Consider the following 54,956-nt stretch of genomic DNA (forward strand, 5'->3'; position numbering starts at 1 on the left):
TGGTTCCACCGGCGCCGATTCCACCGGCCGCACTGGTTCCACTGGTTCCACGGGAACACCTCCTTGCCGTCTCGGCGGACCCCTGTGAGCCCACAGACCAACAGCAGACACGTGTAACCGTCCAGCGGGTATGGCTGAATCGCTGCGGATGACCAGCGCCGGGAGGTGGCCGTTGTGCTCACGCACAAGGGGGCTGTCCAGCGCGCCGCAGCGGTGGCATCCTCACCGGTCATGAGTGGCCGCAGAGCACGGACGGACAGCGAACGGTCGGTGCTGGAGAGCGCGTCGGAGGTTCTCATCGGACGGGTCGGACACCTCACGGACCTGCTCATCGGCGAACTCCGGGCGCACTCGCCGCAATACGACATCGCCGTACCGGCAGACGAACACTGGCAGCAGATCAACGAGGCGCTGCGGTACGGAATCGAGGTGATTCCAGCCCCCCGGTCGGCGCCCCGGCGCGACCTCGAGTTCGCCGAAAAGCTCGGCAGGCGGCGGGCGGAGCAGGGGCTCTCGCTGGACCTGCTGCTCCACGCGTACCGCAAGGCCGGCTATCTCGTCTGGGACGAGCTCCTCGACGCCGTCACGGCGCGGGACCCGGAGGCGCTGCCCGTTCTCGCGCGCACGGCGGCGCAGATGTGGGCGGCGGTGGACCGGCAGGCCGCCACGGTCGCCGAGGCGTACCGGAGCACGGAGGAGGACATGCAGCGGCGCACCGACGAACGCGTCCAGGCGCTGCTCGACGCCCTGCTGGAGGGCCAGACGTCGGCGGCCCTGGTCGCGGGCGCGGCCGCGGGGCTCGACCTCCCCGAACAGGGCCGGTACGCGGTGGTGGTGCTGCGGGCCGAGCGGCGGGAGGGCCGCGAACAGTTCCACCGGGTGACGGCGGCGGCCGGACTGCGCTTCTTCTGGCGGATGCGCACGGACTGCGAGGTGGCGGTGGTGGCGCTGGACCCCGGCACCGGGCTCTCGGAGCTGTCGGCGGAACTGGAGCGGCGGTGCGCGGGGCCCGGCGGGATGAGCCCGGTGGTGTCGGGCCTGGCCGAGCTGGGGCTCGCCCGGCGGCTGGCTGAAACGGCCCTGCGGACGTGCGCCGTGACGGACCCGGCGGGCGCGCCCCGGATCGTACGGCTGGACAAGCGGCTGCCGACGGCGCTGGTGGTCAGCCAGCCGGAGCTGGCGGCACGGCTGGTGGCGGAGGTCTTCGGCCCGCTGCTGGCCCTCGATCCGGGAGACCGGGCGGTGCTGCTGGAGACGCTGGACGCGTGGCTGGGGGCGCAGGGGTCGGCGGGGCGGGCGGCGACGCGGCTCTACTGCCACCGGAATACGGTGTTCAACCGGCTGCGCCGGCTGGAACAGCTGACGTCGCGGTCATTGTCGCGGCCGCGGGACTTGACGGAGATGACGTTGGCGTTGGATGCGTTTCGGTTGTCGGCGGCGTGAGGGGGGCGGGGGCAGTGGGGCGGGCGCGAGGGCGTGCGGTCGTGGGACGGCGTGCTCCGCGGGGGGCCGCCCCCTTGCCCACCCGTCCCGCCCCCGGGGGCGGCCCCGCTGCCCAAGAGGGCTAGCGGGGGTAAGGGGCAGGCTTTTAGGGGCGCGGGGAACTGCGCGACCAGCCACGACGCACCCGCACGAAGCACGCCGGCCCCACGACGTACCCGCACGATGTCCCCCGCCCCGCCCGAACCGCCCTCTACGTCAGGAAGTCATGGCCGATCTGCTCCGCCACCCGCTCCAGCAGCGGTCCCGCCTCCGCCATGCTCCGCTGCGGGTCCGGTTCCAGTGCGCTCAGCGCGTACGCCCTGCGGATGCCCGCCCTGCCCAGCGCCTCGGCGGGCAGTGCGAGCCGGCCGCACACCGCGACGACCTCCACCCCGCGCGCCCGTGCCGCCGCCGCGACACCCGCGGGGGCCTTGCCGTGCAGGGTCTGCTCGTCGAGGGAGCCCTCGCCCGTGATGACGAGCGTGGCCCGCTCCAGGGCCGGGGCGAAGCCCAGCACGTCGAGCATGACCTCGATGCCGGGCCGGAAGCGCGCGCCGAGCGCAGCCAGCGCCCCGTAGCCGATGCCGCCGGCGGCCCCCGCTCCCGGGGTGTCGGCCAGTCCGGTGCGGCCCGAAGCAGGGTCGAGGATCGACGCGTAGTGCGCCAGCGCCGCGTCCAGCGTCGCCACGTCCTCCTCGGAGGCCCCCTTCTGCGGCCCGTACACCGCCGGCGCCCCGACGGGTCCGGTCAGCGGGTTGTCGACGTCGCTGGCCAGGATCAGGTCGACGCCGCCTGTGCCTGGCGCCGCGAACCGCGTGTCAAGACCCGACAGGTCGGCCGTCGCGAGGTCGCGCAGGCCCCCGCCGCCCGGACCGACCGGCTTGCCGTCCGCGTCCAGGAAGCGCGCGCCGAGCGCGGCCAGCATCCCGGCCCCGCCGTCCGTCGTCGCACTGCCGCCGACGCCGAAGACGATCGTCCTGGCGCCCGCGTCGAGCGCCGCCCGCAGCAGCTCGCCCGAGCCGTACGTGGTCGAGCTGAGCGGCTCGAAGACGCCCGGCGGCAGGTGCTGGAGGCCGGAGGCCTCCGCCATCTCCACCACGGCCGTGCCGTCCGCCTCGCGGAAGGCGTACGCCGCGGTCAGTCCTTCGCCGCGCGGGCCCGTGACCCGTACCTCCCGGCGCTCGAAGCCCGCCGCGACCGCGGCCGCGACCGTGCCGTCGCCGCCATCGGCGACCGGCAGGGACTCGACCTGCACGCCCGGCACCGCCCTGCGCAGCCCGGCCGTCACCCGCTCGGCGACCTGTACCGCCGTGAGCGAGCCCTTGAACTTGTCGGCCGCGACGAGCACATGTGCCCCGCCGCTCGCCCCACTCTTTACTGCTCCGTCGGCCACCGTGCATCCCTTGCTTTCGTACCGGCAGTCGCGCCGCCCCGACCATAACCGCCACCCCCGCCCCGTGCCCATCGCCAATCTCGCCCGCCGGGCTCCAGTACGGCCGGACCGCCCCCTCCTGACGGCGCGCCAACCGCCAATATCACGACATTGAGCACCATAAGGTGTGCGGCATGAGTACGGAATCCCTTGATCCACCCCAGCCGGTCCCCGAGCCGGAATCCCCGGGCGCCCCGCTGCACGACGGCAGGCCCGACGTCACCGTCATCGGCATCGGCGTGCTCGCCGTGGCGGCCGTCGTCGCCTGGGCGTTTCTCGGCAAGAACTCGTTCGAGAGCGCGTCGTCCACGGCCCTCGCCTGGGTCCTCGACAACTTCGCCTGGCTCTTCGTGATCGCGGCCGACGTCTTCCTCCTCATGTGCCTGTGCATCGCGCTGAGCAGGTTCGGCCGGATCCGGCTGGGCAAGGACGGATCGGAGCCCGAGTTCACCAATCTGGCCTGGATCGCGATGATGTTCAGCGCGGGCATGGGCATCGGCCTGATGTTCTACGGGGTCGGCGAACCGCTCCAGCACTACGTCACCCCGCCGCCCGGCTCCGGCGCCGCGGCCGGCACGGGAACCGCGGCCCGCGCCGCCCTGGAGTACTCCTTCTTCCACTGGACGCTCACCCCGTGGGCGATCTACGGCATCGCGGGGCTCGCCCTCGCGTACGCGACGTTCCGCAAGGGCCGTGGAAACAGGCTGAGTTCGGCCTTCGTACCACTGCTGGGCGAACGCCGCGCAGCGGGCTGGCAGGGCAAGCTGATCGACCTGCTGGCCGTCTTCGCGACCGTCTTCGGCACCGCGACCAGCCTGGGCCTGGGCGCCCTCCAGGTCGCCAAGGGCCTCAACATCGTGGCCGGCGTGGAGGACACCAAGGGCGTCGAGCTGATCATCATCGGCTCGCTCTCGGCGGCGTTCGTACTGTCCGCGTTCTCCGGCCTGCACAAGGGCGTGAAGTGGCTGAGCACGGTGAACCTCGTGCTGGCCGCCCTGCTGATGCTGTTCGTGTTCGTCCTCGGCCCGACGGTCTACATCCTGGACGCGATCCCGGCGTCCGTCGGCGGCTACCTCGACCAGCTGCTCCCGATGGCGACCCGTACGGGCGCGTTCGGCGACAGCGAGTGGCTGGGTGCGTGGACGATCTTCTACTGGGCGTGGTGGCTGTCCTGGGCGCCGTTCGTCGGTACGTTCATCGCCCGCATCTCCCGCGGCCGTACGATCCGCGAGTTCCTGATCGGTGTGCTGCTCGTGCCGAGCGGGGCGACGGTGGTGTGGTTCTGCGTGATGGGAGGATCCGCGATCCGCCTGGACCAGACGGGAGTCGCCGACCTCGCCGGGTCGGTGAAGGAAGGCGCGGAAGCATCCCTCTTCGCGATGCTGGACGCGCTGCCGATCGGCACGGTCACCTCCTGCATCGCCATGCTCCTCGTCATGACGTACTTCGTGACGAGCGCCGACTCGGCGTCCCTGGTGATGGGCTCGCTCACCGCCCGGGGTGCACTGCACCCGCCGACCTGGCTGGTGGTGCTGTGGGGCGTGCTGATGGCGGCGGTCGCGGCCGGTCTGCTGGTGGCGGGCGGCCTCAACTCCCTCCAGACCGCGACGATTCTCGTCGCGCTGCCCTTCGTCCTGGTCATGCTCGGGCTGTGCTGGGCGCTCATCAAGGAGCTGCGCGAGGACCCTGGCGCGGGCCCGGCCCGCCACCACGCACTGCACGGACTGCGGGACGCGGTACGGGCGATGGTCGGCGACGCGATCACCGAGCACGGCCCCGACCGACGGCACCCGAGGCTGCGGCGGGCGGCCAAGTCCCGTACGGACGAGTGAGGTTGGCTACGTAAATACCAGGGGCGCGGGGTCAACTACCGCGCCCCTTCCGCATGTTCAGTGCTCCAGCGGGCTGACCGACTGGTCACTCAGAAAGGTCGGCCAGTACCCCTCCTCACCCTCCACGGGAACGCACGCCCGGGGGTCGACCGAGGCGAGCGTGTCGAGGACGGTCGCACTCAGCATGGCGTACGAGCCACCGAGCCGTCGTTCCCGGGAGAGCCGCACCACCCGTTCCCGCATCCACACGGTGAAGTTGTACGCGGAGACGTCGACGTTCATCGCGGCCTCGACGCCGTCGGGCATGAACCGCTCGTACACCCGCCCCGTCGCCCCTTCGAGCAGCATCGCGCCGTCGTCGCCCAGCACCGCCAGCCGGATCAGGTGCTCCGCGCCGGGCGGGCGCGGGTAGTCGTCCCCGTCGGTGACGTAGCCGTAGTCGTGCGAGTAGGGCGCCACCGGGTCATCGACGGCGTTGTCGTACAGGTCGGCGACCGTTGGCAGCGGGCCGCCCTCCAGCTCGATGAACGCGCTGCCGCCGTTCGCCAGCCCGGTCTCCCGCAGATACCGCCGGGTGGCGGCGTGGGTGAGCGCGCCGGGCAGCTCCGTCTCGTCGAAGGGTTCGACGTACTGGTGCCGGCGGGTCAGCTCGGCCCTGATCACGTCGGCCCGCAGGTCGAGGGCGAGCCCGTCGGGCCCCGGGCCCGCAATCCAGGCGAGCGGCCTGATCAGCATCGCGTGCCGCCAGAACCCCGCGACGCCCTCGTCGAGTTGGAGCATCCGGGGATCGGTGTCCCGCACCACGTGCAGCATGGCCTCCTGGAGCCGCTCGACGGTCTGCGGCCCGCAGCCCACCCGGTCGCGGGCGTACGGTCCGGTGTCGGGCCGCAGCCGGGTCACCGCCTCCGTGAGGTGGGCGAGGCAGGACAGGTCGGAGGCGAGCAGTTCCCGGCCCCGGAACTCGGCGCGGCCCGTCCCCCGGTACTCGCCGATCCGGACGGCACCCGTCCAGCCGTCCAGTACGACAGGCAGGTCGCGCTGCCCGTGTCCGTACGTGAGGTGGCCGAGCCGGAACAGCCCGTCCGCGACCTCCTCAAGCCCCAGGTCGAACCGCAGCAGCGGCGCCCGGCGCGGCAGCCCGACGTCGGTGAGAAAGGCACGGCTCGCCTCGTGCCGGATCCCGGCCGGGACCGCACCGGCCCGGACCGTCCCCTCCCCTGTCGCCCTCTCGTCCATCGCCTCCTCGTGTGTCGTCCCCTCGGCTGTCGTCCCCTCGGCTGTCGTCCCCTCGCCCCCGAAGGCCGCCTCGGCACTCCGGCTGCCGTACTCGACGCGCATCGGCCGGTCGTCGGCGGTCGTCCACCCGCCGCGGATCGCCTCCATCAGTACGTCGTCGACGAACTGGGGCCAGACGTGCCGGCCGCTGTGCGGCTGTGCCCCCTCCCCGTCGGCAGGGCCCGGGACCGCGAACGGGTCGACGGAGGCGAGGAGTTGTTCGAAGGTGGCGGCGGCCGTCGGGTGGTCGTCGGTGAAGTGGTGCACCGCGTCGAGCGCACGGATCTGCGGGAGCGCCCAGAGGGTGAAGGCAAGGGCCGACACGTCGGTGTTGAGCGGCATGAGGACCGAGTCGACGTGCCAGCCGTACAGCCGGCCGGTGTCGCCTTCGAGGAGGAGGCCGCTGTCCTCGACGATGCCGCCGAGGTCGATCATCCGGTCGGCGCGGGGCGGCACGCCGTGGCCCTCCCCCGCGTCGGACCACGGCTCGGGGATGCGGGCCGGGTAGAAGGGCCCGGTCTCCAGGGCCAGGCCGTGGGTGCGCAGGAAGCGGCGGGTGGGTTCGTGGGTGAGCAGTGCGGGCAGCACGTCGTCCCCGTACCGCAGGATCTCGTCCGCCTCGAACTCGTCGTCCAGCTGTCCGTACGAGAGGTCGAAGGTGAGCCCGTCGTCGCCGGGCCCGGCGATCCAGGCGAGCGGCCTGATCGTCATCGCGGCGCGCCAGTACGGGGAGATGTCCTCGGCGGTGTCGAGCAGCGCGGGGTCGGTGTCCCCGACGAGTTCCAGCATGGTGCGCTGCAGCCCGGCGACGGTGTCGGGCCCGCACTCGATGTCGCGGCGGGCGTACGGCCCCTCGTGCGGGTCGAGCAGGGCGACGAGCTCGCAGAGGTGGACGAGGGAGGAGAGGTCGGAGGCGAGGAGCTGCCGCTCGCGGCCGTGCCGGACGTACACCTGGCCGGTCCAACAGTGCAGCACGATGCGGTACACGTCCGGCCGGAAGGTGAACACGCCGATCCCCAACTCACCTTCTTCCCATGTCAGTTCACCGCCCAAATCGAACCGCATCAGCGGCGCCTCGCACGGCAGGCCGACCTGTGTGAGGAAGTCACGGACCTCGCCCACCGGGGTGTGCTCGGGCAGGGACTCCCCGGTCGCGAGAGTCACACCCGCCGCTGCCAGCACCCCGCCGAGCCGCTCCCGCCCGAAGTCCACCAGCATGTGTGGTTCCCCTCCCGCTCCCCCGGTGTGATCGCGTGCGAGCGTACACACCTCACTTCGCGCTGCCGGACGTCGCGGACGGGCCCTCGGCAGAGGGCTGAGCCGGAGCCGGGGCCGGTACGTCGCCCCGGCCCGCACCCGAGCCTCCCGCCCGCACCCCCCGCTCCAACCTCAAGGTGACCACCACCGATGCCCCCGCCAGCACCGTCATCGCCACCCCCGGCGAAGTGAACTGGGCGACCCCGCCCGCCAGCGCCGCCCCCACGCCCTGCATCGCCAGCATGCCCGACGTGTGCAGCCCCAGCGCGTGCCCGCTCAGCTCGTCGGGTGTCAGGGCCATCAGCCGTTCCTGAAGCAGCAGCGTCGCCGCGAAGCCGACGGACGCGACCAGCACCACGACCAGGGCCACCGGCAGCGAAGGGCGCAGGAAGAACACCAGGTACGGGGCCGCCAGCAGCAGCCGCAGCGCGGGCCCGCCCCTGGCTCGCAGCCCGGCCGGCACGAACCGCCCCACCACCGTGTCCCCGATCAGCATCCCGCACGCCGCGAAGGCGAACAGCAGCCCCGCCCGCGCGGGTTCGTACGGTACGTAGAGGGACTCGCAGCCCACGATGAGCCCGTTCGGCACGCACAGCATGAGGTACACGTAGCGGCGCGGCTTCAACGACCAGAGCAGGGCATTGGTCCGCCAGGTCTCGGCGACCGAGGCCCGCCCGCTCGCCCTCGGCGGTCTGCCGCTCAGCCCGAAGCGTGCGCACCCCGCCGACACGAAGTAGAGCGCGGCACCGACGAGCAGCGTCTCCCGCGGCGACAGCAGGTTGACCAGGAGCCCACCGGCGGCGAATCCGCAGATCTGCATGACCCCGTTGGACATGTTCATCACGGAACGGCCGATCAGGAAGCCGTCCTTGGCGAGGATTTCGTTGAGGAGCCCGTACGTCACTCCCCCGCCGAGCGACGCGAAGACGCCCAGCGTCAGCAGGACCGCGAAGGACGCTCCCACCGGCAGCCCCGGTATCGCCTGGACGGCGGTGGCCAGGCCGAAGAGCAGGCCCAGGCCCGCGAGTGCGGCGCGCGGCGGCAGCCGGTCGGCGGCGGAGAGGAGGGTGCTCGCACCGATGAGCTGGGCCAGCGACGGCCCGAACATGGCGAGGGAGGACAGCAGCGGAGAGCCGGTCTCGGTGTAGACGAGGGTGCCGAGGGCGAGTCCGGTGACGGTCTGCGCCGCCGACTTCGCGGAGACGGTCAGGAAGAGCGGGGTGAACTCCGGCTGTCGGAACAGTTCGCGGTAGGTGCGCATGGGAGGAGTGTCGGAGCCCCCGCGTGGGCGGCGTTACTGTTTCGCACCGGCGCGAAACAACCTTCGGGAGGGTGGTGGGCCGATGGGCTGGTGGCAGGTCGACGCGGACACACTCGCGGGCGGACGGTTCGTCATCTCCCCGTTGAGCGAGGCGATTTCGAGCCTGAAGATGCTTCAGCGGCACGCGCCCGCCTCGCATCCCGGTGAGCGTTCCTGGCTCGACTCCCATCTCCCGGCCTTCCGCGACAAGCTCGCCGAGGACCCGCTGACGCCCCTCCTCCTGGAGGCAGCGTTCCGCCCGACCTGGAACGCGGACTTCATCACCCCCACCCCGACCGGTGAGGGCGAGCAGACCTTCGCGCGGGAGCTGGAGCGGATCCGGGCCGCTCCAGCCGATTCGGTGCTCGCCGATCTGACTGTCGCGCTCGGCGGTCCGCCGCCCCCCGCCCTGCTCCGCGACGACCTCGCGGAACGTGCCGCCGACCTCCTCGACTGGGTGTGGCAGCGGACCGTACTCCCCCAGTGGCCGCGCCGCCGCCGGGTCCTGGAGGCCGACATCGTGGCGCGCACCGCCCAGTTGAGCCGGGGCGGCTGGGCGGCGGCGCTGGACGACATGCGGCCGGGGATGCGCTGGCTGGGCGGCGACCGGCTGCAGATCAACACCCAGGACTTCCCGCCGCGCGAGGTCTCCGGGGCGCGGCTCCTCTTCGTCCCGGTCAGCTTCCGCACCAGCTGGGTGTCCTGGGAGGGCCCGCACCGGTTCGCCGTGGTCTACCCGTGCGCGGGCACCCTCGCCGAACCCGGCCGGCCACCGGCCCCGGAGGCCCTGGGTGCGCTCCTCGGCCGGGGCCGTGCGGGCATTCTCGTACTCCTGGAGACCCCGAAGAGCACCTCCCAGCTGGTCGCCCTGACCGGCCTCGCACTGGGCTCCGCCGGCCGCCATCTGAAGGTCCTCCTCGATGCCCGTCTGGTACGGCGCAGGAGAACGGGGCGGTCAGTGCTCTACTACCGTACGGAGGCGGGTGACCTGCTGGTGAACTCCCAGGAGGTGTCGGACATTTGAGGATGCATCAGGTATTCCGTCGCTGGACGGTCCGAACGTCGCTCGCCGTGCTGGGTCCCCTCGTCCTGTTCCTCGTCGTACGAGGAGCGGTACGCGGCTACTGCTCTTCGGACGGGACTCGCAGCGCGCGGGTCGCGCGTAATTGACGTCGCGCAGCCCGTGCCCCGCTGCGTAATCTCCGCCCATGACTCTTGTCGCGATCCTCAGCGGTGCCGGTGTCTCGACCGATTCCGGCATCCCCGACTACCGGGGCCCGAACGGGCTGTGGCGGCGCGATCCCGAGGCCGAGAAGCTCGTCACGTACAGCTACTACATGGCCGATCCGGAGATCCGCCGCAGGTCGTGGCTGATGCGCCGCGAGCGGACGACGCTGAACGCCGTGCCCAATGCCGCGCACCGTGCGGTCGCCGAGCTGGACCGGCGGAACGGTTTCGCGGTCCGGGTGATCACGCAGAACGTGGACGGTCTGCACCAGTTGGGCGGCATGCCGGACCGCAAGGTGCTCGAACTGCACGGTACGGCGCGGGCGGTGGTCTGCACCCGCTGCAAGGTCCGCTCCTCGATGGACGAGGCCCTCGCCCGGGTGGACGCGGGCGAGGCGGACCCGCCGTGTCTGGCGTGCGGCGGGATCCTGAAGTCGGCGACGGTGATGTTCGGGGAGTCGCTGGATCCGACGGTGCTGGGCGCGGCGCTGGCCGTAACCAAGGCGTGCGAGGTGTTCGTGGCAGTCGGGACGAGCCTCGCGGTGCAGCCCGCCGCGTCGCTCGCCCCTCTGGCCGCCGAACACGGGGCGCGGCTCGTGATCGTCAATGCGGAGCCGACGCCGTACGACGAGCTGGCGGACGAGGTGGTGCGGGAGCCGATCGGGACGGCGCTGCCCGCGCTGCTGGCGGGACTGGCCTAGAAGAGCAGCCCCTCCTGCTCCGACTCTCCCCGCTCCAGGGCGAGCAGGTGCTGCTTGCGTTCCAGGCCGCCGCCGTAGCCGGTGAGGCTGCCGCCGGAGCCGATGACGCGGTGGCAGGGGACGACGATGCTGATCGGGTTCTTGCCGTTGGCGAGTCCGACGGCGCGGGAAGCTCCCGGCTTGCCGAGGGCCTTGGCGAGTTCTCCGTACGAGCGGGTCTCACCGTACGGAATCTTGCGGAGTTCGGCCCAGACGGTGCGCTGGAACGGCGTGCCCTCCAGGTGGATGGGGAGGGTGAATTCCTTCAACTCGCCCTCGAAGTAGGCGTTCAGCTGCTCGATCACCTCGGGGAAGGGCTCCGGGTCCCGTTCGCCGAAGGTCTCCTCCGGCGGCTGGTGTCGGTGGTTGACCATGTAGACGGCACTGAGTACACCGTCGGTGGCGACGAGGGTCAGCGGCCCGAATGTGCTGTCCATGAGGGTGTGTTGCTTGAGCGCGGTCATGGCCTGTCTCAACTCCGTTACTTCGGGAGGTGGTTGATGGGGTGGGAGTCGGTCGCCCACAGGTACTGCACGGCGTAGGCCCGCCAGGGCCGCCATGCGGCGGCGCGTGCGGTGAGCGCGGCCGGGGTGTGCGGCAGCCCCAACTCCTGTGCGGCGCGCCGGATTCCGAGGTCGGACGGGAGGAACGCGTCGGGGTCTCCGAGGGCGCGCATCGCGATGACCTCGGTGGTCCAGGGGCCGAACCCCGGCAGTTCGAGGAGCTGTGCGCGGGCCAGGTCCCAGTCGCTGTCGACGTCGAGGGTGAGGGAGCCGTCGGCGAGGGCGGCGACGAGGGTGGTGAGCGTGGCGCGGCGGCTGCGCGGCAGGGCGAGGGACTCGGGGTCGAGGCCGGCGAGTGCCTCGGGGGTCGGGAAGAGGTGGGTGAGCCCGCCGTCCGGGTCGTCCACCGGCACACCGTGCGCGGTGACGAGCCGGGCCGCGTGCGTACGGGCAGCCGCCGTCGACACCTGCTGGCCGAGTACCGCCCGTACGGCGAACTCGGCGGCGTCGGTGGTGCGCGGCACCCGCCGCCCCGGTGCCCGCGCCACCAGCGGGGCGAGCAGGGGGTCGGCGCTCAGCCGCTCGTCGACGGCGACCGGGTCGGCGTCCAGGTCGAGCAGCCAGCGGCAGCGGCTGATGGCGTGGGTGAGGTCGCGCAGGTCGGTGAGGGAGAGCCGGCAGGCGATGTGGTCGAGGCGCGGCGAGAGCGCCACGATGCCGTGTCCGTACGGGAGTTGGAGCGTGCGGCGGTAGGCGCCTGCACGCCACTCCTCGACCCCGGGGACGGCGGTCGCGGCGAGGTGGCCGAAGAGGTTGTCGGGGTTGAGCGGGGCGCGGAACGGCAGCCGCAGGCTGATCACCCCGGGGGGCTGCACCTCCCCCTTGCGGCCCCGGGCCCGCAGCTCCCCGGGCGCCAGCCCGAAGACCTCCCGCACGGTCTCGTTGAAGGTGCGTACGGACGAGAACCCCGCAGCGAAGGCGATGTCCGCCATCGGCAGCGGTGTCGTCTCGATGAGCAGCCGTGCGGTCTGGGCGCGCTGGGCGCGGGCCAGGGCGAGCGGCCCCGCCCCCAGTTCGGCGCGCAGCTGCCGCTCGACCTGCCGGGCCGAGTATCCGAGCCTGGCCGCCAGCCCCGGCACGCCTTCCCGGTCGACGACGCCGTCCCGGATGAGACGCATGGCGCGGGCGACGGAGTCTGCGCGGGCGTTCCACTCGGGAGAGCCGGGGCTGGTGTCCGGGCGGCACCGCTTGCAGGCCCGGAACCCGGCCTGCTGGCAGGCGGCGGCGCTCGGATAGAACGTCATGTTCTGCGGCTTGGGCGGGACGACCGGGCAGCTGGGCCGGCAGTAGATCCGAGTGGTGGTGACGGCGGTGAACACCCAGCCGTCGAAGCGCGCGTCCTTGGACTGCACAGCGCGTACGCAACGCTCGGTGTCGGCGTACATGGCACGTGTGTCCTTTACGCCCTGCGTGCTCTGCGTGGCCTGCGCTGCCGGAGTGGGTGACATGCCCCCAGCATCGGGCACTCGCCCCCGCTCGGCTGGCGGAAATCCGACATCAACCTGCTGTGACCAGTGCCTGCTCGAAGTGCGCGTAGGCGGCGTCGTCGAACAGCACGAACCGCACATCGAGGAGCGGAGCCTGCGCCGCTTCCCGTACGGTACGGACCGCCACCCGCGCGCCGTCGGCCAGCGGCCACCGGTAGACGCCGGTGGAGATGGCAGGAAAGGCAATACTTGTGGCCCCCAACTCCCGTGCCAGACGCATGGATTCGCGATAACAGGAAGCAAGCAACTCGGACTGCGCACGCTCCGCCTCACCCGTGAGCCCCGGCTGATGAACGGGCCCGACGGTGTGCACGACGTACTGCGCCTGCAGCTTCCCGGCGGTGGTGGCTACGGCCCGGCCGGTCGGCAGCCCGCGCCCGTAGTGCGAGGCCCGCAGCTTGCGACAGTCGGCGAGGATACTGCCGCCACCGCGACGGTGAATGGCGCCGTCGACACCGCCGCCACCGAGGAGGCTGGAATTGGCGGCGTTGACGATGACGTCGACCTGTTGGTCGGTGATGTCGCCACGGACGAGGGTGATCAGTGGGGCGGAGGTAGCCATGGAGGCATCCTGCCGGGTGCGGTGAATCTGCCGCACGGCATTTCACTGAGCGTGTCCGGCACATTCCCCTCAGCCCACTCCCAGGTCGCACGGGCATCTTCAGCCCGTCCGGCGTTTGAGGACGCGCGGACGCAGTCCGTGCACGGGGCGCAGCCCCGGACCGTAGCCCCCACCGGCGCCAGCCGTACCGTCCCAGCCCTGCGGCCAGCAGTTTCGGGAAGGGGCGGGTGGGGGACAGCGCCGCAGGCAACCCGCACCACCCACCGCCCGCAGGCACAGCAACCCGCACCACCACCCCGCCGCCGGGCCGTTCGGCCGCCCCGCCTCCCCGGCTAGGGAACCCGCCCCGTCCACTCCCCCCTCCCGAACTTCCCCTCCACCAGCTCCCGCGCCCGCCCCATCTCGTCCTCCGACACCGAGCCCTTCTCCAGCCCGTACCGTCCCCGGAACGACTCGATCATCCGCTCGATGACCGCCTCCCGCGCCAGCCCCGTCTGCCGGCGCAGCGGGTCGACCCGCTTCTTCGCGCTCTTCGTGCCCTTGTCGGACAGCTTCTCCTTGCCGATCCGGAGCACCTCCATCATCTTGTCCGCGTCGATGTCGTACGCCATCGTCACGTGGTGCAGGACCGCCCCGCCCGAGTCGCTGACCATGCGCTTCTGGGCGGCGCCCGCGATCTTCCCGGCGTCCGTGGCGATGTCGTTGAGCGGCTGGTACCAGGCCTTGACACCCATGTCGCCAAGGGCGCCCAGCACCCAGTCGTCGAGGTAGGCGTAGCTGTCCGCGAAGGACAGGCCCTGGACGAGGGCGGTCGGCACGGACAGCGAGTACGTGATGGTGTTCCCCGGCTCGATGAACATCGCACCCCCGCCGCTGATCCTGCGCACGACCTCGATCCCGTGCCGGTCCGCGCCCTCCGGGTCGATCTCGTTGCGCAGCGACTGGAAGCTGCCGATGACGACGGCCGGGGCGCCCCACTCCCACACCCGCAGCGTCGGCGGGCGCCGGCCGGCCGCGACCTCGGCGGTGATCACCTCGTCGAGCGCCATATGGAGGGCCGGGGGTTGCGGAGCCTCGTGGATGAGCTGCCAGTCGTAGTCCGTCCAGTCCGTGGCGTGCGCGAGGGCGCGGCGGACCGCGATCGCGATGCCGTCGGCGGTGAGGCCGAACATCACCGTGCCCTCGGGGAGGGCGGCCTCGACGCGGGCGGCCAGACCTGCGGCGTCGGTGTCGGCCGGTGCGCCCTCCAGGGCACGGTTGATGGCGAGGATGGCCTCGTCGGGCTCCAGGAAGAAGTCCCCGGCGACCCGGACGTTGCGCAGGACACCGCCGGTCGTGCCCGCAGCGCCCACCGTGCCGGACTCGACATCGACATCGACATCGAGATCGACGACCACAAGCTTGCCGCCGGGAACCTTGTATTCACCGTGCACCGTGTTCCGCCTCCATCAGGCACCCGCAGGGGTGGTTGTGACCTGCGACAACGCTATCTCGACCCCGGACATTCCTCCCGTTCCCGGCGCTCCAAGGGATCTCCGCCGCGCCCCGCCCGCATTCCGCCCGCATCCCACCCGGAGCGCATTGTCAGTCCCCCGTGCTTTGCTGGACGGCATGATCGATAACTCGCTTGTCACCGCTGTGGAGGAGGCCGTCCGCCGGGCCGCCGCCGCCGAGATCATGCCGCGCTACCAGCAGCTCGCCGCGCACGAGGTGCTGGAGAAGGCCGGCCCGTACGACCTGGTGACGGTCGCGGACCGGGGCGCGGAGGAGCACCTGGCGGCCGCGCTCACCCGGCTGCTGCCCGGCTCGGTGGTGGTCGGCGAGGAAGCGGTCCACGCGGATCCCACGGCGTACGAGGCGATACGGGGCACGGCACCGGTGTGGATCGTCGATCCGGTCGACGGGACACGGCAGTTCGTGCGCGGCGAACCGGAGTTCTGCACGCTGGTGGCGCTGGCGGTGGAAGGCGAGCTGCTGGCCTCGTGGACATACGCCCCGGCGCTGGACGAGATGGCCGTCGCGGTCCGGGGGCGGGGCGCCTTGCTGAACGGCAAGCCGCTGCGGTCGGGGTCCCCCGCGCCCGGCAGCCCGCTCCGGGTGGCGATCTCGCACCCGGACTACACAACTCCGGAGCAGAAGCAGGCACTGCTGCGGCTGTCGGTGGACGGGGTAGAGCCCCGGCCGTGCGGGTCGGCGGGCCTGGAGTATCTGGCGGTGGCCAGGGGCGAGCTGGAGTCGGTGGCGTTCTCCTGGGAGCTGGCCTGGGACCACGCGGCGGGCCTGCTCCTGGTGGAGGAGGCGGGCGGCACGGACCGTACGCGTACGGGCGAGCGCTACCGGATCACGGGCGACAACGCACTGCCGTTCACAGCAGCCAGGGACACGGCAACGGCGGAACGGATACGGGGCCTGCTGGCGCAGGACTGAGCGACGGGCGGACCAGGGCAGCGCAGGGTCGGCCGGGCCGGACCAAGCAGGGTGGCCAGGTGCGGGCCGAACGAGGCCGAACGGGCTCATCCGAACAGAGCCGGGCACGCCAGGGTCAAACGAGCCAGGCGAGCCGGCCGGACAGAGCAAGGCAAGACAGGGCCGGCCGGGGCCAGGTGGGCTCGACCAGGCAGAGCCGAGCGGGGCCGGACAGAGCGAGGCAAGACAGGGCCAGGCGAGGCCAGGTCGACTCGACCAGGCAGAGCCGGGCGGGGCAGGGCCGGGCGAGGCCGACCAGAGCCGGGCACGGCTAAGCAGAACCGGGCGAGGCCGGGCAGAGGGAGGCGCGCGCCAGAGACGGGCGGGGCCAGGCAGAGCGAGGCACTCGCAGGGCCAAGCACAGCCGGGCACGCGCCGAGCCGGGCACGGCCAAGCTGACCGAGGCCAGACCAGGCCAGGCCAGGCAGAACCGGGCGGGACCAAGCAGAGCGAGGCACGCCAGAACCTGGCAGGGCCGGGCAGAGCTAGGCAGAGCCGGGCAACCGGGCGGACTCAGCCAGACCCGGGCGGGCTCAGCCAGAGTCTGGCAGCGCCGGACGGACTCCGCTGTTGCAGGCTCAGCTCTCTGGGTGTGCGGGCGCAGGCTCAGACCTGTGGCTGTGCGGGCGCAGGCTCAGACCTGTGGCTGTGCGGGCGCCATCCGTGCCCGTACCTCGTCCACCAGCGCACCCGCCTCCCGCACCGCGTCCCCGTCCAGCCCGTGCAGCGCCTGTGCCACCCGTTCGGTGAAGTCGTCCGGTGCGCAGGCGACTTGGGCTGCCGCGGCCAGGGCGCCCTTCTCGTTCACGCACCACACCCGACCGTGTGCCAGCATCGTCTGCGCCAGTACGCCGAACGCGCGCGCGAGGCACAGCGCGACATGCAGAGCGTCCCCACCGGCCGCCGATTTGCGGGCGGCCGCGACCGAGAAGTCCGCCTCCCACGCCGCCCCGATCAGCGCGTCGCGCAGGGCGTCCGGATAGTGCTGCGCGGCGGCCCGCAGCGCCGTCAGTCCACCCTGAGTGTCGGCCAGCACCCGGCACAACGCGACCTCGCCCGCGTACGCGGGCGACCAGAATCCCAGCGGGTGTCCGGCCTGCATGCCGACCTCGAAGCGACCCGCCCGGCAGTCCTCCCACACCCCCTCGACGCGGTCGAGGTCGCGCAGGATCCAGTCGACCGCCATACCGTCGACCGACAGCCACGCCCCGCCGTTCACCCACGGCCCCCAGCCCCCGGGCCCGGCCACCTCCACCGGTGTTCCGGTGAACTCCGCTGCGAGGGCGGCGAGTCGGGCAACGTCCGGCTCACCCCGGTAGTACACCCCCACATCCCAGTCGGAGTCCGGGCGGTGCGTGCCCCGGGCGCGGCTGCCGCCGAGGGCCACGGCGTGCACGCCTGGGACGGCGGCAAGGCGTTCGGCCATGGTGGCAATAGTGGAGTCGAAGGCGGTGCCGACGGAGGTGTCGACGGAGGTGCCGGTGGTGCTTTTCATGGCGTGGAACGTACCCCCGCCAGGGCTGTCGGTGCACAGGAATACCCTGGGGCTCTGAAGTGACGTGGCGTGAGGAGTCCAAGGTGTCGCCGATGCTTGATGCAGTCGTCGTGGGGGCGGGGCCCAACGGACTGACCGCAGCCGTCGAGCTGGCCCGCCGCGGCTTCTCGGTGGAGGTCTTCGAGGCGAAGGACACCGTCGGCGGCGGGGCCCGCACCGAGGAGCTGACCCTGCCCGGCTTCCGGCACGACCCGTGCTCGGCGGTGCACCCGCTGGGCGTCGGCTCGCCGGTGTTCAAGACGATGCCGCTGGAGCGGTACGGGCTGGAGTGGCTGCATCCGGAGCTGCCGATGGCCCACCCGTGGGACGACGGTACGGCGGCCGTGCTGTCCCGGTCGGTCGCGGAGACGGCCGCGTCGTTCGGTACGCGTGACGCGGGTGCGTACCGCCGGCTGGTCGCCCCGTACCTCGGAAGGTGGGACACGCTCTCCCGCGACTTCATGTCGCTGCCGCTGACCGCGCTGCCGCGCCACCCGGTGACGCTCGGCAGGTTCGGTCTCGCCGGGCTGCCGCCGTCGACGTGGCTGATGCAGCGCTTCCGCGACGAGAAGGCGAAGGCGCTGATCGCGGGCCTCGTGGCGCACGTCATCGCGCCGCTGAGCGGGTTCGCGACCGGTGCGGTCGGCCTGATGTTCGCGCTGGCTGCGCACGAGAACGGCTGGCCGGCGCCGCGCGGCGGCTCGCAGGCCATCCCGGACGCGCTCACCGCGTACCTGCGCGACCTGGGCGGAGTCGTCCACACCGGTTACGAGGTGAAGCGCCTCGACGACCTGCCGCCCGCCCGCGCGTACATCTTCGACACCTCGCCGACCGCGCTCGCCCGGATCGCCCGGCTGGGCAACGCGTACGAGAACTACCGTTACGGCGCCAGCGTCTTCAAGATCGACTACGCGCTGGACGGCCCGGTCCCGTGGACCGCCGAGGAGGCCCGTCGGGCCGGAACGGTGCAGGTCGGTGCCACGAAGGGGGAGATCGGCAAGGCCCTGCGGCAGGCCTCGGGCGGCACCGCCCCCGAGACTCCCTTCCTGATCACGGCGCAGCCGAGCGTGACCGACCCCTCCCGCGCCCCGGAGGGTAAGCACGTGTTCTGGGCGTACGGACATGTGCCGCACGCCTGGCAGGGCGACCTGACGGACGCGGTCGAGCGGCAGATCGAGCGGTTCGCACCGGGTTTCCGCGACCGCGTGCTGGCCCGTGCGACGGCGGGCCCGCCGGAGCTGGCCGCGCACAACGCGAACTACGTGGGCGGCGACATCGCCTGCGGCGCGTTCTCCGGCCTCCAGGTGCTGCTCCGCCCGAAGCTGTCGCTGTTTCCGTACGGGACGAAGCACCCGGCGGTGTTCCTGTGCTCGTCGGCGACGCCGCCGGGGCCCGGGGTGCACGGGATGTCGGGGCACAACGCGGCGAAGGCGGTGTGGCGGAAGCTGCGGGCGTCGGAGCGTTAGGGCCTGTCCGGCGGATCAGGCCGCATGGGAGTGACCTTGCCCTTTCACTACCGCTGAGGGGGGCATGGTGCGTGCAGCTGCAAGGCGGAGGATTGAGGCGACGCGGAGCGTCGTCGATTGACGACAACGCAGAGGGGGTCCCCCCTGGTCCTTAAGACCTTGGGGGCGTGCGTGCCAGGGCACGCGACCGCGGCAAGATCCGCCGGACAGGCCCTAGGGGGAAGGGGCGGCAGGGGCCGCGCCCCTTCACCCCCTCTCCCGCCTCGCCTCGCCGATCCTCCCCGGTCCCCAGAGAATGGCCGCATGGATTCCACGGCCCCGGACACAAACACGCCCGCGAACACGGACACGAGCGCACGCACAGGCGCAGGCGCAGACACGGACGACGCGAGCCCCGACCTGGACCGCACCACCGCCTTCGACTACACCGCGTACATCCGGTCCACCCCCGACCGGATCTGGGAGGCCCTGACCGACCCCGCGTCCACCAGCCGCTACTGGGGCCTGACCTTCGCGTCGGACTGGCAGGTCGGGTCGACGGTGATCTGGCAGGGAATGGGCCTCGGCGACGCCGACCCGGAGCAGGTGGTGCTCGCCGCCGAGCCGGGCCGCCGGCTCTCCTACACCTGGCACACCTTCACCCCGGCCTTCGCCGAGACCGTCGGCATGGACGAGGACCTGCACGCCCAGCTGGCCGCCGAGTCGCGGTCGAAGGTGACGTACGAGATCGAGCCGACCGGACCGAACCTGACCCGGCTGACCGTCGTCCACGACGGCTTCGACAGGGGCAGCCTCACCCTCGCCATGATCCGCGACGGCTGGCCGCCGCTCATCTCCAGCCTCAAGACGCTCCTGGAGACGGGCGAACCGCTGCCAAACCCCGAGTAGCCCCGGACCCGCCCCGGACCGACCCGGTCCCGCCCCTGCCCCGATCCCTGGCGCCCAGTTTGACCATCGCCCGGCTCACGTGCGTCTTCGCCGTCAGCGGGCTGATCACCATGTGGGCGGCGATCTCCTCGTTCGTGAGCCCGCGCGCGACCAGTGCGGTGACCTGCCGCTCCCGCCGGGTCAGGCTCTCGAAGCCGGGCGCGGTGTGCCGGTCCGGCGGGCGCGACACGAACTCCGTGATCAGCCGCCGGGTCACGGACGGCGAAAGCAGCGCGTCGCCCCTCTCGGCCGCGCCCTGCGCCCCGCCGGGCGCCTGGCCTTCGTGTGCCCGCCCGACAGGCCCTACGGCGAGGAGGCCAAGACCCTGGGGCTGCTCGCCCCGATACTGGACGGCGGCGGCCAAAAAGCGTCCCAAAGGCGTCTTTCTACGGCGAGTGGGGGGCCGCGATGAAGTCGCTCTCCGACCCGGTCCGGATCTGCGAGGTACTGACGGGTGCGGGCTTCGAGCGGATCACCGTGACCCCGGTCGCCGATACGACCGTGTGGGGGCGCGACCCCGCCGACGCCGCCGACTTCCTGCTCTCCCGCCCGGCGACGGGCAGGCGCCGCCGTCCGCGCGGGTGGCGCTGACGGAAGCCCTGCGCCCGTACGCACACGAACACGGCGTGGCGCTGCCCGCTTCGATGGGGTGGTCAGCGCCGTCCGCCCGGGGTGAGCGGCCCCACGACGCCCCTCAGGAGGAGGCCGCGAGGGCAGGAATGACCGACGCGCCGTACGCGTCGATGACCTCCTCCCGCGCATCGTGCATGGCGTAGACCGCGAACTGGTCGACCCCCAGCTCCCGCAGCGCCCGCAGCCTCTCGATGTGCGCCTCCACCGGCCCCAGCAGACAGAACCGGTCGACGATGTCGTCCGGCACGAAGTCGGTGTCCGGGTTCCCGGCCCGCCCGTGGTGCGCGTAGTCGTATCCCTGCCTGGCCTCGATGTACGAGGTCAGCGCCGCCGGTACGAAGCCGGAGTCCGTCCCGTACTTCGCCACGAGGTCCGCGACGTGATTGCCGACCATTCCGCCGAACCACCGGCACTGGTCCCGGGCGTGGGCGAGGTCGTCGCCGACGTAGGCCGGTGCGGCGACGCAGATCTTCACCTCCGCCGGATCGCGCCCGGCGGCGGAAGCGGCGTCACGTACCGCCCGGATCATCCACTCCGTCAGGAACGGGTCGGCGAGCTGCAGGATGAACCCGTCCGCCTTCTGCCCGGCGAGCGCGAGCGCCTTGGGCCCGTACGCGCCCATCCACACCGGAAGCCGTCCGTCCGTCACCCACGGCAGCCGCACCGACTGCCCGTCCACCTTCGCCTCCCTGCCCTCGGCCAGGTCACGGATGACCTCGATGGCCTCACCGAGCCGGGCGAGGGTGTTCGGCTTGCGTCCGGCCACCCGCATCGCCGAGTCGCCGCGGCCGATGCCGCAGACGGTGCGGTTGCCGTACATGTCGTTGAGGGTGGCGAAGGTGGAGGCGGTGACCTCCCAGGTCCTGGTCCCGGGATTGGTCACCATCGGCCCGACGATCAGCTGCTCGGTGTGCTCCAGAATCCGGCTGTAGATGACGAACGGCTCCTGCCACAGCACGGCGGAGTCGAAGGTCCAGCCGTAGCGGAATCCATTGCGCTCGGCGCGCCGCATCAGGCCGACGACCTCGGATGCGGGTGGATCGGTCTGCAGGACCAGTCCGAAGTCCATGGGCATGACGGGCGTACCTCCTGGTTCGGGTACTGCACGGTTCGGGTACTGCATGGTTCGGTCTGTGGCCGGCTCGGCCCGTGAACTTCCTTGCTACGAGGACGACTTCGCCGCAGGACAGGGCGGTCTCGCCCCGCCCGGTCACCCTCTCGGGCTTCGGGAGGAAGGACTCTACCCAGCTCCCTTGCCCATCAGTCAGAGGCGGCGGCACCAACATGCCACGGAAAAGGAACCGCCCGGCTGGTCCGGCACGCTCGGCCTGCTGCTCCCGCCCGGGGCGGGTCAGCAGTTGCGGCGCTCCACCGCCTCCTTCGACGGCCACGGCGCCATGCACTCCGTCATCGTTCTGACCAAAGCAAGGGCTGTCGCGCAGCACTTCCGGTATGCGCTGCCGCGACAAATGAGCACGACCCGGCATACGGTCAGAAGGGACAGGTCCAGGCTGCCCGGTGGCATGCGCCCTTCCGTGGGTACACGGGACCTGTCCACAAACTGAGAGAGCGTGCCGGTCCGAAAGGAGTACGCCATGCCGCGAGGTTCGAGTGCGAAGCGTGAGCGTCAGTACGAGCACATCAAAGAGAGTGCCGAGAAGCGCGGCACCTCCACGAGCCGGGCCAAGGAGATCGCTGCCCGCACGGTGAACAAGGAACGGGCCCGCGCCGGGGAGTCCGCGACTGCGAGCAAGACGTCCACCAAGGACAAGAAGTCCGCCCCGCAGCGCGGCGGCGAGCACTCGCACAGCCGGGCGCAGGGGCCGACGAAGGACCAGCTGTACGCGGAGGCCAAGAAGCGCGGAATCGACGGCCGCTCGTCGATGAACAAGGCGGAACTGGCCAAGGCCCTCGGCCGCTGAGCCGCTGAGCCTGACCTCCGCTGCGGCGAAGCTCCGGTTCTCGTCCCTCCCGGCCACGGGCACCGGCCCCCTGCGCCAAGGACCCCAGGTGCGCCAAGGACCCCAGGACTCCAGAACGGTACGGAAATGAACGGCCGCCAAGCAGTCGCGAACGCGAGCGTGACCAGTAGTTCGGTGTTCGGTGCACCCTGTTGGGTCAGCCTCACCACCCATGACGTGGAAGCGACCCAGCGGTTCTACCACGCGGTGCTGGGGTGGGAATGGCGCACCGGCAAGCTGGGCGATCAGTACCGTTTCGCGAGCGTGCGCGGGGTGCCCGTGGCGGGGGTGTCCGCGGTGGGCAGCATGGGGCAGACGGCTGTCGCCTGGACACCGTTCTTCGCCGCGACAAGCGCCGACGAGGCTGTGGCCCGCAGCCAGGAGCGCGGCGGCACCACAGCCGTGGGGCCCCTCTCCTTCCCTCCGGGGCGGGCCGCTCTGCTGGCCGACCGCGACGGTGCCGTCTTCGGCGTGTGGGAGGGCGAGCTGGTGTCCGGCTGGGAGCAATGGCGCCGCGCGGCCCCGGCTTTCGTAGAGCTCCATACCCGCAATGCCTTCGACGCTGCCATCTTCTACGCGGAGGTCCTCGACTGGGCGACCACGACCCCCGGGGGCTGCGAAGTCACCTACGAGGAGGAGAAGGTGGTGCTCCGCAGTCAGGGCGACATCGTGGCCCGCATCCATTCCGGAGCTGTGGGTTCCGCGCCCGACCCCGCGATCAGGCCGCGCTGGCAGATCCATTTCGCCGTCACCGACGTCGAAGCCTGTGTCCAGGCGGCCCGAGCCCACGGCGGAAGCGTCCTGCTGCGCGGGAAGAACTCGCCGGAGGCGGTCCTGAGCGACCCAGACGGGGCACTCTTCGCCGTCGCCGTCAGTACCTGACAGGGCCGGTACCGGACAGGCCTGGTACCGGACAGGGCAATGGTCGCGAACGCCCTGGCCGGCGATGACGATTCGCTCTTACGTGCCCACTCTGAGCGCGTCCACCACCGCTTCAAGCCGTCCGTGGCTGCGCCGGGCGACCCTGCGCTGCCGGGTAGCACCCGTGCCTTGTTCTCGCAGGTCGGCCATCCAGTTCGTCACGGCCGGCAGGTCCCCGGCGGAAGCCAGGTGGGTTTCCACCTGTGCGACCAGGTCACCGGCGAGCTGCCACGCGGGAACGACGGCCGGGTCGGGCCTTTCCACATCCAGCAGGGACCCTGTCATGCCCTCTCGGGCAGCGCGCCACGTCGCTGCCCGCAGTACGGCTTCCGGTACGGGGGGCGCCGCTCGCCCGCCGCGGACACGGTCGAGCGACTCGCTCACCAGTGCTCGCACCAGCAGAGCGAATGCCACAGTGTCCGACACCTCTGGCATCACATCGGCGACCCGCACTTCGACCGTCGGGACGTGCCGGGAAGGGCGTACCTGCCAGTACAGCATCGCGGGGTCCATTGCCGCTCCGCTTGCGACGAGAGCGCGCACGACTCTCTCGTACTCCTCCGCCGAGGAGAAGATCGGTGGCGGCCCTGCTGTTGGCCATCTGCCCCACAACAGGGTGCGCCAGCTCGCGTAGCCCGTATCGGCGCCGTTCCAGAACGGCGAGTTCGACGAGAGAGCCAGCAGCAGGGGCGCCCACACCCGGACGTGGTTGACGACCTGGACGGCTTCCTCGTGGTCTTCGACGCCGATGTGGACATGGCACGCGCCCACGCATTGGTGCCGTGCCAGCGGGCCGAAGCAGCGCTCGATCTGCTGATAGCGGGGCTTGTCCTGGACAGGCGGTGGGCCGGGGTCGCCGAGAATCGGGATTCCACCGGCGATGAGGAAACTTCCCGCGCGCTCCGCTTGCGCGGCAGCTGCCGTACGCAGGCGGGTGATCTCCTTTTCCAGAGCCGCCGCGTCGGCACAGACAGCGCTCACTGTTTCCAGCTGCGCGGGCGAAAATTCGAGTTCCACATGGGCGCTACCGACCAGCTCACGAGTCGCACCCATGACGACGGGGGCGCTCAGCACCGTTTCGCGCGTAGTGCGGTCTGCCAGCAGGAACTCCTCTTCCACACCCATGGTGGGAGGCGTCGGAGCAGAACCGCGGCCGGAAGCCCCGGCCGGTTCCGGCTCAGCACAGTCACCGTGTCCGGGCAAGGGAACGCTCCTTCTGAGAGAAGGCGGAGGCTCCTCTCAGGATGACCGCCGACGCCAGAGGCCGCACCCCGGACCGGGCGGGGGCGGCGACGGCGGCCGGGGCGGCAACGGTGGCGGCGGTGTCCGGGGCGGCGGTGGCTGTGACGGTGGCGGCAGTGGCGGGAATCGTCATATCCGTGTCCTTGCCGCCATTGGCGGATGTGACCACGATGGACGGGTGAGCATCCGACGCATCGTCTTCGCCGTCTTCCCGGATTTCCAGATCCTCGACCTGACCGGACCGCACGAGGTATTCACACAGGCTGGACGTCTCACCGGAGGCATCGTCGTCGACACCGTGGCTGCCGCGCCCGGCCCGGTGCCCTCCAGCGGCGGTCTCGCTGTTTCTCCGACCCTGACGATCGATGAGGATGCGGGGGCGGTGGACACGCTCGTCGCGGTGGGCGGCGGGGGCATCCACCGGGCTTGCGAGGACGGACGCTTCGTCGACTGGTTCGCCCGAACCTCCCGTCGTGCCCGCCGTACCGCTTCGGTGTGCAGCGGCGCCTTCCTGCTGGGCGCCGCCGGGCTCCTCGACGGGCGGCGAGCGGTCACTCACTGGTCTCGCTGCGATCAACTGGCCGAGCGGTATCCGCAGGTCAGGGTCGACCCCGACCCGATCTTCGTCCGCGACGGCGAGGTGTGGACCTCGGCCGGGATCACTGCGGGCATGGACCTGGCGCTGGCCATGACCGAAGCCGACCACGGGCCCGAGATTTCCCGTGCCATCGCCCGCCAGATGGTGATGTTCGTCCAACGTCCCGGAGGGCAGGCGCAATTCAGCGCCCAGCTCGCGGCCCAGCGCCCGCAACGGGCACCGATGCGCGACATCCTCGGATGGATCGCCGACCATCCCGACTGCGACCTCGGCGTACCCGCCCTCGCGGCCCGTGCCGCGATGAGCGAACGGAACTTCGCCCGCGTCTTCCGTGCGGAGACCGGCCGCACCCCCGCCGCCTACGTCGAGAGCGCCCGTATCGAGGCCGCCAGACGGCTCCTGGAGACCACCTCCGCCACGCTGGAATCGGTGGCGCACGCCTGCGGTTTCGGAACCGTCGAGACTCTGCACCGCAGTTTCAAGCGGACGCTCCAGGTCACCCCCGGTGCGTACCGCAAGCACTTCTCCGCGCACACCGCCGCCGCCTGACGACGGCGGCGGCCACTCCCGAAAGGCACGCTCATGCGTATCGTCATCCCGCTCTTCGACGGATTCACCGCGCTCGACGTCGTCGGCCCGTACGAGATCCTCCGCATGCTGCCGGAATCCGACGTCGTCTTCGCCGCCGACACCCCAGGCCCCTGCACGGACGGCGAGGGCCCTCTCCATCTCCTTGCCACGGCCTCCTTCCAGGACGTCGTGGAAGCCGACGTCCTGGTGGTGCCCGGTGGGCCGGGCGCACGGCGCGGCCTCACCGACGAGTCGCTGCTCGACTGGATCCGTGGCATCCACGCCACCACCACGTGGACCACGTCGGTGTGCACCGGTTCACTGCTGCTCGGCGCGGCCGGCCTGCTCGACGGGCTGGAGGCCACCACTCACTGGGGGGCTGCCGACACCCTGGAGTCGTACGGCGCCACGTACACGGCGCGTCGCGTGGTGGAGCAGCCCGGCGGCATTGTCACCGCCGCCGGAGTGTCCTCGGGCATCGACATGGCGCTGCGGCTTGCGGAACTCATCGCGGGGCGGGTGGCCGCCGAGGCGTTCCAGCTGGCCATCGAGTACGACCCCGAGCCGCCCTTTGACTCCGGCTCGTATGCCAAGGCGTCCCAGGAAGCGAAGAACTATCTGGCGGCACGCCCGCGCCGCACGGTCCGGTCCTAGGGTGTGCGCCGCCGGTGGCTGGTGTCGCACCAGGGGTAGCGGCGGCTGCGGCGGCATGTGCACAGTGCCACGCGGAAGCGGTCGGAGCGGACAGTGGTGCCGTCCTCCAGGGTGACTTCCACCGGGCCTTCGACCAGGAAGGGTCCCTCATTCTGGACGGAGATCCGACAGGGCTCGGCCCCGGGGCCACCCGCCTCGCAGGAATCCGGGCCGGCCGCCTCGCAGGAATCCGAGCCTGCCACCGGGCGGGCCACCGAACCGGCCACCGGCCCGGCCGCCCCGGTGTCATCGGACGCGTCACGGTGTTCGTTCGGCACGGATGACCACCAGTTCTTCCTCTGTCTCGTCGTCGCGGATCAGCCCCATGCCCCTCAGGTACTCCCGTCTGCTGCGCAGCACAGGCCCGAAGTCGATGAAGCCGCGCTCCACCGTCGACGCCTTGAGCCCGGCCTCCCTGAGCATGCCCAGGGTGCGGTCCGGGTCGCTGAGACCGGAGTGCACCAGCAGGAGCACGCCACGGGCGCTGAGCAGCGGCGGGGCCTCCCGGCAGATTCGGTCGAGGAGCAGACGGCCGTCGAGCCCGGCGTCCCACGCACGGGCCGGGCCGCGCGGGGGCGCCGCAGGACGGCGTGCGGGGACGTAGGGCGGATTGCTGAGGATCAGGTCGTACGAGCGGTCCGCGGCCGGAGCCGCCAGGTCGCCGCGCAGCACGCGCACCGGGAGCCCGGCGAGGCGGGCGTTCAGCCGGGCGGTGAGCACGGCCCGCCGGGAGACGTCGACGGCGGTGACGCACGCGCCGCGCCGCGCGGCGGCCAGGGCCAGGACACCGGTACCTGTGCAGATGTCCAGGACCTGGGCCCGGGGCGGCAGATCCTCCACGTCCAGCGCCGTGGCGAGAAGGACGGTGTCGGCCTGTGGGGCGTAGACGCCCGGCGGCGAGAGGACGACCGTGCGTGCCCCGCCGGTGAGGTGCCTGAGCGGCCGGAGGTTGCTCATGACGCACGACCGTCCGACGGCCCCAGCGGCACCCGCAAGGAGGTCGTGCCCGCCCGCCAGTGGTCCAGCAGGTGGTCTGCCAGCCGGTCCTCCAGGAAGCCGGTCGCGTCGAGGCCGAACACCACGTCGTCGGCGAGGTGCGGCTCCACCTCCAGCAGACCGCCGACGACTTCACGGCGTACGACCTGTTCGTGTACGGCGTCCGCCACGACGTGCTCGGCGTAGAAGTGCTCGGCTGCGGGCCCGGCGCCCGTACGGGCCATGGCCTGTGCGAGTCGGCGCGAGCCGGGCGACGAGGTGATCTCGACCGCGGCGAAGTGCCCGACCAGGGCGCCACGCAGCCGGCGGTGCAGACCGAACAGCGACATGAGGTTGACGGTGGCGAGGGTCTGCGCGCTCGCGGAGTCCAAGTAACGGCCGTACGCCGTGTCCAGGCCCAGATCGGCCATGAGGTCGGCGAAGAGACGGGCGTGGACCCGGTCCGCACGTCCGCCGCCGTACTCGTCGAACTCCACGGCCGCCATCCCGGCCTTCGCCCTCCCCCACAGCCGGGGCAGCACCCAGGCGTGCGGGTCCGCCTCCTTGAGGTGGTAGAGCGAGCGCTGCGCGGCATACTCGCGCAACTGCCACAACTGCCCCTCGTCGCGCAGGTGGTGGGACACACCGGTGCCGTTCACGGGCTCGACGAGCAGCTCCGCGAGGGCTTCGTCGACACCCCTCGGGCGGGTGGCGTCCGCGCGCAGCGCGGTCAGGAAGCGGTCCTCCAGGAGCCCGCGGAAGGCGAGCAGGACCGGGTCCCACTCGTACGCGTCGTCGACGCCGGTGAAGCCGCGGTAGTGGAGTTCGTAGCAGAGGTACAGGGCGAGTTGCAGGTCGTCGCCGTACGGGTCGGCCTGCCTGACCACTTCGGCGGCGGGCGGCCGAGCGGCCCCACCGAGCACGCTGAGGACGGCCGCGGAGAGGTCGCCCCGCGGCGGGGGGAGCACGGGATGGGAGACATCGAGAGGCATGAAGATCGCTGTACCCCGAGATCGACTTCCGGAACACGGCAGGTGGGGCCGCTCGGGTGAATCCGGGACCTCGCGCCGGACCTTGGTCCACGGTCACCCCAGGGTCAGACGCCGGACCTTGGTCCACGGTCACCCCAGGGTCAGCAGGACGACGGAGCAGGTCCCGGCGACGGAAATATCGCGCCGCCCCCGCAACTGGACCACCATGGATGTCCCGGGCCCGGACCCACCCGGCGGCCGCCGGAACGTCCGGCTGCGGGCCGTGCCCCACGGCGGCCGGCTCCGCGACCGTCCGAAGTTCCGCATGCATGAACGTCCGCCGCCCGGGGACCCGGTCCAGCACGGCCGTCGCGAGTACGGCCGGTACGGCGAGGAGCACACACACATGGCACGCGCGGCACTCTTCGACGTCGACGGAACCCTCGTCGACACCAACCACCTTCACGTCGTCACCTGGTGGGAGGCGCTGCGGCAGGCCGGGCACCATGTGCCGACCACCGCGATCCACCGGGCGATCGGGCTCGGCTCGGACGACCTCCTGGTCCATCTGCTGGGCGAGAAGAAGGGCCGGCGGGCGGCGGAAGCCGGGGAGGTGAGTGCGGCACACAGCACGCTGTACGGGGAGTACCGCGAGCGGCTCACCGCCTTCGAAGGCGCAGGCGACCTGCTGCGCGCCCTGGATTCACGCGGCTGGCGGATCGTACTGGTCACCTCCGCGTCCGACGAGGAGCTCGGCGCACTGCGGCGGGCCATCGGCGCCGACGAAGTCATCCGGGACGTCGCGAGCGCCGACGACGTGAGCGAGGGCAAGCCCGCACCCGATCCGGTCGAGCACGCGCTGGAACTGGTCGGGGCCGACGCCGGGCAATCCGTGTTCGTCGGGGACAGCGTGTGGGACATGAAGGCGGCGGTACGGGCGGGGGTGCGGGCGGTCGCCCTGCTGTCGGGCGGCATCCCGCGCGCGGACCTGGAGGAGGCGGGCGCCGGGACGGTCCACACCGACCCGGCCGCCCTGCTGGCCTCGCTCAACCGGGACGGCGGCCCCTTCGCGGAAAACTGATTCGCGGAAGACTGACATGAGGGCCGACCCGACACGGCCCGTACCGGACGGCGGGCACACCGCCGAAGCGGTGTTCAGGCGGAGGTGAGCATCCCGGCCCGGAGGGTGGTCAGAATGCGGGTGAGCAGGCGGGACACCTGCATCTGGGAAATGCCCAGCACCTCGCCGATCTCGGACTGGGTGAGTTCCTGACCGAAGCGCATGGAGAGAATGTGGCGGTCCCGGTCGCTCAGTGCGGCAAGCAGCGGGGACAGGGTGTGGAGGTCCTCGAAGAGCTCCATGCCGGGGTCGCAGGCACCGAAGAAGTCCGCGTAGGAAACCGGGGATTGGGAGCTGTTGTGGCCGCCGGTCTCGGCCGGCAGGTCCAACGAGCCCGCGGTGTAGCCATTGGAAGCGACCAGGCCGTCGGTGACCTCGGCTTCCGTCAGCTCCAGGAGTTCGGCAAGCTCGGCGACGGTGGGATCGCGGTCCAGGACCGTGGCGAGCTGTTCCTTGGCCTTGGCCAGCTCCGTACGCAATTCCTGGAGTCGGCGCGGGACGTGGACGGCCCAGGTGGTGTCGCGGAAGAACCGCTTGATCTCACCGGTGATGTAAGGGATGGCGAAGGAGGTGAACTCGACCTCGCGGGACAGGTCGAACCGGTCGATCGCCTTGATCAGCCCGATCGTGCCGACCTGGATGATGTCCTCCATGTCGCCGCTGCCCCGGTTGCGGAAGCGGCGGGCGGCGAACCTCACCAGCGAGAGGTTCATCTCGATGAGGGTGTTGCGCGCGTAGCTGTACTCGTGCGTGCCCTCCTCCAACTCCTGGAGCCGGTCGAGGAACAGCCTGGAGAGCTCACGGGCGTTCTTCGGGGCGACCGCCGCGGGCTCGGCGATCCGAGGCAGCCGTACGTCCGCGAGCTCTGCCCCCGAACCTGAGCGCTCCGTCACTGTCTTGGCCGCAACTGCCGTCATCACGTGTCCTCCGCTCGGCTCGTCCAGGTCTTCTTCAGCGAGCCTTGCCAAGGAAAAGGCGTTCATGCCCCTGCCGGGAAGTGGTTGATGTCTCACGCGGCCGGAACTCGCCGCCACCGCACGGAGGTCCGTCGTCCGCTGCCGGCCAACTGCGGCTGATGCTTGCACGGGTGAGGGTGGGGACGGGGAAGGGAACCGGCATGCACATGGGGAGCGGGGTGGGGGCGACGGGCTTCCTGTCCGGTGCCCGGACTCGGATGCTGACCGGACCTGACCGGCTGGTGCCGACCTGCGAGGCCGGCATCTGGCGGGACGAGCGGCGGGGTCTGCTGGTGGTCGCGGACGGCGGGCTCGCGATGGACCTCTTCACCGGCCCCCGGTGGAGCCGCGCGGCTGCGGTCCACGGCCCTGGGACGTACCCGAACGGAGGTTCCGCACTGTTCACCGGCCTGGATCCGCCGCGCCACATACGTCTGCGCGGGCCGGTCGCCCGAGCCTTCACCCCGCGTGCGGTACAGCAGTTCCAGCCGGCCGTCGTACGGCGTGCCGAAGATCTGGCTTCCGCACTGCACACCACCGGCCGGACGGCCGATCTCCTCTGGTCGTTCTGCTGTCCGTTCGCCTTCGGTGTCCACTGCGACTTCCTCGGCATACCCGACTGCGCAGGACTGCGCACGCCCGACCCTGCACCAGGTGTGGTGGGCCTCAGCCCTCTTGGCCGGATTCCCCTGCTGCGCGTGTTCGCCGATCTCCGCGCGGCCCAGCGCCGCGGCCGGCACAGCGATGCCGAAGCCCTCGATGTGGCACAGCCGCTGAGGGGCGACGGCATCTGGCTCGCGGCCGCGCAGATCACCCGGACGGTCGCCAGTCTGCTCGTACGTCACGGAGAGCTTCCGCCGGGCCGGGCCGGCAGGCCACCGTGGCCATCGGCCTGGCCCACCGCACTTCCGCCGTACGGGGCCGGGCCGCCACCTCTTCCGGTGCGGAGGGCAGCGACCGGGACCTCACCTTCGGCCACGGCCCGCACTACTGCCTGGGCGCCTCCTTGCTCACGCTCGAACTGCACACCGCTCTCACGGTATTGGCCGCGACCCTGCTTCGACCGCGAGGCGCCCCAGCAGATTTGCGTCTTCTGTCCGGCCCGCAGCCTTGCCTAGGGCTCAGCCGAGGTACTGCGAGGTGGACCTGGCGAGGTACGTGCCATGCCCCGCCCGCCCCTTGAACTCGCCCTGTTCGATGACCACTTCGCCCCGCGACAGCACGGTCTCCACCCGCCCGGTGACGCGCCGTCCCTCGTACACCGAGTAGTCGACCTCCATGTGGTGCGTGGCCGCGGAGATGATCTGTTCGGCGGCCGGGTCGTAGACGACGATGTCGGCGTCCGCGCCCGGCGCGATGGTGCCCTTCTGCCCGTACAGGCCGAACATCCGGGCCGGCGTCGCGCACGCGATCTCGATCCAGCGGCGGCGCGTGATGTGGCCGTCGACGACGGCCTGGTGGAGGAGGTCCATGCGGTTCTCCACGCCCGGCAGCCCGTTGGGAATCTTCGAGAAGTCCCCGCGGCCCAACTCCTTCTGCCCCGAGAAGCAGAACGGGCAGTGATCGGTGGACACCACCTGGAGGTCGTTCGTACGCAGACCCCGCCACAGCGCGGCCTGATGCTCCTTGGGACGCAACGGAGTCGAGCACACGTACTTCGCACCCTCGAAGTCCGGCTCGGCGAGATTGTCGGTGGACAGGAACAGGTACTGCGGACAGGTCTCGCCGAAGACCGGCAGCCCCTTGTCGCGGGCCGACACGATCTCCGCAAGCGCCTCCTGCGCCGACACGTGAACCACATACACCGGCGCCCCGGCCACCTGCGCCAGCTTGATGACGCGGTGCGTGGCCTCCGCCTCCAGCAAGGCCTTGCGGACCTCACCGTGGTAGCGGGGGTCGGTCTCCCCGCGCGCCAGGGCCTGTTCGACGAGGACGTCGATGGCGAGGCCGTTCTCGGCGTGCATCATGATCAGCCCGCCGTTGGAGGCGGCTCTCTGCATCGCACGCAGGATCTGGCCGTCGTCGCTGAAGAACACACCCGGGTAGGCGGTGAACAACTTGAACGAGGTGATCCCGGCGGCGACAAGGCCGTCCATCTCCTTCAGCGACGACTCGTTCACGTCGGAGAGGATCATGTGGAAGCCGTAGTCGATCGCACACTTCCCGTCGGCCTTCGCGTGCCACGCGTCCAGGCCCTCGCGCAGACTGCGGCCCGGCGACTGGATCGCGAAGTCGATGATCGTCGTGGTGCCGCCCCACGCCGCCGCCCGCGTTCCGGACTCGAAGGAGTCGGAGGCGAACGTGCCGCCGAAGGGCATCTCCATGTGGGTGTGGGCGTCGACGCCGCCCGGAATCACGTACTTGCCGGTCGCATCGATCGTGCGGTCCGCAGTCCAGCGCTGCGTGCCAGGGGTGGCCAGCGCTACCACCCGGCTGTTCTCGATCAGGACGTCGGCGTGGACCTCCTCAGCGGCGGTGATCACGAGACCGCCAGTGATCTGAGTACGGGTCATCACGGTGCTCCCCTTCTCTGGGACGGTTCCGTCGGCTCGCTAGACGCTGTGCAGGGCTCGGTCAAGGACCAAGGCTCCTGCCTCCGCCTCCGCGACCGTCAGGGAGAGCGGTGGGGCGATGCGCAGCACGCTCGTGTTGTGGCCGCCGCCCTTGCCGATGAGGAGGCCGCCTTCGCGGGCGGCTTCCTGGACGATGGTGGCCGCTTCGGGCCAGGCCTGGTCCGTGCCGGGGCGGACGATCTCGATGCCGGCCATGAGGCCGCGGCCGCGTACCTCCCGTACGCAGGGGACGGTGGCGGCGACCGCGCGCAGGCGTTCCAGGAGGAGGCCGCCGACCCGGCGGGAGTTGCCCTGTAGGTCGTGTTCGAGGAGGTAGGAGAGGTTGGCGAGGCCGGCGGCCATGGTGACCGGGGAGCCGCCAAAGGTGGAGATGGAGCCGGAGTCGATGCAGTTCATGACTTCGGAGCGGGCGACGACGCCGCCGATGGACATGCCGTTGCCGATGCCCTTGGCGAAGGTGAGGATGTCCGGCGGGCCGTTCTCGGCGTGCGCCTGCCAGCCCCAGAAGTGGTCGCCGGTGCGGCCCCAGCCGGTCTGCACCTCGTCGGCGATCCACAGGATGCCGTGCCGGGCGAGGACCTCGCGGAAGGCCGCGTACAGGCCGTCGGGCGGGGAGGTGAAGCCGCCCACGCCCTGGACGGGTTCGGCGATGAGGGCGGCCACCTGGCCCCGGGTCTGGCCGAGTACGTCCTCCAGGTCGGCGACGCACGCCTCGGTGAACTGGGCGTCGGAGAGGTGCGCGTACGGGCCGCGGAAGCGCACGCCGCCGTGCACGTACAGGGTTTGGAGCGGGGAGAGGCTGGTCGGCGACCAGTTGCGGTTGCCGGTGAGGGCCACGGTGGAAAAGGAGCGGCCGTGGTAGCTGTTGCGCATCGCGAGGATCTGATTGGAGCGGCGGTACGTCGTCGCCAGCATCAGCGCGGTGTCGTTGGCCTCCGTGCCCGAGGTGGTGAAGAAGACGCGGGCGTCGGGGATGCCGGAGAGGTGCGCGACCCGCTCCGCCAGTTCGACCATGGGGCGGTTGAGGTAGAGGGTCGAGGAGTGGACCAGGCGGGCCGCCTGTTCGGAGACCGCCTTGGTGACCTCGGGGAGTGCGTGTGCGGTCATCGTGGTGAGGATGCCGCCGAAGAAGTCGAGGTACTTGTTGCCCTCGGCGTCCCAGACGTGGCGGCCCTCGCCGTGGGTGAGCTCGATGGGGTTCTGGTAGTAGAGCGCGAGCCACTCGGGCAGGACGGCCTGGTGGCGGGAGTGCAGGTCGGTCACGGCTGAACCAGTCCTTCGAGGGAGTTCGGGGCAGTCACGGCTGAACCAGTCCTTCGCGGGAGAGCGGGCCGGTCACCGCGGGACCAGTCCTTCGCGGAGTGCGGGGCAGTCACGGCTGAACCAGTCCTTCGTACGCGTCGGGGCGGCGGTCGCGGTAGAACGCCCACTGGTGGCGGACTTCCTCGATGAGGCCGAGGTCGAGGTCACGGACCAGGAGTTCCTCCTGCTTGTCACCGGCCGTCTCGCCGACGAACTGGCCGCGCGGGTCGACGAAGTAGCTGGTGCCGTAGAAGTCGTTGTCGCCGTACTCCTCCTGGCCGACGCGGTTGATCGCGGCGACGAAGTACTCGTTGGCGACGGCCGCGGCGGGCTGCTCCAGCTGCCAGAGGTGGGCGGAAAGGCCGCGGGAGGTGGCCGAGGGGTTGTAGACGATCTGGGCGCCGTTCAGGCCCAACTGCCGCCAGCCTTCAGGGAAGTGGCGGTCGTAGCAGATATAGACGCCGACCTTGCCGACCGCCGTGTCGAAGACCGGCCAGCCCGCGTTTCCCGGCTTGAAGTAGTACTTCTCCCAGAAGCCCTTGACCTGGGGGATGTGATGCTTGCGGTACTTGCCGAGGTAGCTGCCGTCGGCGTCGATCACGGCGGCGGTGTTGTAGTAGAAGCCGGACTGCTCGCGCTCGAAGACCGGGACCACGATCACCATGCCGGTCTCGCGGGCGAGGTCCTGCATCCGGCGGACGGTGGGGCCTTCGGGGACCGCCTCGGCCCAGCGGTAGTGCTCGGCCTCCTGCACCTGGCAGAAGTAGGGGGCGTTGAAGACCTCCTGGAACCCGATGATCTTCGCGCCCTGCCGGGCGGCCTCCCGGGCGTGTTCCTCATGCTTGGCGATCATGGATTCGGTGTCGCCCGTCCAGGTGGCCTGGACCAGGGCGGCGCGTACGACGTGGGCCATGGCTCGTCTCCGTTCAGCCGGGTGCCCCTCCGTCCGACGGGACGTCAGAGACCTTCTACGCCCGTAGAGTTGGGACGTGGATGCTTGAACGTAAGCCTCGCCGGAGAGCGGGGCAAGACCATCGTCGCGAACCGAGCGGAGTCGATCATGTTTCACACCCGCAGGGGTGAACGGACGGCTCTGCGGCTCCGCAACTCTGCGCCTCTGCGGCTCCCCCGGCTCCCCTAGAGTTCGATCTTGATGCCGACGTGCGGACGCTTGCCGCGGCGCAGCAGCGTGGCGGGCAGGTCCGTCAGCCAGAACTGCCAGGTGTACTTGCGGGCGATCAGCTTGCGGACCTCGCGCAGCCCGTCCTCGTCGAGCACGGTCGCCGTGCCCTCGACGGTGGGCGCGTTCGGCTTGAGGCGCCCTCGTACGTCGCAGGGGGCGACGGTGACACTGCCGTTGCGGCGGATGCGCCTGACCTTCCAGGAGTCCGCGTTGGTCCACACGTACAGCGCGGAGCCGTCACCAGCGACCCACACCGGGGTGGCGACGGGGGTGCCGTCCTTCCGGAAGGTGGTCAGGCTGACGTAGCGGGTACGGGCGAAGGCGGCCTGGAGATCCATGGGACGACCCTACGCGCGGTCCCCCGCCCGCGCGGCAAGGAGCTCGGGCAGGTGTGCGCGGGTCCACTCGCACGCCGTGTCGAGCGGGCCCAGGAGGGAGCGGCCGAGCGGGGTGAGCGCGTACTCGACGCGGGGCGGGTTCTCCTCGTACGCGGTACGGGTCAGGAAGCCGTCGCGTTCCATGGCGCGCAGGGTCTCGGTGAGGACCTTCGGGGTGACCCGGTGGAGGGGGACGCGCAGCTCGGTGAAGCGCCGCGGTCCTTCGGCGAGGCAGCGCAGCACCATGCCGGACCACTTGTCGCCGACGCGGAACGGCAGCCGGCGGGCGTCGCCGCAGTCGGGGGCGTCGAAGAGGTCGGCCGGGAGGGGTGCTCGGGGCGTCCCGGCGGAGGCTTCCTTCTCGATGCTCTCCACGCTCGCGGGGTTCTCGACGGGGGCTTGGCTGCTGCTCATCCGTTCGACGCTAGCCCAGTACCTTTGAAGTAACCAGGGGTGCCCGGCCTACCTTCCTCGTCAAGCAGTCCGACGAGACAGGGGAGTTCCAGATGGGCAGCAGGATCGTCGTTTTCGGTGCCGGCGGACGGGTCGGCCGGGCGGCCGTCGCGGAGGCGGTCGGGCGGGGTCATGCGGTGACTGCGGTGGTCCGGGACCCGGACAAGTACCCGGACCTGGGATCCGCTCCCGCCGTCACTGTCGTACGGGGAGACGTCACGGACGTCGCGTCGGTGGCGGCCGTCGCGGCGGGCCACGACGCGGCGGTGAACGCCTCGGCGCGGATGGACATCCCCTCCGAGGAGCACTTCGTGGGAGCGGTCAAGGCACTGGTCGCGGGGCTCGCGGAGGCGGGGGTGGGGCGGCTGGTCGTACTCGGCATCGCGACCACGCTGGAGACGGCTCCGGGGGTACGGGCCATGGACGATCCGGAGTTCCCTGCGGAGTACCGGGCGTTCTCGCAGGGCCACGTGGCGGAGTTCGAGGCGCTGCGTGCGTCGGCGGGCGGGGACCTGTCCTGGGTAATGGTCGTCCCGCCGATGGATCTGGACGCGGCGGGGCCGCGCACGGGGCGCTACCGGACGGCGGAGGGCACGGCACTGGACGGACCGGGGCACCTCTCGCACCCGGACCTGGCGATCGCCCTGCTCGACGAGATCGAGACGCGGCGCCACCACGGGGTGCAGCTCGCGGTGGCGGACTGAGCGACGGCAGACTGAGCGGCCGCGGACTGAGCGGCCGCGGCCGCTAAGGCGCGGGCAGCAGTTCGCTCCGTACGAGAAGTTCGTCGAGGGAGAGGCCGAGCGCGCCCGCGAGGGCGGCGACCGTGAAGAACGCAGGAGTCGGGGCGCGACCCGTCTCGATCTTCCGCAGCGTCTCGGCGGACAGCCCTGCGGCGGCGGCCACGTCGGGCATCGTGCGCCCGGCGAAGGTGCGGGCGTCACGGAGCAGCTGACCGAGGCGTTCGCCGCGTTCGTGCTCTTCGGGGGTGAGGGGGGTGCGGACCATGCCGTTATTCTAATACCTCAGCGGCCGGTATAGTAATTGCCCTCGTGGGCGATCAAGCGGACCGCCGGGCGATTTCGTTCCGCACGGGTGCGTCGTGGCTGATCGCGCAGTTCCCCGCGCCCCTAAAAGCCTGCTCCTCACCCGCCCCCTAGCCCCCTTGGGCAGCGGGGCCGCCCCCCGGGGGGGCGGAACGGGCGGGCAAGGGGGCGGCCCACACGCAGAGCACGCCCCTCCGCGACCGCCCCGCCCGGCCCGGCCCCTACGGCGTCCCCGCCGGACGCACCACCATCGCCGACCCCCCGCCCCGACGGACCCTCTCCGCCGCCGCGATCCACCGCCCGTCGGGCAGCCGCTGGACCCCCGTCGCCGCCCCGATCTCGGGGTTCAGCTTGAAGACATGGCCGAGCGCCTCCAGCTCACCGCGCACCGGGCTCTCCCACAGCCCCGGCTCAAGCTCCGTCGCCGCCGCGTTCCGCTGGCTCGCCCGCGGGGCCGCGATGGCGTCCACCAGCGGCAGCCCCCGGTCCAGGTGACCGACGAGGCTCTGCAGCACCGTCGTGATGATCGTCGCCCCGCCCGGCGAACCGAGTGCGAGCACCGGCCGGTCGTGCCGGTCCAGCACGATCGTCGGGGAGATCGACGACCTCGGACGCTTCCCCGGCCCTGGCAGGTTCGGATCGTGCACCGCCGGGTTCGCCGGGGCGAAGGAGAAGTCCGTCAGCTCGTTGTTCAGCAGGAAGCCCCGCCCCGGCACGGTGATGCCGCTGCCGCCGGTCGACTCGATCGTCAGCGTGTAGGACACGACGTTGCCCCACTTGTCGGCGGCCGTGAGGTGCGTCGTGTTCTCGCCCTCGTACGTCGTCGGCGCGACCGGCCCCGAACTCCCGCACGTGCGCGACGGATTGCGCGGGTCTCCCGGCGGGAGCGGGCTGACCAGGACCTTGTCGTCCTTGATCAGGCACTCGCGCGAGTCCGCGAACTTCTGTGAGAGCAACCCCTTCGTCGGTACGTTCTCGAAGGCCGGGTCACCGACCCAGCGCCCCCGGTCCGCGAACGCGATCCGGCTCGCCTCGATGTACCGGTGGAGGTACGCGGCCTTCGACGCCTTCGAAAGGTTCGTCCGCTCCAGGATGTTGAGCGCCTCGCCGACACTGGTGCCGCCGGACGAGGAAGGGCCCATGCCGTACACGTCCAGGCCGCGGTAGGAGACCTTCGTCGGGGCCGGCCGCTCCGTCTCGTACGCGCGCAGGTCCCGCTCCGTCAGGTCGCCGGTGCGCACCACGCGGGTCGACTTCGGGTCGACCGGCGGCTTGCGCACCGTACGGACGATGTCGCGGGCGAGGTCGCCCTTGTAGAGCGCGCCGACGCCGTCGCGGCCAAGCCTCTCGTACGTACGGGCCAGGTCGGGGTTCTTGAACTTCGAGCCCACGACGGGGAGTTGACCGCCGGGAAGAAAGAGCTTCGCGGAGTCGGGGAAGTCCCGGAAGCGGGCCTCGTTGCCCTGGGTCTGCGAGCGGAATGTCGCGTCGACGGTGAATCCGTCGCGGGCGAGCCGCTCGGCGGGCTTCAGGAGGGTGCGCAGGGACTTCGAGCCCCACGCGTCCAGGGCCGTGTCCCAGGTGGCGGGTGTGCCCGGGGTGCCGACGCTGCGGCCACTGGTCATGGCCTGGTCGGTGGGGATCGGCTTGCCGTTCTCCAGGAAGAGGTTCTTGTCGGCGCTGCGCGGGGCGGTCTCGCGGCCGTCGATGGTGCGCACCTTGCGGGACTTGGCGTCGTAGTACACGAAGTAGCCGCCACCGCCGATGCCCGCCGAGTACGGTTCCGTGACGCCGAGCGCGGCGGCCGTGGCCACCGCCGCGTCGACCGCGTTGCCTCCGCCCCGGAGCACCTCGATGCCGGCCGCCGACGCGTCGGCGTCGACGCTGGCGACCGCGCCGCCGTAGCCGACGGCGACCGGAACCTTGGCCGGCGGGGTCGTACCGACAGACTCAGCGGTGGCAACGGGCGGACTCGCGCTGCCCGGTGGCGCCGCCGCCCCCACCGTGACGACGGCCGCTGTCGCGGCCAGCAGGGACAGTGCCCGTACGGCGGGCCGGGCAGGTCGGGCGGTTCGACGCATGCGTACCTCCAGGCGAAAACAGTCCGCGCAGCGTAGCCCCACCGCCATGCCCCCGCCAGGTGCCGCGGGGCGCGTCCCGCCAGGTGGGCCATGCCGACACCCGCCCGCCACAAAGCCGCAACAAGCCCTCATCCGGGCCGCAACCGGGCGGCAACCGGGCAGCCCGGACCCGTCCGGTACCACCCGCCCCACCGGCCACTCGGGGCCGCTAGCATGCGCGCCCATGAGTGACGACCTCCGCAACATCCTCCTGGGCGTGACAGCCGCCGGCCTCAGCGCCATCATCGGCTGGCTGGCCCGTACGTACCTCTGGCGGCGCAGACTCCGGCGCAAGCAGGCGTTCTTCGGAATGCCGAAGAACGCCGAGTCGCTGCTGGTCGTCAACCGTGAGCCGGGCGGCAGCGACAGCGCCGTCCACCGCTTCGACGTCTTCGCGCTCCTCGAACTCTCCGCCCTCGTCAAAGAATGCGGCGCGCACGCCCAGATCCTCTCCCACGACGTCGCCCAGCAGGGCTTCGGCGAGCGTACGGAATTCTGCGTCGGGGGGCCGGGGTCGAACCGCCGGATGACCGCCCATCTGCAGAGCCTGCTGCCCGGGATCCGTATCAACGTGGACGTGGATCCCTCCCCCGACCGGGGCGCCTTCCAGATCGGCACCGAGCGCTACCGGCTGGAGCCCGGGATCGCCGAGTACGTCCTGCTCGCCCGGCTCACCGTCGGCGACGGCGCCCGCCCCGTCTTCCTCTTCTGCGGGCAGCGCGCCATCACCAACCAGGCCGCGACCCGCTATCTGGCCCGCAATCACGAGAAGTTGGCGCGCAAACACGGCGACCGTTCCTTCTGTCTGCTGCTGAAGGTGGTCAACTCGCAGGCGTACGGCCCCGATGTGGTGGAGCTGGTTGCCGATGTGACGCGGGCGGCACAGACTCCGCTGCCTGTGCCGCCGCGCAACTCCCATCGCGCCGCGGGTTAATCAACCTGTAGTTCAAGGGACTTGAGGCCGTTGATGAAGTGCGAGACGAGACGGCGGGGCGGGGATGCGAGCCGATAGGGCGGCAGGATGCGCAGGGCCTCCTCGTGCAGGACGCGCAGCTGCAGGCGGGCGAAGTGCGCGCCGAGGCAGACGTGCGGGCCGTCGCCGAAGGACACGTGCGGGTTGGGGTGGCGGGTGAGGTCGAGGCGGTGCGGGTCGCTGAAGACGCGCTCGTCGTGGTTGGCGGAGGCGTGGAAGACCACGATCTTGTCGCCGGTGCGCAGCCGCTGTCCGGCGAGTTCGGTGTCCTCGGCGACGGTGCGCCGGAAGCTGAGTACGGGCGGGTGGTGGCGCAGCAGCTCCTCGACCGCCGCCTCCAACTTGAGGGCGGGGAGCATCTGTTGGGACTGGGCATCCTGCGCCAGGGCCAGGAAGCCGCCGGGGGCGGCGCTGCGGACGGTGTCGTTGCCCGCGACGGTCAGCAGGAAGAAGAACATCTCCAGCTCGGGGCCGCTCAGCCGGGTGCCGTCGCCCGCCGCGTGGGCGAGCGCCGTCATGATGTCGTCGCTCGGATGCCTGCGCTTGTACTCCGCCAACTCCCGTGCGTACGCGCACATTTCGCCCAGCATGGCGGGTGAGCGGGGGTTGACCGGGAGTCCGTCGGGGCCGCGTACCGCCTTGTGGGCCTCGTCGGGGTCCTGGTAGGCGATGACGCGTTCGGTCCAGTCGAGGAGCAGACCGCGGTCGCTCTTCGGGACTCCGAGCAGGTCGGAGAGGTTGAGCAGGGCGTAGTCGTCGGTGACGGTGGCGACGAGGTCCAGGACGCCGTCACCTTCGCGGCGGGCGTGGCGCACCGCTGCTTCGAGGAGGTTGCGGGCGCGTTCCCGTACCCGGCCCTCGAAGCGGTCGGTGCGACCCGGGGTGAAGGCGCGGCTGACCAGCCGACGCAACTTGCCGTGCTCCGGCGGGTCCTGATTGAGCATCATGCGTCGGATGAACGGGAGATCGTCCGGGTCGGGGTCGCGGATCTGGGTGGCGCCGAGGCGGGAGGAGAAGGTGCGCGTGTCCTTGAGGACGCGTACGACATCGGCGTGCCGGGTGACCGCCCAGAAGCCGGGCCCCGCGGGCCAGCCCAGGACCTCGTACTCGTCCTGCCAGGCCACCGGGCGGGTGTCGCGGAGCTGTCGGTAGGCGGCGTGCGGGACGCCCTCGGCGTACCGGCGGGGGTCGAAGACGTCGGGGACGTCGCTCGTGACGCCCCCGTTCACGCCGTGTCCGCGCGCAGGAAGTCCTCGACGGTACGCACGAGTTGGAGGGGCACCTCGTCCATGGCGTTGTGCCCGGCGGCCGGGAGTTCCGCCAGCTCGGCGTTCGGGTACCAGCGCATCCAGGTCTGCCGCATGACGTCGGCGCCGAGCGCCGGGTCGAGGGCGCCGACGACGGCGAGGGCGGGGTGCCCGGCCCCCTCGACGTCGGTGTGGAAGTCCTCCCCCGCCCAGGAGTCCAGCCAGGTGCGCATCGCCTTGGGGTCGCTGCGTTCCACCGACTGCCGCACCATGCGGTCGAGCCAGGCGGCGGGGCGTACGCCACCGGTGGTGTTGTCGATGATGACGCGCCGGTTCTCCGGGTGCTCGGCGGCTCCCGCGAACAGCTCCCAGGCGTCGGCAGGCATCTGCAGCCCGCTTGCCGGTACGGGTGAGACGCCGACGAGGCGGCGCACTCGGTGCGGCGCGGCGGCCAGCACCCGCTGGACAACGGCGCCGCCCATGGAGTGGCCGATCAGCGAGAAGCGGTCCCAGCCGTGCTGGTCGGCGAGGGCGAGGAGGTCCGCGGCCCCCTCGGTGGTGCTGAAGTCGCCGGGCACGTCCTTGGCCTCGCCGTATCCGCGCAGGTCGACGAAGGCGTACTGGAAGGCCTCCGGGTCGAGGTCGGGAAGGACCGCCGCGTAGGCGGCCCGGTCCGCGAGCCAGCCGTGGACGGCGATGACGGGGTGGGGGCCGTCCCCGAAGAGGGAGTGCGGCAAAACGAAGGGGGTCACGGACACGGGATCTCCGATCACACGGGGCTGCGGGCCGGTGGGCCGCTGGGCGCGGAATGCAGGCTCGTGCGCCGCGGGGTGGGCGGCGCAAGGTTCACGGTGACGCGAAGGGCGGGCCGTGACAAGGGTGCGACGCCGTGACAAAGGGCGGGCCCGGACAAGAGTGCGACCCTGGCCCTGCCCGTCGGCGGCCGGGCTCGTCAGCGGCGACCGGTCGGCTGGAGGCCCTCAGCGGCGACCCGTCGGCCGGAGGCCCGTCAGCGGCGCTGGTCCTCCACGTGGAGGGTCGGCGGGGCGTACTGCCGGACCAGGGCCAGGACGTCCTCAGGGATCAGCTCGAAGACCATCCGCTCGAAGCACAGCCCCTGCTTGAACTGCGGCGCGCTCCCCGTCATCAGCGAGAGCCGCCGGTACGCGGCCCGGGGCCGGCAGACGTAGGGCAGCGAGCCCTCCGACTCCTGCGCCTCGACGATCACGTACTGGGCGCCCCGCACGCCCACCGCCCGTACGGACACCAAGTCGTCCCACCGGAAGGTCCGTTCCGGGTAGAGCGGCAGCCGCACCGAAAGCCCCCGCGACCCGACCGCGATGCTCAGCGGGTGCACCGCGTACCCCACATAGGTGACGGCGACGAAGAGCAGCAGCAGGCCGAGTGCGGACATCAGTGCGCCGGACAGCGTCGCGTTGTTCGCGCCGTCGACGACCGCGTAGACGGTGTAGCCCCACATCACGGTCACCACCGCTGCGGCGATCGGCAGTGCCATGACCAGCCGTCGCAGCGGCAGCTCGATTCTGGTGCCCTCCGCCGGCACCGCGTCCTGCGGGCCCTTCGGATCCTGTGCATGCGTCATGGAGAGAGCTTCGGCGCTGTGCGGCCCGAGCACCAGTACCCAGCAGTAATCGGCCCTGTCTCCCCGCCGCCCCTCACCCGACCCGGGCCGCGATCCTGCCCCGGTAGTGGTCGACCACCACGGCGATCATGATGACGGCACCGGTGATCATCTGCCGCTGGAAGTCGGAAACCCCCATCAGCAGCAGACCGTTGGTGAGTACGCCCAGCAGGCACGCACCGAGCAGCGTGCCGATCATCGAGCCCTTGCCGCCGGAGAGCGACGCACCGCCGATGACGACGGCCGCGATCGCGGACAGTTCGTACCCGCTGCCGATGATGGGGCTGGCGATGTTGAGGCGGGCCATGTACGTGACGGCCGCGATACCGACGGCGAATCCGGCGATCACGAACACCACGACCTTGACGACGCCCGTACGGTGCCCGGACAGCCGCACCGCCTCCTCGTTCGACCCGATCGCGAAAACCAGCCGGCCGAAGACGGTACGGGTCAGGACCAAGTGGCCGACCACCACCATCACCACCGCGATCCAGAAGAGCGAGGGGATGCCCAGGAGGGTGGAGGTGCCGAAGTGGCTGAAGCCGGGCGGGAAGTCGTACAGCGTCTGCGCATTGGTGTATTCGAGGGCCGCGCCGCGCGCCACGTTCAGCATGCCGAGCGTGACGATGAACGACGGCACGCGCCAGCGCTGGGAGACGAAGCCGTTGACGAATCCGCAGACCATGCCGACCAGGGCCGCGACGACGACCGCGAGGAGAACGGCGACGGGCGTGGACAGACTGGCCGAGGTCAGCACCTCGCCGGCGACGACCGCCGACAGGGCCATCACCGACCCGACGGACAGATCGATGCCGCCGACCAGAATCACGAAGGTCATGCCGACCGCGAGCATCGTATTGAGGGTGATCTCGGTGGCGATGTGCGTGAGGTTGCCGGACGTCGCGAACTTGGGCGCGGCGAGCGTGAAGACGAGCACCAGTACCAGCAGCGCGATGCCGATACCGGCCTCACCCATCGCCTGACGGGTGAGCTGACGGGCGGTACGCCGCTCGGAGGCGGGCACCGGGGCGGCTTCCTTGGCGGGGGCCGATGTGATCATGAGGAGGTCTCACCGTTCTTCGTGAGGGGTACGTCCGTGAACGCGGCGGAAGCGTCCGGGGTGCGGTGGGGCGCGTCCGAGTGGCCGGCAGGGGCGTGGGGGCTGTCGTGGGACGGGTCCGCGCTGCCGCGGGACGCTGCCGTGGCCTCCGTGACGTATCCCGAGTAGGCCAGGGCCAGGATCCGTGAGCTGTCGAAGTCCTCCCTCGCCACCTCCCCCGCGATCCGGCCGCGTGAGAAGACCAGGATGCGGTCGCAGATGCCCATCAGTTCGGGGAGGTCGGAGGAGACGACCAGGAGTGCCTTGCCATCGCCCGCGAGGTCGGTGAGTTGCTGATGGATCTCGTAGCGGGCGCCGACATCGATGCCGCGGGTCGGCTCGTCGACGACCAGGACGTCGGTACCGGCGAGCAGCCACCGGCCGAGGACGACCTTCTGCTGGTTGCCGCCGGAGAGGGCGCGAACCGCGGTGCGCGTAGTGGGTGTTCGCACTCCGAGGCGGTTCACGGCGTCGCGTGCGTACCGGTCCTCGTCGGCCCTCCTGAGCAGGCCGCCGCGCGAGATCCTGCGGGTGGCGGCGAGCGTGATGTTGGCGGCCACCGGCATGTCGAGGACCAGGCCCTGCCCCTTGCGGTCTTCGGTGAGCAGGCTGATGCCGTGCCGTACGGCATCCCGGGGCGTACGGATGCGCACCCGCCGGCCCTTTACGTACACGTGTCCGCCGTCGTGCTGGTCGGCGCCGAACAACGCCCGTACGGTCTCGGTTCGGCCCGAGCCGACGAGCCCGGCGACGCCCACGACCTCGCCCGCGTGCAGCGCGAAGCTGACCGGGCTGCCGCCGCGCGGATGCAGCCCCTCCGCCCGCAGCAGCTCCTCGCCCGCCGGGCGGTCCACGTACGGCGGGTACTCCTGCGCCAGGTCCCGGCCGACCATCAGCCGGATGACCTCGGCGGTGTTCGTCCCGGCGAGATCCTTCGTCACGACATGGCGGCTGTTGCGGAAGACCGTCATGCGGTCGCCGATCTCGAAAACCTCCTCCAGGTGGTGGGAGATGTAGAGGACGGCGGTGCCGCGTGCGGTGAGCCGGCGGATCACTTCGAAGAGGCGTTCCGTCTCCCGCGAGGTGAGGGTGGCGGTGGGTTCGTCCATCACGAGGACCCGGCAGTCCTGCCACAACGTCCGCGCGATTTCCAGGAGTTGCATCTGTGCGATGCCGAGCCGCCCGACCGGGGTGCGCGGCCGGACGTCGAGTCCGACCTCGTCGAGGAGTTCCTGTGCACGCCGGTTGAGGGTGCGCCGGTCGACCATGCCGTACTTGCGGGGCAGCCGCTGGAAGAAGAGGTTCTCCGCGACGGTGAGGTTCGCCAGCAGGTTGAGTTCCTGGTGCACGACCTGTACGCCGCCCCGCATCGCGGCGGCCGCGTCCCTGGGTGCGTACGGCTGCCCGCCCAGCCGCATGGTGCCGGTGTCGGGCGGCTGGATGCCGGCCAGGATGCGGACGAGGGTGGACTTGCCCGCCCCGTTCTCGCCGAGCAGGGCGTGCACCTCCCCCGCCCGCAGCTCAAGCCGTACGTCGTCGAGGGCCTTGACCCCGGGGAAGGCCTTGCCGATGCCGGTGGCCTCCAGGACCACCGGAGCGGCACCCTTCGTCTCACTCATGTGCGTACTCATCCCGCGTCTGCGCCGGTGACGACCTTGACGTCGGTCTTCACCCACGTCTCGGACTTGCCTCCGTCGACGGCCTTCAGCGCCACGTCGATGCCGTCGGCGGCCTGCTTGGCCGCGAACTGGTCGACGGTGGACACCACTTGACCGTCTTTCAGATAGGGCCTGACGGCGGCGATGTTGTCGAAGGAAGCCACCACGACCTTGCCCTTCTTCCCTGCCGCACCGATCGCCTTGACCGCGCCCAGCGTCATCGAGTCGTTGGACGACATGACGCCCTGGATGTCGGGGTGCGCGGTGAGCATGTTCGACAGGACGGTGTACGCCTCGTCGGTCTCCCAGTGCGCGGTCTTGGACTCGACGACGGTCAGTCCGCCGTCCTTCGCGGCCTTCTCGAAACCGGCCTTGCGCTGCTGCGCGTTGGCGGCTCCGGGGTTGCCCTCCAGGATGACGACCTTGCCGCCCTTGCCAAGCTTCTTGGCGAGGACCTCGCCGGACAGCCGGGAGCCCTCGGCGTTGTCGGGTCCGACGAACGGCACGTCCAGCTTCGCGGCCTTGAGCGCGCCGTCGTCGAGCTTGACGTCGATGTTGACGATTTTGATTCCGGCCTTGGCGGCCCGGCCCAGGGGGGCGACGAGCGCCCGGGAGTCGGCGGGCGCCAGGACGAGGGCGTCGGCCTGGTCGGTGATGCAGCGGTTGATGGCGGCGACCTGGCCGTCGATGTCGGTCTCGTTCTGGATGCCGCTGGTCTTGAGCTCCAGGGTGCCGAGCTTCTTGGCGTGGTCCTCGGCACCCTTCTGCATGGTCTGGAAGAACTCGTTCCCGAGGGACTTCATGATCAGGCAGACCGTCGGCCTGCCGTCCTTCTTCTTGGCCTTGCCGCCGCCGTCGGCAGTGGATCCGCCTTCCTGCCCGCAACCGGTGAGGGCGGCGGCCAGAAGCAGCGACGAGGTGACGGAGATGGCGAGGGAAAGCTTGCGGTTCATCGTTGAACTGCCTTCCAGGAAAGGGGAATTGGCGTCTTCCGGTGGTACGCGGGCGGACGGGCCCAAGGCTTCGGGGAGTAAGGGCGCGCGGGGCTAGAAGGGGACTCCCGCACGCAGTACGACGTTGGCGTACGGAGTGGTCTCACCGGTCCGTACAACCGCCCGCGCGCGCCGCGTCAGCTTCTTGAGCCGTGCGTGCGGCACCCGGTCGAGGGGGGTACCGGCGAACTGCTCGTCGAAGAGGAGGAGCAGGTCCGGGTCGCCGGCCTCGTGGGCCACGGTGGCGTGTTCCACGACGAGTTCGTCGAGGACCGCTTCGAGTACGGGCAGGAACGCGGGTTCGCCGCGCCGCCACACCAGGTCGACGACCTCCACTCCGGGCGGCACCGGTAGCCCGGGGTCGGCGACGACCAGCAGGTCGCCGTGGCCGAGGGAGGTGATGATCTCCAGGAGGCGGGGGTGCCAGAGGCCGTCAGTACGCATGGCGCACCTCGTTCGTAGAGTCCTTGGCCGGCCCTGCGGCGGCGAGCAGCGCGTCGACCTCGGCGGTGGAGGGCAGCGAGCCCTGGGCGCCGGGGCGGGTGGTGGCGAGCGCCCCCGCCGCACAGGCCCTGCGTACCGCTTCGGGCAGCGGCGTACCGGAGCCGAGAGACAGTGCCAGCTGCGCACAGAAGGCGTCGCCCGCGCCGACGGTGTCGACGGCGTCGACCGTGAACCCGCCCTCGGTGTAGGTGACTTGGGGTCCTGCGGCGACCGCACCGTCCGCGCCCAGGGTGATGACGACGGTGCCGGGCCCCAGTTTCCGCAGCCCCCGGGCGTGCTCGCCCCAGTCGGCGTGCGCCTGCGGGAGCAGCCCGGCCGCCTCACTCTCGTTGACCACCAACACGTCGACGACACCGAGGAGTTCGGAGAGTTCCGGCTGCACAGGAGACGGCAGCGGCGCCGCGTTGAGTACGACCAGTGCCCCGGCCTCCCTGCCCTCGCGGGCGGCGGCGAGCACGGTGGGCAGCGGCACTTCGAGCTGGAGGAGGAGGGTGTCGGCACTGTGGACGACGGTGCCCCCGGTGAGGCCGGCGAGGGCCGGGACGTCGAGGTGGCGGTTGGCGCCGGGTGAGAGGGTGATGGTGTTCTCGCCGTCCTGTTGCACGACGATCAACGCCAACCCGCTTGCCACACCGGGCAGTTGAGCCACACTCCGATCGTCGACACCTTCCCTCACGAGCCGCTCGCGCAGCTCGCCGCCGAGTGCGTCGTCACCGAGCAGGCCGACCATCCGCACCTCCGCGCCGAGCCGCGCGGCGGCGACCGCCTGGTTGGCACCCTTGCCGCCCGCGCCGCGTACGACATCGGCACCCGAGACGGTCTCGCCCGGCTCCGGCAGTCTGGGCACGGTGACCGACAGGTCCATGTTCAGACTGCCGACCACGACCAGTCGCGCACCACTCACTGGACCTCACCGTTCTCTCCACGAAGTTCTGTCGTTGCGGCACTGTGTTCGCCGCCCGCCGGGTCGGGGCAGCCGCAGGAGCCCCTGGCCAGCAGGGTCACCGGGAGGACGTCCCGGGTGGGGGGCAGGTCGGGTTCCCGCATCCGGTCGAGCAGCCGCCGTACCGCCGTGCGTCCCAGCTCGTCGTACGGCTGGCGCATGGTGGACAGCGCCGGGCAGGTGTACGCGCCGGCGGCGATGCCGTCGAAGGAGACGAGCGCCAGGTCGTCCGGGACCCGGATGCCCAACTCCGTCGCCGCGCGCAGGACTCCGGCCGCCTGCTCGTCGGACGTGACGAACAGCGCGTCCACCGACCGGTCCCTCGACAGCAGGGCGAGCCCCGACCGGTATCCGTCGAGCCGCCCGAAGGAACCGTGCAGCAGGGGCGCCGCTTCGGGGCACGCCTCCCAGCCCGTACGCCCGCCGGATCCGCTCCCCGCCCTGAGTCCGGCCCGCTCCAGTGCCGTGCGCCAGCCGACGACGCGGTCGACGGTGGGGTGGATGCCGAGCGGGCCCGCGATGCAGCCGACACGGCGGCGGCCGTGCGCGAGGAGGTGCTCGGTGGCGGTCTGCGCGCCGCGGGCGTTGTCGACGAGGACGTACGACGTGGCGACCCCGTCGAGCTCCCGGTCGAAGACCAGACTCGGGACCCCCGACCTGGCCAGCTCCGCACGCCAGGCCTTCTCGCCCTGGGAGGGGATCAGCACAAGACCGTCGACCTGGCGGTCCACGAACGTACGGATGTAGCCGGCCTCGCGGTGCGGGTCGTCGACGCTGTTGCCGACGAGCAGGGTGTAGCCGGCGGCCCAGGCGTGGTCCTCCAGCGAGCGGGCCAGCTCGGCGAAGAAGGGGTTCGCGGCGTCGGGCACCACGAGCCCCAGCGTCATCGTGTGGCTCATCCGCAGCGAGCGGGCGACCGCGTTGGGCCGGTAGCCGAGCTCCTTGACCGCCGCGAGGACACGCTCCTTGGTGGCGGGGGCGACGGAGCGGGGCCCGTTGTTGAGCACGTAGCTGACGACCGAAGGCGAGGTGCCCGCGAGCAGCGCCACTTCCTGTCGTGTTGCCATGTCGACCCCCGGGTTTCCGTTGCAGGCATGCATGCAGTCCGGAAAGTCCGTCTGCCGCAACACGAGTTGGCAACTCGTGTTGCGGCGGATTATGAGAAGCAACCCGCGCAACCGCAAGGGGGGCGCGGCACTCGGTCATTCGCTGCGCAGCAGCCCGGTGTAGAGGTCCCAGAACCGCTTGGCGTCCACGTCGAGCACGATCCCCGCCTTGCGGGTGCCCTTCGGGTTGTTCGGCGCGTCGAAGTCGTCGAGCCCGTAGCCGAGCGAACGCCCGTAGTCCTCACCGAAGTTGGCGTTCACGTCGACGTACCGCACATCGGTCCGCTTCGCCACGGCCGGGTCGAGGAAGACGGCTGCGGTGATCGCGTCCCAGAGGAGGTGGGTCGTGTTCGGGTCCTTCGCGAACTCGGGCCCCTGGAGATCCTTGAAGATCTTTTTGATCGGGGTCTGCTTCCCCGCGACGATCGCCTCGTACTGCTTCTTGCCGTAGACGACGTGCTGCGCGGCGTCGTCGGGCACGATCGTCTGCTTGCGGAACGGCGTACGGACCGAGATCCGCGCCGACTCGGGGTCGAACCACCAGTTGAACTCGGCGGCCGGGTTGACGTTCCCCGGCTTGTCGAACGCGCCGCCCATGTAGATCACTTCCTTGATCAGCGGCACGATCTCGGGGTGGGTGCGCACGGCCAGCGCAAGATTGGTCGCGGGCCCGTCGGCGAAGACCGTCACCTGGCGCGGGTACCGCTTGACCTGCTCGACGATGAAGTCCGCAGCCGCCGTGTCCTTCTTCGGCCGGGTCTTCGGATAGCCGCCGTACGGGGGCTTGGCGAGCTTGTCGTACGACGGCGGGCGCTGCGAGTCGAAGGCGCCGGCCCAGGACGGCTTGCCGTACAGCGTACTCTCCGCGCTGAGCCGCTCCTGCCGGCCGGGCATCAGCGGCTCGCCGGCCCCGGCCACCACGGGGATGTCGCTGCGGCCGATGAGCTCCAGCTGCCGCAGGGAGTACGCGGTGCCCTCCTCGACCCAGGTGTTGCCGCTGACGACGGTGACGCCGAGGAAGTCGACGTTCTTGGCCTTGGCCAGCATGAACATGGTGACGGCGTCGTCGTTCAGCTCTCCCATGTCGGCATCGAGGATGACCTTGCGGCCGGTGCCGGCCTGCGGGACCGAGGGCGGCGCGTCCGGCGCCTTCCCGGATACGGGGGCCGACTTCCCGGGTACGGGGGCCGAGGCGGCGACCGAGGAAACGCACAGGGCGGCGGCGATCAGCGGGCCGAACAGTCTCTTGCGCACAGGGGTCCTCCATCGGGAGAGGGCGGGAACGGACCGCGCGATTATCAGAAGCAATCCGGTCAACGGCAAGCCACGGAGCACCCTCTCCCGCAAGGGGCCGTAAGGACCGATGTCCAGGGACCTTGGTCCTTACCCGCTGCGGCACTTGTCACAGAGCACCCCATCCGTTCGGCGCAACCGAGACTTTCCGGATTACCTCCTTACAGAGAGGACAGACACGGACAGACGCTAGAACACGCACGACCACGCACCGCCACGGAGGTTTTCCAGTTGACCCGTATACGCCGCCCGCGCACCCGGCTCCGTACCGCCGCCCTCACGGGCACCGCGGTGCTGGCCGCAGCAGCGCTGACCGCCTGCAACAGCGGCGGCTCGGGCTCTGGATCCGCCTCGGCCGGGGAGACACCGCAGACCAAGGTGTCGGTGAACCTCTCGGGCAAGCAGGCCAAGGCGGGTGACCCGGTCAAGGTGACCCTGACCGACGGCGGCAAAGGCACACTGGACAGCGTGACGGTCAAGGACGCCAAGGGCGGCACCCTGACCGGCCAGATATCCACCGACGGCAAGTCCTGGACCTCGGCCCGCACCACCTCCCCCGGAACCGCCTACACCGTCGAGGCGAAGGCGGCGGGCGCCACCGCCACCAAGGCGGAGTTCACGACGGAGGCGGCCGACAAGGTCAACAAGCTGTCCATGGCCCCCGGCAAGAACACCACGATCGGGATCGCGCACCCGCTGTCGATCGTGTTCGACAACCCGGTCAAGAACAAGGCCGACATCGAGAAGCGCCTCAAGGTCACCACCTCGAACAACACCGAGGGCTCCTGGGGCTGGATGACGGACTACTCCGGCAAGGACCGCGTCGACTGGCGCCCCAAGGAGTACTGGAAGCCGGGTACGAAGGTCAGCCTCGCGGCCGACCTCGACGGCGTGAACTCCGGCAAGGGCGGCGGCTGGTTCGTCCGCGACTACAAGACGAACTTCACCATCGGGAAGAACCAGGTCGTCAAGGTCGATCTGGACAACCACCGCCTCAAGCTGGTCCGCGACGGGCAGACCGTCAAGGACGTCCCGATGTCGGCGGGCACCCCCGGCGGCGACAAGGCGTCCTGGCGCGGCAAGACCGTCCTGATGTCGAAGGAGGGCACCATCAACATGCGCTCCGAGACCGTGGGCCTGGGCGACGCCTACGACAAGATGGTCGACTACTCGATGCGGCTGACCTGGTCGGGAATGTACGCGCACGCCGCCCCGTGGAACAAGGGCTACTTCGGCAGCGCCAACAAGAGCTCCGGCTGCGTGGGCATGAGCGACTCCGACGCGAAGTCGATCTACGACCAGGTGCAGGTCGGCGACCCCTTCGAGGTCACGGGCGACGACGCCAAGGGCACCCAGGAACTCAACAACGGCTACGGCAACTGGAACGTCTCCTGGTCCGAGTGGCAGTCCAAGAGCGCCCTGAAGGCCTGAATCCGGTACGGATCACCCGGCGCGGGTGCCCCCACCCCGCGGAGGACCGCCGACGTGTCCGCCGTCATCGGCTGGGCGCTCGCCCACACCCCCGCCGACGAGGACAAGATCGGTATGGCGGGCGTCAGTTACGGCGCGGGCCTCAGCCTGCTCGCCTCGGGGCACGACAAGCGCATCAAGGCCGATCCGCGCCAACGTCGGGTCCGCAGCACCGCGATATTGCACACACGGGTCACCAGCACCAAGGAGAGCGGCACCCTCGTCGCGTACCTCTACGACGTGGGGCCGCTCGGCCTCGGCAAGCTGGTCAGCAATGCGCCGTACACCTTCCACGGGCAGGAGCCTGGCCGGCCGTTCCCCGTCGACCTGGAGCTGAACTCCACGGCCTACGAGGTCCCGGCCGGCCACCGGCTCGCCCTGGTGGTCGACACCGTCGACCCGCTCTACATCGAGCACAACCCGTCCGGCGCGCAGCTGACCTTCTCGTCGCCCGCGGCCGACCCGAGTTTCGTGTCGGTACCGCTTCGCAACAAGTGATCCCCGGCTGCTGCCGGACAGGCTTGCTCTCTGCTCGTTGAGCTACTGCCTGCCCGGCAGCAGCGTCCCCGCCTCGGCCGGACCGATCTCCACGGCCTCCGTCTTGGGATTGCGCCGCTGGCGCCTGGCCACCCAGTTGGCGAACCAGGAGAGCAGCATGCACATCCCGATGTAGATCGGCGAGATCACCAGAACTACGGGGATGAACGGCAAATCGTAGTCGAGATTGGATGCGATGAGCTTTCCGGCATGGAGAAACTCCTCATAGGTGATCAGATATCCGAGGGAGGTGTCCTTCAGCGCGACCACCAGCTGGCTGATGATGGTCGGCAGCATCGCCCGGACCGCCTGCGGCACCAGGACGTGCGTCATGACCTGCGTCTTGCGCATGCCGAGCGCGTACGCCGCCTCCCGCTGGCCGCGGTCCACGGAGTGCACTCCGCTGCGGAACACCTCCGCGAGCACCGAGCCGTTGTAGAGCGTCAGTCCGGCCACCAGCGCGGGCAGCGGCTGGACCTTCAGCGCCACGAAGATGAAGAAGATCATCACCAGCACGGGCATGGCGCGGAAGAACTCCACGCACAGTGCGGACACCCAGCGCACCGGGCGGTGCTCGGACAGACGCCCGACCGCGAGGAGCGCCCCCAGGGCGAGGGAGAGCACCGCGGCGAACGCGAACGCCTTGAGCGTGTTTGCGAGTCCGCGGAGCAGGAGTTCCTGGATGCCCTTGTACTGGAACGGGTTCCATTTGGCCGCCGTGAACTGGTCGGTGTGGAACAGGAGGTACACGACCCAGCCGACGATCGCGAGCAGCAGGATCGTCGAGAAGACCCCGTACACCAGGTGCCGCTGCCGGGTCTTGGGGCCGGGAATGTCGTAGAGGGCGGTGGACGCCGTCGCAAGTGCACGGCTCATCGGGCGACTCCCCAGCGCTTCTCCAGCACGTGGAAGAGCGCGCTGATGGTGAGGGTGATGATCAGGTATCCGACAGCGATCCAGAGGAAGCTCCAGATGACGCTGTAACCCAGCTCGTTGAGGGTCTTGTACGTGCCGAGGAGCTCGGTGACGGAGAAGGCGCCGGCGATCGCCGAGTTCTTGGCGAGCGCGATGAGCGTGGAGCCGACGGGCGGGATCACGGACCGGAAGGCCTGCGGCAGCACCACCGTCGACAGGGTCTGCCCGAAGGTCATGCCCAGGCTGCGGGCCGCCTCGCCCTGCCCCAGCGGGACGGTGTTGATGCCCGAGCGCAGCGCCTCGCAGATGAACGCGGAGGTGTAGCAGCCGAGCGCGAGCACCGCGAAGAGCTGGAAGGGCAGCACGAGCCCGAACCTCGGCAGCCCCAGGAGCACCGCGAAGAACAGCAGCGTGAGCGGCGTGTTCCGCAGCACCGTCACCCAGGCCGTGCCGAGCGCCCGGAAGGAGCCGACCGGCGAGACCCGGCAGGACGCCATGACGAAGCCGAGCACGAGGGCCAACAGGGAAGCGTAGACGGTCAGTTCGACGGTGCCGAGGAATCCCTTGCCGTAGAGGGAGAAGTTGTCGGTGAGTACGTTCATGTGGGTGCGGTCTCCCTCAGCTCGCCGGGTAGCGGTCGATGGGCGGTGCGGGAGTGGCCTTGCGGCCGGACAGACCGAGCGTCACGTCGTACGCCTTCTGCCAGTCGCCGTCTCTTTCGCGGGCGGCGAGTGCGTCGTCGATCGCGAACCGCAGCGCGTTGTCGCTGCGCGGGACGCCGATGCCGTACGGCTCCTCGGAGAAGGGCTTGCCGACGACCTTCATCTCGTCGGGGACCTTGGCGGCGTACCCCATCAGGATCGTGTCGTCGGTAGTGACGGCGTCGACCTGGAAGGTCAGCAGGTTGTCGACGCAGACCGAGTACGTGTCGTACGCGACGAGGTCCGCCTCGGGGTGCTCCTCGTCGATCCGCTGGTACGGGGTGGATCCGGCGGCGGAGCAGACGCGCTTGCCGGCCAGGTCGCCCGGTCCCTTGATGTCCTTCTCGTCGGTGCGCACGAGGAGGGACTGGCCGGCCAGGTAGTACGGGCCGGCGAAGCCGACGAGCTTCTTGCGCTTGTCGTTGATGGTGTAGGTGCCGACGTAGTAGTCGATCTGCCCGTTCTGCAGGGCTGTTTCGCGGTTCGCGGAGGCGATCGTGCGGAACTGCACCGAGGCGGGGTCGAAGCCGAGCGAGGCCGAGACCATCTTGGCGATCTCGATGTCGAAGCCGGAGTAGCGGCCGCTCGCCGGGTCCTTCTCCCCCATGTACGGCTGGTCCTCCTTGGCGCCG

53 protein-coding genes and 1 pseudogene (1 of these 54 cut by a window edge) are annotated in these 54,956 nt (G+C 70.9%); 19 read left to right on the plus strand and 35 right to left on the minus strand.

The features are described 5' to 3' along the window. Positions 1–231 precede the first annotated feature (231 nt). A complete protein-coding gene (locus tag AB0D18_RS09190; RefSeq protein WP_362414551.1) occupies positions 232–1,443 on the plus strand; it encodes a helix-turn-helix domain-containing protein in 1,212 nt (403 codons plus the stop codon). A 250-nt stretch (positions 1,444–1,693) separates the two neighbouring features. On the opposite strand, the gene AB0D18_RS09195 is transcribed toward AB0D18_RS09190, so the two are convergent. Next, on the minus strand, positions 1,694–2,875 hold the full coding sequence (locus AB0D18_RS09195; protein WP_362414553.1) for a glycerate kinase: 1,182 nt from the start codon (positions 2,873–2,875) through the stop codon (positions 1,694–1,696). Positions 2,876–3,048: 173 nt separating this feature from the next. Between AB0D18_RS09195 and AB0D18_RS09200 the strand changes: the two genes are divergently transcribed. Beyond that, positions 3,049–4,746: a BCCT family transporter gene (locus AB0D18_RS09200; protein WP_362414555.1), complete on the plus strand. Its 1,698-nt coding sequence runs from the start codon at positions 3,049–3,051 to the stop codon at positions 4,744–4,746. Positions 4,747–4,803: 57 nt separating this feature from the next. Here the strand turns inward: AB0D18_RS09200 and AB0D18_RS09205 are convergent, their stop codons facing one another. Then, a complete protein-coding gene (locus AB0D18_RS09205; protein ID WP_362414557.1) occupies positions 4,804–7,239 on the minus strand; it encodes an SUKH-4 family immunity protein in 2,436 nt (811 codons plus the stop codon). Positions 7,240–7,291: 52 nt separating this feature from the next. Further along, positions 7,292–8,539 carry an MFS transporter gene (locus AB0D18_RS09210; protein ID WP_362414559.1) on the minus strand — a complete coding sequence of 416 codons (1,248 nt, stop codon included), beginning with the start codon at positions 8,537–8,539 and terminating at the stop codon, positions 7,292–7,294. Between the two features lie 82 nt (positions 8,540–8,621). On the opposite strand from AB0D18_RS09210, the gene AB0D18_RS09215 reads away from it, so the two are divergent. Both AB0D18_RS09215 and AB0D18_RS09220 read left to right on the plus strand, forming a co-directional pair. Further along, positions 8,622–9,602 (plus strand): ArsR family transcriptional regulator, encoded by a 981-nt coding sequence (locus AB0D18_RS09215; RefSeq protein ID WP_362414561.1) that lies wholly within the window; start codon positions 8,622–8,624, stop codon positions 9,600–9,602. A gap of 184 nt (positions 9,603–9,786) precedes the next feature. Then, positions 9,787–10,506: a Sir2 family NAD-dependent protein deacetylase gene (locus tag AB0D18_RS09220; RefSeq protein WP_362414563.1), complete on the plus strand. Its 720-nt coding sequence runs from the start codon at positions 9,787–9,789 to the stop codon at positions 10,504–10,506. On the opposite strand, the gene AB0D18_RS09225 is transcribed toward AB0D18_RS09220, so the two are convergent. From AB0D18_RS09225 to AB0D18_RS09240, 4 genes are all read right to left on the minus strand, one after another. Next, on the minus strand, positions 10,503–11,009 hold the full coding sequence (locus tag AB0D18_RS09225) for a methylated-DNA--[protein]-cysteine S-methyltransferase (protein ID WP_362414564.1): 507 nt from the start codon (positions 11,007–11,009) through the stop codon (positions 10,503–10,505). The genes AB0D18_RS09220 and AB0D18_RS09225 overlap by 4 nt on opposite strands. 17 nt (positions 11,010–11,026) lie before the next feature. After that, complete coding sequence (locus AB0D18_RS09230; RefSeq protein WP_362414566.1) at positions 11,027–12,493, minus strand: AlkA N-terminal domain-containing protein; 1,467 nt, start codon at positions 12,491–12,493, stop codon at positions 11,027–11,029. Between the two features lie 112 nt (positions 12,494–12,605). Further along, the gene (locus tag AB0D18_RS09235) at positions 12,606–13,157 is read right to left on the minus strand and encodes an O-acetyl-ADP-ribose deacetylase (RefSeq protein ID WP_362414568.1); all 552 of its coding nucleotides are present in this window, start codon (positions 13,155–13,157) and stop codon (positions 12,606–12,608) included. Positions 13,158–13,489: 332 nt separating this feature from the next. Continuing rightward, positions 13,490–14,590 (minus strand): lipoate--protein ligase family protein, encoded by a 1,101-nt coding sequence (locus AB0D18_RS09240; protein ID WP_362414570.1) that lies wholly within the window; start codon positions 14,588–14,590, stop codon positions 13,490–13,492. Positions 14,591–14,768: 178 nt separating this feature from the next. Here AB0D18_RS09240 and AB0D18_RS09245 point away from each other — a divergent pair, with 178 nt between their 5' ends. Then, positions 14,769–15,584, plus strand: a complete 816-nt coding sequence (locus AB0D18_RS09245; RefSeq protein ID WP_362414572.1) for an inositol monophosphatase family protein — start codon at positions 14,769–14,771, stop codon at positions 15,582–15,584. 673 nt (positions 15,585–16,257) lie between these two features. Here the strand turns inward: AB0D18_RS09245 and AB0D18_RS09250 are convergent. Then, complete coding sequence (locus tag AB0D18_RS09250; protein WP_362414733.1) at positions 16,258–17,049, minus strand: nucleotidyltransferase domain-containing protein; 792 nt, start codon at positions 17,047–17,049, stop codon at positions 16,258–16,260. Between the two features lie 152 nt (positions 17,050–17,201). Here AB0D18_RS09250 and AB0D18_RS09255 point away from each other — a divergent pair, with 152 nt between their 5' ends. Together AB0D18_RS09255 and AB0D18_RS09260 are read left to right on the plus strand one after the other, a co-directional pair. Next, entirely contained in the window at positions 17,202–18,623 is a 1,422-nt protein-coding gene (locus AB0D18_RS09255; protein ID WP_362414574.1) for an NAD(P)/FAD-dependent oxidoreductase, read from the plus strand. A 303-nt stretch (positions 18,624–18,926) separates the two neighbouring features. Continuing rightward, positions 18,927–19,511 carry an SRPBCC family protein gene (locus AB0D18_RS09260; RefSeq protein WP_362414576.1) on the plus strand — a complete coding sequence of 195 codons (585 nt, stop codon included), beginning with the start codon at positions 18,927–18,929 and terminating at the stop codon, positions 19,509–19,511. Here the strand turns inward: AB0D18_RS09260 and AB0D18_RS09265 are convergent. Continuing rightward, positions 19,465–19,794 (minus strand): annotated as a pseudogene (locus AB0D18_RS09265) (helix-turn-helix transcriptional regulator); the annotation flags it as partial. The gene AB0D18_RS09260 and the pseudogene AB0D18_RS09265 sit on opposite strands and share 47 nt — an antisense overlap. Before the next feature lie 164 nt (positions 19,795–19,958). Between AB0D18_RS09265 and AB0D18_RS09270 the strand changes: the two are divergent. Next, positions 19,959–20,141, plus strand: coding sequence for a hypothetical protein (locus AB0D18_RS09270; protein ID WP_362414578.1), 183 nt, complete (start codon positions 19,959–19,961; stop codon positions 20,139–20,141). 103 nt (positions 20,142–20,244) lie between these two features. On the opposite strand, the gene AB0D18_RS09275 is transcribed toward AB0D18_RS09270, so the two are convergent. After that, entirely contained in the window at positions 20,245–21,252 is a 1,008-nt protein-coding gene (locus AB0D18_RS09275) for a TIGR03842 family LLM class F420-dependent oxidoreductase (protein WP_362414735.1), read from the minus strand. Positions 21,253–21,778: 526 nt separating this feature from the next. On the opposite strand from AB0D18_RS09275, the gene AB0D18_RS09280 reads away from it, so the two are divergent. Continuing rightward, positions 21,779–22,105: a plasmid stabilization protein gene (locus AB0D18_RS09280; RefSeq protein WP_362414580.1), complete on the plus strand. Its 327-nt coding sequence runs from the start codon at positions 21,779–21,781 to the stop codon at positions 22,103–22,105. A gap of 126 nt (positions 22,106–22,231) precedes the next feature. Further along, positions 22,232–23,026, plus strand: coding sequence for a VOC family protein (locus AB0D18_RS09285; RefSeq protein ID WP_362414582.1), 795 nt, complete (start codon positions 22,232–22,234; stop codon positions 23,024–23,026). Positions 23,027–23,104: 78 nt separating this feature from the next. Here AB0D18_RS09285 and AB0D18_RS09290 read toward each other — a convergent pair whose 3' ends face one another. Next, positions 23,105–24,190 carry a glutamate--cysteine ligase gene (locus tag AB0D18_RS09290; protein WP_362414584.1) on the minus strand — a complete coding sequence of 362 codons (1,086 nt, stop codon included), beginning with the start codon at positions 24,188–24,190 and terminating at the stop codon, positions 23,105–23,107. Positions 24,191–24,309: 119 nt separating this feature from the next. On the opposite strand from AB0D18_RS09290, the gene AB0D18_RS09295 reads away from it, so the two are divergent. The 3 genes from AB0D18_RS09295 to AB0D18_RS09305 are packed head-to-tail and all read left to right on the plus strand — an operon-like array spanning position 24,310 to position 26,129. Beyond that, positions 24,310–24,489 carry a hypothetical protein gene (locus AB0D18_RS09295; protein WP_362414586.1) on the plus strand — a complete coding sequence of 60 codons (180 nt, stop codon included), beginning with the start codon at positions 24,310–24,312 and terminating at the stop codon, positions 24,487–24,489. Continuing rightward, on the plus strand, positions 24,486–25,454 hold the full coding sequence (locus AB0D18_RS09300; RefSeq protein WP_362414588.1) for a GlxA family transcriptional regulator: 969 nt from the start codon (positions 24,486–24,488) through the stop codon (positions 25,452–25,454). Before AB0D18_RS09295 ends, AB0D18_RS09300 begins: the two co-directional genes overlap by 4 nt. Before the next feature lie 33 nt (positions 25,455–25,487). After that, positions 25,488–26,129: a DJ-1/PfpI family protein gene (locus tag AB0D18_RS09305; protein WP_362414590.1), complete on the plus strand. Its 642-nt coding sequence runs from the start codon at positions 25,488–25,490 to the stop codon at positions 26,127–26,129. Here the strand turns inward: AB0D18_RS09305 and AB0D18_RS09310 are convergent. From AB0D18_RS09310 to AB0D18_RS09320, 3 genes are all read right to left on the minus strand, one after another. Continuing rightward, the gene (locus AB0D18_RS09310) at positions 26,126–26,293 is read right to left on the minus strand and encodes a CDGSH iron-sulfur domain-containing protein (RefSeq protein WP_362414737.1); all 168 of its coding nucleotides are present in this window, start codon (positions 26,291–26,293) and stop codon (positions 26,126–26,128) included. The two genes, AB0D18_RS09305 and AB0D18_RS09310, sit on opposite strands and share 4 nt — an antisense overlap. Before the next feature lie 133 nt (positions 26,294–26,426). Continuing rightward, entirely contained in the window at positions 26,427–27,125 is a 699-nt protein-coding gene (locus tag AB0D18_RS09315) for a HemK2/MTQ2 family protein methyltransferase (protein ID WP_362414592.1), read from the minus strand. Beyond that, positions 27,122–28,135: an iron-containing redox enzyme family protein gene (locus AB0D18_RS09320; RefSeq protein ID WP_362414594.1), complete on the minus strand. Its 1,014-nt coding sequence runs from the start codon at positions 28,133–28,135 to the stop codon at positions 27,122–27,124. Before AB0D18_RS09320 ends, AB0D18_RS09315 begins: the two co-directional genes overlap by 4 nt. A gap of 385 nt (positions 28,136–28,520) precedes the next feature. On the opposite strand from AB0D18_RS09320, the gene AB0D18_RS09325 reads away from it, so the two are divergent. Continuing rightward, complete coding sequence (locus tag AB0D18_RS09325) at positions 28,521–29,195, plus strand: HAD family hydrolase (RefSeq protein ID WP_362414596.1); 675 nt, start codon at positions 28,521–28,523, stop codon at positions 29,193–29,195. Between the two features lie 74 nt (positions 29,196–29,269). Here AB0D18_RS09325 and AB0D18_RS09330 read toward each other — a convergent pair whose 3' ends face one another. Continuing rightward, the gene (locus AB0D18_RS09330; RefSeq protein ID WP_362414598.1) at positions 29,270–30,151 is read right to left on the minus strand and encodes a SigB/SigF/SigG family RNA polymerase sigma factor; all 882 of its coding nucleotides are present in this window, start codon (positions 30,149–30,151) and stop codon (positions 29,270–29,272) included. Between the two features lie 200 nt (positions 30,152–30,351). On the opposite strand from AB0D18_RS09330, the gene AB0D18_RS09335 reads away from it, so the two are divergent. Continuing rightward, positions 30,352–31,308, plus strand: coding sequence for a hypothetical protein (locus tag AB0D18_RS09335; protein WP_362414600.1), 957 nt, complete (start codon positions 30,352–30,354; stop codon positions 31,306–31,308). Between the two features lie 3 nt (positions 31,309–31,311). Here AB0D18_RS09335 and hydA read toward each other — a convergent pair whose 3' ends face one another. The 5 genes from hydA to AB0D18_RS09360 form a co-directional block, all read right to left on the minus strand. After that, positions 31,312–32,706 carry a dihydropyrimidinase gene (gene hydA / locus AB0D18_RS09340; RefSeq protein WP_362414602.1) on the minus strand — a complete coding sequence of 465 codons (1,395 nt, stop codon included), beginning with the start codon at positions 32,704–32,706 and terminating at the stop codon, positions 31,312–31,314. Between the two features lie 36 nt (positions 32,707–32,742). Beyond that, on the minus strand, positions 32,743–34,026 hold the full coding sequence (locus tag AB0D18_RS09345; protein ID WP_362414604.1) for an aspartate aminotransferase family protein: 1,284 nt from the start codon (positions 34,024–34,026) through the stop codon (positions 32,743–32,745). A gap of 109 nt (positions 34,027–34,135) precedes the next feature. Then, positions 34,136–34,978: a nitrilase-related carbon-nitrogen hydrolase gene (locus AB0D18_RS09350; RefSeq protein ID WP_362414606.1), complete on the minus strand. Its 843-nt coding sequence runs from the start codon at positions 34,976–34,978 to the stop codon at positions 34,136–34,138. A gap of 224 nt (positions 34,979–35,202) precedes the next feature. After that, entirely contained in the window at positions 35,203–35,586 is a 384-nt protein-coding gene (locus AB0D18_RS09355; RefSeq protein ID WP_362414607.1) for a PPOX class F420-dependent oxidoreductase, read from the minus strand. Between the two features lie 9 nt (positions 35,587–35,595). Further along, positions 35,596–36,039, minus strand: coding sequence for a helix-turn-helix domain-containing protein (locus AB0D18_RS09360; RefSeq protein WP_362414609.1), 444 nt, complete (start codon positions 36,037–36,039; stop codon positions 35,596–35,598). A gap of 92 nt (positions 36,040–36,131) precedes the next feature. Between AB0D18_RS09360 and AB0D18_RS09365 the strand changes: the two genes are divergently transcribed. Continuing rightward, positions 36,132–36,782: an NAD(P)H-binding protein gene (locus AB0D18_RS09365; protein WP_362414611.1), complete on the plus strand. Its 651-nt coding sequence runs from the start codon at positions 36,132–36,134 to the stop codon at positions 36,780–36,782. A 43-nt stretch (positions 36,783–36,825) separates the two neighbouring features. On the opposite strand, the gene AB0D18_RS09370 is transcribed toward AB0D18_RS09365, so the two are convergent. After that, entirely contained in the window at positions 36,826–37,086 is a 261-nt protein-coding gene (locus AB0D18_RS09370) for a helix-turn-helix transcriptional regulator (protein ID WP_362414613.1), read from the minus strand. A 259-nt stretch (positions 37,087–37,345) separates the two neighbouring features. Next, a complete protein-coding gene (gene ggt, locus AB0D18_RS09375; RefSeq protein WP_362414614.1) occupies positions 37,346–39,205 on the minus strand; it encodes a gamma-glutamyltransferase in 1,860 nt (619 codons plus the stop codon). A gap of 223 nt (positions 39,206–39,428) precedes the next feature. Here ggt and AB0D18_RS09380 point away from each other — a divergent pair, with 223 nt between their 5' ends. Continuing rightward, on the plus strand, positions 39,429–40,178 hold the full coding sequence (locus AB0D18_RS09380; RefSeq protein WP_362414616.1) for a hypothetical protein: 750 nt from the start codon (positions 39,429–39,431) through the stop codon (positions 40,176–40,178). Here AB0D18_RS09380 and AB0D18_RS09385 read toward each other — a convergent pair. From AB0D18_RS09385 to AB0D18_RS09430, 10 genes are all read right to left on the minus strand, one after another. Continuing rightward, entirely contained in the window at positions 40,175–41,446 is a 1,272-nt protein-coding gene (locus tag AB0D18_RS09385; protein WP_362414618.1) for a cytochrome P450, read from the minus strand. The two genes, AB0D18_RS09380 and AB0D18_RS09385, sit on opposite strands and share 4 nt — an antisense overlap. Next, positions 41,443–42,216: an alpha/beta hydrolase gene (locus tag AB0D18_RS09390; protein WP_362414620.1), complete on the minus strand. Its 774-nt coding sequence runs from the start codon at positions 42,214–42,216 to the stop codon at positions 41,443–41,445. Before AB0D18_RS09390 ends, AB0D18_RS09385 begins: the two co-directional genes overlap by 4 nt. Positions 42,217–42,473: 257 nt before the next feature. Next, the gene (locus tag AB0D18_RS09395) at positions 42,474–43,067 is read right to left on the minus strand and encodes a hypothetical protein (protein ID WP_362414622.1); all 594 of its coding nucleotides are present in this window, start codon (positions 43,065–43,067) and stop codon (positions 42,474–42,476) included. Positions 43,068–43,140: 73 nt separating this feature from the next. Further along, positions 43,141–44,166, minus strand: a complete 1,026-nt coding sequence (locus AB0D18_RS09400) for an ABC transporter permease (RefSeq protein ID WP_362414624.1) — start codon at positions 44,164–44,166, stop codon at positions 43,141–43,143. Beyond that, positions 44,163–45,824: a sugar ABC transporter ATP-binding protein gene (locus tag AB0D18_RS09405; protein WP_362414626.1), complete on the minus strand. Its 1,662-nt coding sequence runs from the start codon at positions 45,822–45,824 to the stop codon at positions 44,163–44,165. Before AB0D18_RS09405 ends, AB0D18_RS09400 begins: the two co-directional genes overlap by 4 nt. A gap of 8 nt (positions 45,825–45,832) precedes the next feature. Further along, positions 45,833–46,816, minus strand: coding sequence for a sugar ABC transporter substrate-binding protein (locus tag AB0D18_RS09410; RefSeq protein WP_362414628.1), 984 nt, complete (start codon positions 46,814–46,816; stop codon positions 45,833–45,835). A gap of 93 nt (positions 46,817–46,909) precedes the next feature. Beyond that, a complete protein-coding gene (gene rbsD, locus AB0D18_RS09415) occupies positions 46,910–47,299 on the minus strand; it encodes a D-ribose pyranase (RefSeq protein WP_362414630.1) in 390 nt (129 codons plus the stop codon). Beyond that, positions 47,289–48,263: a ribokinase gene (locus tag AB0D18_RS09420; protein ID WP_362414632.1), complete on the minus strand. Its 975-nt coding sequence runs from the start codon at positions 48,261–48,263 to the stop codon at positions 47,289–47,291. The genes rbsD and AB0D18_RS09420 overlap by 11 nt, the downstream gene beginning before the upstream one ends. After that, complete coding sequence (locus tag AB0D18_RS09425) at positions 48,260–49,369, minus strand: LacI family DNA-binding transcriptional regulator (RefSeq protein WP_362414634.1); 1,110 nt, start codon at positions 49,367–49,369, stop codon at positions 48,260–48,262. Before AB0D18_RS09425 ends, AB0D18_RS09420 begins: the two co-directional genes overlap by 4 nt. A gap of 135 nt (positions 49,370–49,504) precedes the next feature. Next, positions 49,505–50,662, minus strand: coding sequence for a nucleoside hydrolase (locus AB0D18_RS09430; RefSeq protein ID WP_362414636.1), 1,158 nt, complete (start codon positions 50,660–50,662; stop codon positions 49,505–49,507). A 270-nt stretch (positions 50,663–50,932) separates the two neighbouring features. On the opposite strand from AB0D18_RS09430, the gene AB0D18_RS09435 reads away from it, so the two are divergent. Then, positions 50,933–52,132 (plus strand): Ig-like domain-containing protein, encoded by a 1,200-nt coding sequence (locus AB0D18_RS09435; protein WP_362414638.1) that lies wholly within the window; start codon positions 50,933–50,935, stop codon positions 52,130–52,132. Further along, positions 52,133–52,669, plus strand: coding sequence for a CocE/NonD family hydrolase C-terminal non-catalytic domain-containing protein (locus tag AB0D18_RS09440; RefSeq protein WP_362414739.1), 537 nt, complete (start codon positions 52,133–52,135; stop codon positions 52,667–52,669). Positions 52,670–52,711: 42 nt separating this feature from the next. On the opposite strand, the gene AB0D18_RS09445 is transcribed toward AB0D18_RS09440, so the two are convergent. The 3 genes in view from AB0D18_RS09445 to AB0D18_RS09455 are tightly spaced (at most 16 nt apart) and all read right to left on the minus strand, a layout consistent with a single transcriptional unit that may run on beyond the window. Then, entirely contained in the window at positions 52,712–53,584 is an 873-nt protein-coding gene (locus AB0D18_RS09445) for an amino acid ABC transporter permease (RefSeq protein WP_362414640.1), read from the minus strand. Continuing rightward, positions 53,581–54,225 carry an amino acid ABC transporter permease gene (locus tag AB0D18_RS09450; protein ID WP_362414642.1) on the minus strand — a complete coding sequence of 215 codons (645 nt, stop codon included), beginning with the start codon at positions 54,223–54,225 and terminating at the stop codon, positions 53,581–53,583. The genes AB0D18_RS09445 and AB0D18_RS09450 overlap by 4 nt, the downstream gene beginning before the upstream one ends. Positions 54,226–54,241: 16 nt before the next feature. Beyond that, positions 54,242–54,956 carry the 3' portion of a glutamate ABC transporter substrate-binding protein gene (locus AB0D18_RS09455; RefSeq protein WP_362414644.1) on the minus strand. 203 nt of this gene lie beyond the right edge of the window, so 715 of the gene's 918 nt are visible here — the last part of the coding sequence; its start codon lies off the right edge, out of view — the gene reads right to left on this strand; the stop codon is at positions 54,242–54,244.

Origin of the sequence: Streptomyces sp. NPDC048442 (genome assembly GCF_040651475.1) — a bacterium.
Lineage (GTDB): Bacteria > Actinomycetota > Actinomycetes > Streptomycetales > Streptomycetaceae > Streptomyces.

Excerpts from the sequence above, each read along its gene's own strand:
- AB0D18_RS09190 (WP_362414551.1), top strand. The coding sequence starts at position 232 with ATGAGTGGCCGCAGAGCACGGACGGACAGCGAACGGTCGGTGCTGGAG.
- AB0D18_RS09200 (WP_362414555.1), top strand. The coding sequence starts at position 3,049 with ATGAGTACGGAATCCCTTGATCCACCCCAGCCGGTCCCCGAGCCGGAA.
- AB0D18_RS09205 (WP_362414557.1), bottom strand. The coding sequence starts at position 7,239 with ATGCTGGTGGACTTCGGGCGGGAGCGGCTCGGCGGGGTGCTGGCAGCG.
- AB0D18_RS09210 (WP_362414559.1), bottom strand. The coding sequence starts at position 8,539 with ATGCGCACCTACCGCGAACTGTTCCGACAGCCGGAGTTCACCCCGCTC.
- AB0D18_RS09215 (WP_362414561.1), top strand. The coding sequence starts at position 8,622 with ATGGGCTGGTGGCAGGTCGACGCGGACACACTCGCGGGCGGACGGTTC.
- AB0D18_RS09220 (WP_362414563.1), top strand. The coding sequence starts at position 9,787 with ATGACTCTTGTCGCGATCCTCAGCGGTGCCGGTGTCTCGACCGATTCC.
- AB0D18_RS09225 (WP_362414564.1), bottom strand. The coding sequence starts at position 11,009 with ATGACCGCGCTCAAGCAACACACCCTCATGGACAGCACATTCGGGCCG.
- AB0D18_RS09230 (WP_362414566.1), bottom strand. The coding sequence starts at position 12,493 with ATGTACGCCGACACCGAGCGTTGCGTACGCGCTGTGCAGTCCAAGGAC.
- AB0D18_RS09235 (WP_362414568.1), bottom strand. The coding sequence starts at position 13,157 with ATGGCTACCTCCGCCCCACTGATCACCCTCGTCCGTGGCGACATCACC.
- AB0D18_RS09245 (WP_362414572.1), top strand. The coding sequence starts at position 14,769 with ATGATCGATAACTCGCTTGTCACCGCTGTGGAGGAGGCCGTCCGCCGG.
- AB0D18_RS09250 (WP_362414733.1), bottom strand. The coding sequence starts at position 17,049 with ATGGCCGAACGCCTTGCCGCCGTCCCAGGCGTGCACGCCGTGGCCCTC.
- AB0D18_RS09260 (WP_362414576.1), top strand. The coding sequence starts at position 18,927 with ATGGATTCCACGGCCCCGGACACAAACACGCCCGCGAACACGGACACG.
- AB0D18_RS09270 (WP_362414578.1), top strand. The coding sequence starts at position 19,959 with ATGAAGTCGCTCTCCGACCCGGTCCGGATCTGCGAGGTACTGACGGGT.
- AB0D18_RS09275 (WP_362414735.1), bottom strand. The coding sequence starts at position 21,252 with ATGGACTTCGGACTGGTCCTGCAGACCGATCCACCCGCATCCGAGGTC.
- AB0D18_RS09280 (WP_362414580.1), top strand. The coding sequence starts at position 21,779 with ATGCCGCGAGGTTCGAGTGCGAAGCGTGAGCGTCAGTACGAGCACATC.
- AB0D18_RS09285 (WP_362414582.1), top strand. The coding sequence starts at position 22,232 with ATGAACGGCCGCCAAGCAGTCGCGAACGCGAGCGTGACCAGTAGTTCG.
- AB0D18_RS09290 (WP_362414584.1), bottom strand. The coding sequence starts at position 24,190 with ATGGGTGTGGAAGAGGAGTTCCTGCTGGCAGACCGCACTACGCGCGAA.
- AB0D18_RS09295 (WP_362414586.1), top strand. The coding sequence starts at position 24,310 with ATGACCGCCGACGCCAGAGGCCGCACCCCGGACCGGGCGGGGGCGGCG.
- AB0D18_RS09305 (WP_362414590.1), top strand. The coding sequence starts at position 25,488 with ATGCGTATCGTCATCCCGCTCTTCGACGGATTCACCGCGCTCGACGTC.
- AB0D18_RS09315 (WP_362414592.1), bottom strand. The coding sequence starts at position 27,125 with ATGAGCAACCTCCGGCCGCTCAGGCACCTCACCGGCGGGGCACGCACG.
- AB0D18_RS09320 (WP_362414594.1), bottom strand. The coding sequence starts at position 28,135 with ATGCCTCTCGATGTCTCCCATCCCGTGCTCCCCCCGCCGCGGGGCGAC.
- AB0D18_RS09325 (WP_362414596.1), top strand. The coding sequence starts at position 28,521 with ATGGCACGCGCGGCACTCTTCGACGTCGACGGAACCCTCGTCGACACC.
- AB0D18_RS09330 (WP_362414598.1), bottom strand. The coding sequence starts at position 30,151 with ATGACGGCAGTTGCGGCCAAGACAGTGACGGAGCGCTCAGGTTCGGGG.
- AB0D18_RS09335 (WP_362414600.1), top strand. The coding sequence starts at position 30,352 with ATGCACATGGGGAGCGGGGTGGGGGCGACGGGCTTCCTGTCCGGTGCC.
- AB0D18_RS09350 (WP_362414606.1), bottom strand. The coding sequence starts at position 34,978 with ATGGCCCACGTCGTACGCGCCGCCCTGGTCCAGGCCACCTGGACGGGC.
- AB0D18_RS09355 (WP_362414607.1), bottom strand. The coding sequence starts at position 35,586 with ATGGATCTCCAGGCCGCCTTCGCCCGTACCCGCTACGTCAGCCTGACC.
- AB0D18_RS09360 (WP_362414609.1), bottom strand. The coding sequence starts at position 36,039 with ATGAGCAGCAGCCAAGCCCCCGTCGAGAACCCCGCGAGCGTGGAGAGC.
- AB0D18_RS09365 (WP_362414611.1), top strand. The coding sequence starts at position 36,132 with ATGGGCAGCAGGATCGTCGTTTTCGGTGCCGGCGGACGGGTCGGCCGG.
- AB0D18_RS09370 (WP_362414613.1), bottom strand. The coding sequence starts at position 37,086 with ATGGTCCGCACCCCCCTCACCCCCGAAGAGCACGAACGCGGCGAACGC.
- ggt (WP_362414614.1), bottom strand. The coding sequence starts at position 39,205 with ATGCGTCGAACCGCCCGACCTGCCCGGCCCGCCGTACGGGCACTGTCC.
- AB0D18_RS09380 (WP_362414616.1), top strand. The coding sequence starts at position 39,429 with ATGAGTGACGACCTCCGCAACATCCTCCTGGGCGTGACAGCCGCCGGC.
- AB0D18_RS09395 (WP_362414622.1), bottom strand. The coding sequence starts at position 43,067 with ATGACGCATGCACAGGATCCGAAGGGCCCGCAGGACGCGGTGCCGGCG.
- AB0D18_RS09400 (WP_362414624.1), bottom strand. The coding sequence starts at position 44,166 with ATGATCACATCGGCCCCCGCCAAGGAAGCCGCCCCGGTGCCCGCCTCC.
- AB0D18_RS09405 (WP_362414626.1), bottom strand. The coding sequence starts at position 45,824 with ATGAGTGAGACGAAGGGTGCCGCTCCGGTGGTCCTGGAGGCCACCGGC.
- AB0D18_RS09410 (WP_362414628.1), bottom strand. The coding sequence starts at position 46,816 with ATGAACCGCAAGCTTTCCCTCGCCATCTCCGTCACCTCGTCGCTGCTT.
- rbsD (WP_362414630.1), bottom strand. The coding sequence starts at position 47,299 with ATGCGTACTGACGGCCTCTGGCACCCCCGCCTCCTGGAGATCATCACC.
- AB0D18_RS09425 (WP_362414634.1), bottom strand. The coding sequence starts at position 49,369 with ATGGCAACACGACAGGAAGTGGCGCTGCTCGCGGGCACCTCGCCTTCG.
- AB0D18_RS09445 (WP_362414640.1), bottom strand. The coding sequence starts at position 53,584 with ATGAGCCGTGCACTTGCGACGGCGTCCACCGCCCTCTACGACATTCCC.
- AB0D18_RS09450 (WP_362414642.1), bottom strand. The coding sequence starts at position 54,225 with ATGAACGTACTCACCGACAACTTCTCCCTCTACGGCAAGGGATTCCTC.